The sequence below is a fragment of the Embleya sp. NPDC059213 genome (genome assembly GCF_042754445.1).
In the GTDB taxonomy this organism is placed as follows: Bacteria; Actinomycetota; Actinomycetes; order Streptomycetales; family Streptomycetaceae; genus Embleya.
On sequence record NZ_JBHZAV010000063.1, the window covers coordinates 1 to 51,450 of the forward strand.

Annotated in this window: 48 protein-coding genes; 24 read left to right on the forward strand and 24 right to left on the reverse strand. The window is 70.9% G+C overall.

Going from position 1 to position 51,450, the window contains the following annotated elements; genetic code table 11:
* Positions 1-460 precede the first annotated feature (460 nt).
* Entirely contained in the window at positions 461-1,441 is a 981-nt protein-coding gene (locus ACFXMF_RS23140) for an aldo/keto reductase (RefSeq protein ID WP_360314898.1), read from the reverse strand.
* 239 nt (positions 1,442-1,680) lie between these two features.
* On the opposite strand from ACFXMF_RS23140, the gene ACFXMF_RS23145 reads away from it, so the two are divergent.
* Positions 1,681-2,730 (forward strand): LLM class F420-dependent oxidoreductase, encoded by a 1,050-nt coding sequence (locus ACFXMF_RS23145; RefSeq protein WP_360314896.1) that lies wholly within the window; start codon positions 1,681-1,683, stop codon positions 2,728-2,730.
* Between the two features lie 67 nt (positions 2,731-2,797).
* Here the strand turns inward: ACFXMF_RS23145 and ACFXMF_RS23150 are convergent, their stop codons facing one another.
* Together ACFXMF_RS23150 and corA are read right to left on the reverse strand one after the other, a co-directional pair.
* On the reverse strand, positions 2,798-3,421 hold the full coding sequence (locus ACFXMF_RS23150; RefSeq protein ID WP_360314894.1) for a hypothetical protein: 624 nt from the start codon (positions 3,419-3,421) through the stop codon (positions 2,798-2,800).
* Positions 3,422-3,707: 286 nt separating this feature from the next.
* Positions 3,708-4,682, reverse strand: a complete 975-nt coding sequence (gene corA, locus ACFXMF_RS23155) for a magnesium/cobalt transporter CorA (protein WP_360314892.1) — start codon at positions 4,680-4,682, stop codon at positions 3,708-3,710.
* 224 nt (positions 4,683-4,906) lie between these two features.
* On the opposite strand from corA, the gene ACFXMF_RS23160 reads away from it, so the two are divergent.
* The 4 genes from ACFXMF_RS23160 to mshC all read left to right on the forward strand — a co-directional run bounded on the left by ACFXMF_RS23160 (position 4,907) and on the right by mshC (position 8,749).
* The gene (locus ACFXMF_RS23160; protein WP_379991529.1) at positions 4,907-5,632 is read left to right on the forward strand and encodes a histidine phosphatase family protein; all 726 of its coding nucleotides are present in this window, start codon (positions 4,907-4,909) and stop codon (positions 5,630-5,632) included.
* A 326-nt stretch (positions 5,633-5,958) separates the two neighbouring features.
* Positions 5,959-6,528: a DUF3090 domain-containing protein gene (locus ACFXMF_RS23165; RefSeq protein WP_360314888.1), complete on the forward strand. Its 570-nt coding sequence runs from the start codon at positions 5,959-5,961 to the stop codon at positions 6,526-6,528.
* Positions 6,498-7,349 (forward strand): SCO1664 family protein, encoded by an 852-nt coding sequence (locus ACFXMF_RS23170; RefSeq protein ID WP_360314910.1) that lies wholly within the window; start codon positions 6,498-6,500, stop codon positions 7,347-7,349. The genes ACFXMF_RS23165 and ACFXMF_RS23170 overlap by 31 nt, the downstream gene beginning before the upstream one ends.
* 173 nt (positions 7,350-7,522) lie before the next feature.
* Complete coding sequence (gene mshC, locus ACFXMF_RS23175; RefSeq protein ID WP_379991528.1) at positions 7,523-8,749, forward strand: cysteine--1-D-myo-inosityl 2-amino-2-deoxy-alpha-D-glucopyranoside ligase; 1,227 nt, start codon at positions 7,523-7,525, stop codon at positions 8,747-8,749.
* A gap of 270 nt (positions 8,750-9,019) precedes the next feature.
* Here the strand turns inward: mshC and ACFXMF_RS23180 are convergent, their stop codons facing one another.
* Both ACFXMF_RS23180 and ACFXMF_RS23185 read right to left on the reverse strand, forming a co-directional pair.
* Positions 9,020-10,276, reverse strand: a complete 1,257-nt coding sequence (locus ACFXMF_RS23180; protein ID WP_379991527.1) for a class I SAM-dependent methyltransferase — start codon at positions 10,274-10,276, stop codon at positions 9,020-9,022.
* A gap of 530 nt (positions 10,277-10,806) precedes the next feature.
* Positions 10,807-11,682, reverse strand: coding sequence for a TIGR04222 domain-containing membrane protein (locus tag ACFXMF_RS23185; protein ID WP_379991526.1), 876 nt, complete (start codon positions 11,680-11,682; stop codon positions 10,807-10,809).
* A 305-nt stretch (positions 11,683-11,987) separates the two neighbouring features.
* Here ACFXMF_RS23185 and ACFXMF_RS23190 point away from each other — a divergent pair, with 305 nt between their 5' ends.
* The 3 genes from ACFXMF_RS23190 to ACFXMF_RS23200 all read left to right on the forward strand — a co-directional run bounded on the left by ACFXMF_RS23190 (position 11,988) and on the right by ACFXMF_RS23200 (position 14,709).
* Positions 11,988-13,316 carry a M20/M25/M40 family metallo-hydrolase gene (locus ACFXMF_RS23190; RefSeq protein WP_360314880.1) on the forward strand — a complete coding sequence of 443 codons (1,329 nt, stop codon included), beginning with the start codon at positions 11,988-11,990 and terminating at the stop codon, positions 13,314-13,316.
* A 211-nt stretch (positions 13,317-13,527) separates the two neighbouring features.
* Positions 13,528-13,767: a chaplin gene (locus ACFXMF_RS23195; protein WP_360314878.1), complete on the forward strand. Its 240-nt coding sequence runs from the start codon at positions 13,528-13,530 to the stop codon at positions 13,765-13,767.
* Between the two features lie 339 nt (positions 13,768-14,106).
* Positions 14,107-14,709: a chaplin gene (locus ACFXMF_RS23200; protein WP_360314876.1), complete on the forward strand. Its 603-nt coding sequence runs from the start codon at positions 14,107-14,109 to the stop codon at positions 14,707-14,709.
* A 156-nt stretch (positions 14,710-14,865) separates the two neighbouring features.
* On the opposite strand, the gene ACFXMF_RS23205 is transcribed toward ACFXMF_RS23200, so the two are convergent.
* A complete protein-coding gene (locus tag ACFXMF_RS23205; RefSeq protein ID WP_020551221.1) occupies positions 14,866-15,051 on the reverse strand; it encodes a DUF5703 family protein in 186 nt (61 codons plus the stop codon).
* 117 nt (positions 15,052-15,168) lie between these two features.
* On the opposite strand from ACFXMF_RS23205, the gene ACFXMF_RS23210 reads away from it, so the two are divergent.
* On the forward strand, positions 15,169-15,810 hold the full coding sequence (locus tag ACFXMF_RS23210) for a hypothetical protein (protein ID WP_360314874.1): 642 nt from the start codon (positions 15,169-15,171) through the stop codon (positions 15,808-15,810).
* 100 nt (positions 15,811-15,910) lie between these two features.
* Here ACFXMF_RS23210 and ACFXMF_RS23215 read toward each other — a convergent pair whose 3' ends face one another.
* Positions 15,911-17,044, reverse strand: coding sequence for a chemotaxis protein (locus tag ACFXMF_RS23215; RefSeq protein WP_360314872.1), 1,134 nt, complete (start codon positions 17,042-17,044; stop codon positions 15,911-15,913).
* Positions 17,045-17,314: 270 nt separating this feature from the next.
* Between ACFXMF_RS23215 and ACFXMF_RS23220 the strand changes: the two genes are divergently transcribed.
* A complete protein-coding gene (locus ACFXMF_RS23220) occupies positions 17,315-18,868 on the forward strand; it encodes an ABC transporter substrate-binding protein (RefSeq protein ID WP_379989877.1) in 1,554 nt (517 codons plus the stop codon).
* Here the strand turns inward: ACFXMF_RS23220 and ACFXMF_RS23225 are convergent.
* Both ACFXMF_RS23225 and ACFXMF_RS23230 read right to left on the reverse strand, forming a co-directional pair.
* Entirely contained in the window at positions 18,840-20,249 is a 1,410-nt protein-coding gene (locus tag ACFXMF_RS23225) for an MFS transporter (protein WP_379989886.1), read from the reverse strand. The genes ACFXMF_RS23220 and ACFXMF_RS23225 overlap by 29 nt on opposite strands.
* 243 nt (positions 20,250-20,492) lie before the next feature.
* The gene (locus ACFXMF_RS23230; protein ID WP_360314866.1) at positions 20,493-21,557 is read right to left on the reverse strand and encodes an acyl-CoA desaturase; all 1,065 of its coding nucleotides are present in this window, start codon (positions 21,555-21,557) and stop codon (positions 20,493-20,495) included.
* Between the two features lie 286 nt (positions 21,558-21,843).
* Between ACFXMF_RS23230 and ACFXMF_RS23235 the strand changes: the two genes are divergently transcribed.
* Entirely contained in the window at positions 21,844-22,134 is a 291-nt protein-coding gene (locus ACFXMF_RS23235; protein ID WP_360314864.1) for a hypothetical protein, read from the forward strand.
* Here the strand turns inward: ACFXMF_RS23235 and ACFXMF_RS23240 are convergent.
* Complete coding sequence (locus tag ACFXMF_RS23240; RefSeq protein ID WP_360314862.1) at positions 22,077-23,024, reverse strand: LysR substrate-binding domain-containing protein; 948 nt, start codon at positions 23,022-23,024, stop codon at positions 22,077-22,079. The two genes, ACFXMF_RS23235 and ACFXMF_RS23240, sit on opposite strands and share 58 nt — an antisense overlap.
* Positions 23,025-23,472: 448 nt before the next feature.
* On the opposite strand from ACFXMF_RS23240, the gene ACFXMF_RS23245 reads away from it, so the two are divergent.
* Complete coding sequence (locus ACFXMF_RS23245) at positions 23,473-25,362, forward strand: hypothetical protein (RefSeq protein WP_380020749.1); 1,890 nt, start codon at positions 23,473-23,475, stop codon at positions 25,360-25,362.
* A 66-nt stretch (positions 25,363-25,428) separates the two neighbouring features.
* On the opposite strand, the gene ACFXMF_RS23250 is transcribed toward ACFXMF_RS23245, so the two are convergent.
* The 4 genes from ACFXMF_RS23250 to ACFXMF_RS23265 form a co-directional block, all read right to left on the reverse strand.
* Positions 25,429-26,142: an SMI1/KNR4 family protein gene (locus ACFXMF_RS23250; RefSeq protein WP_360314858.1), complete on the reverse strand. Its 714-nt coding sequence runs from the start codon at positions 26,140-26,142 to the stop codon at positions 25,429-25,431.
* A 39-nt stretch (positions 26,143-26,181) separates the two neighbouring features.
* A complete protein-coding gene (locus ACFXMF_RS23255) occupies positions 26,182-27,612 on the reverse strand; it encodes an MFS transporter (RefSeq protein ID WP_360314856.1) in 1,431 nt (476 codons plus the stop codon).
* 136 nt (positions 27,613-27,748) lie between these two features.
* Positions 27,749-29,884, reverse strand: a complete 2,136-nt coding sequence (locus ACFXMF_RS23260; protein WP_379989881.1) for an endonuclease/exonuclease/phosphatase family protein — start codon at positions 29,882-29,884, stop codon at positions 27,749-27,751.
* Between the two features lie 114 nt (positions 29,885-29,998).
* Complete coding sequence (locus ACFXMF_RS23265) at positions 29,999-30,550, reverse strand: NADPH-dependent FMN reductase (protein ID WP_360314852.1); 552 nt, start codon at positions 30,548-30,550, stop codon at positions 29,999-30,001.
* Between the two features lie 41 nt (positions 30,551-30,591).
* Between ACFXMF_RS23265 and ACFXMF_RS23270 the strand changes: the two genes are divergently transcribed.
* Positions 30,592-31,059, forward strand: a complete 468-nt coding sequence (locus ACFXMF_RS23270; protein WP_360314850.1) for a YbaK/EbsC family protein — start codon at positions 30,592-30,594, stop codon at positions 31,057-31,059.
* 4 nt (positions 31,060-31,063) lie between these two features.
* On the opposite strand, the gene ACFXMF_RS23275 is transcribed toward ACFXMF_RS23270, so the two are convergent.
* The 4 genes from ACFXMF_RS23275 to ACFXMF_RS23290 all read right to left on the reverse strand — a co-directional run bounded on the left by ACFXMF_RS23275 (position 31,064) and on the right by ACFXMF_RS23290 (position 35,064).
* The gene (locus ACFXMF_RS23275) at positions 31,064-31,813 is read right to left on the reverse strand and encodes an enoyl-CoA hydratase-related protein (protein ID WP_379989883.1); all 750 of its coding nucleotides are present in this window, start codon (positions 31,811-31,813) and stop codon (positions 31,064-31,066) included.
* A 124-nt stretch (positions 31,814-31,937) separates the two neighbouring features.
* Positions 31,938-32,600: a class I SAM-dependent methyltransferase gene (locus ACFXMF_RS23280; protein WP_360314847.1), complete on the reverse strand. Its 663-nt coding sequence runs from the start codon at positions 32,598-32,600 to the stop codon at positions 31,938-31,940.
* A 205-nt stretch (positions 32,601-32,805) separates the two neighbouring features.
* Entirely contained in the window at positions 32,806-34,197 is a 1,392-nt protein-coding gene (locus ACFXMF_RS23285) for a VWA domain-containing protein (RefSeq protein ID WP_379989884.1), read from the reverse strand.
* A 6-nt stretch (positions 34,198-34,203) separates the two neighbouring features.
* Complete coding sequence (locus tag ACFXMF_RS23290; protein ID WP_379989887.1) at positions 34,204-35,064, reverse strand: AAA family ATPase; 861 nt, start codon at positions 35,062-35,064, stop codon at positions 34,204-34,206.
* A 240-nt stretch (positions 35,065-35,304) separates the two neighbouring features.
* Here ACFXMF_RS23290 and ACFXMF_RS23295 point away from each other — a divergent pair, with 240 nt between their 5' ends.
* The 4 genes from ACFXMF_RS23295 to ACFXMF_RS23310 are packed head-to-tail and all read left to right on the forward strand — an operon-like array spanning position 35,305 to position 38,350.
* The gene (locus ACFXMF_RS23295) at positions 35,305-36,276 is read left to right on the forward strand and encodes an SPFH domain-containing protein (protein WP_360314841.1); all 972 of its coding nucleotides are present in this window, start codon (positions 35,305-35,307) and stop codon (positions 36,274-36,276) included.
* Positions 36,277-36,312: 36 nt separating this feature from the next.
* Complete coding sequence (locus ACFXMF_RS23300) at positions 36,313-36,936, forward strand: AIM24 family protein (protein WP_379989888.1); 624 nt, start codon at positions 36,313-36,315, stop codon at positions 36,934-36,936.
* A gap of 23 nt (positions 36,937-36,959) precedes the next feature.
* Positions 36,960-37,580, forward strand: a complete 621-nt coding sequence (locus ACFXMF_RS23305; RefSeq protein ID WP_379989889.1) for an AIM24 family protein — start codon at positions 36,960-36,962, stop codon at positions 37,578-37,580.
* The gene (locus tag ACFXMF_RS23310; RefSeq protein WP_360314835.1) at positions 37,577-38,350 is read left to right on the forward strand and encodes an AIM24 family protein; all 774 of its coding nucleotides are present in this window, start codon (positions 37,577-37,579) and stop codon (positions 38,348-38,350) included. The genes ACFXMF_RS23305 and ACFXMF_RS23310 overlap by 4 nt, the downstream gene beginning before the upstream one ends.
* Positions 38,351-38,482: 132 nt before the next feature.
* Here the strand turns inward: ACFXMF_RS23310 and ACFXMF_RS23315 are convergent, their stop codons facing one another.
* Positions 38,483-39,391, reverse strand: a complete 909-nt coding sequence (locus ACFXMF_RS23315) for a LysR family transcriptional regulator (protein WP_360314833.1) — start codon at positions 39,389-39,391, stop codon at positions 38,483-38,485.
* Positions 39,392-39,548: 157 nt separating this feature from the next.
* Between ACFXMF_RS23315 and ACFXMF_RS23320 the strand changes: the two genes are divergently transcribed.
* The gene (locus ACFXMF_RS23320; RefSeq protein WP_379989885.1) at positions 39,549-40,763 is read left to right on the forward strand and encodes an amidohydrolase family protein; all 1,215 of its coding nucleotides are present in this window, start codon (positions 39,549-39,551) and stop codon (positions 40,761-40,763) included.
* Positions 40,764-41,117: 354 nt separating this feature from the next.
* Here the strand turns inward: ACFXMF_RS23320 and ACFXMF_RS23325 are convergent, their stop codons facing one another.
* A complete protein-coding gene (locus ACFXMF_RS23325; protein WP_379992667.1) occupies positions 41,118-42,032 on the reverse strand; it encodes an SDR family oxidoreductase in 915 nt (304 codons plus the stop codon).
* Between the two features lie 172 nt (positions 42,033-42,204).
* On the reverse strand, positions 42,205-44,169 hold the full coding sequence (locus tag ACFXMF_RS23330; protein ID WP_380020751.1) for a choice-of-anchor A family protein: 1,965 nt from the start codon (positions 44,167-44,169) through the stop codon (positions 42,205-42,207).
* A gap of 30 nt (positions 44,170-44,199) precedes the next feature.
* On the opposite strand from ACFXMF_RS23330, the gene ACFXMF_RS23335 reads away from it, so the two are divergent.
* Positions 44,200-45,153, forward strand: a complete 954-nt coding sequence (locus tag ACFXMF_RS23335; protein ID WP_360314825.1) for a hypothetical protein — start codon at positions 44,200-44,202, stop codon at positions 45,151-45,153.
* Positions 45,154-45,278: 125 nt separating this feature from the next.
* On the opposite strand, the gene ACFXMF_RS23340 is transcribed toward ACFXMF_RS23335, so the two are convergent.
* From ACFXMF_RS23340 to ACFXMF_RS23350, 3 genes are all read right to left on the reverse strand, one after another.
* A complete protein-coding gene (locus ACFXMF_RS23340) occupies positions 45,279-46,322 on the reverse strand; it encodes a cytochrome P450 (RefSeq protein WP_379992487.1) in 1,044 nt (347 codons plus the stop codon).
* A gap of 110 nt (positions 46,323-46,432) precedes the next feature.
* The gene (locus ACFXMF_RS23345; protein WP_360314821.1) at positions 46,433-46,666 is read right to left on the reverse strand and encodes a tryptorubin family RiPP precursor; all 234 of its coding nucleotides are present in this window, start codon (positions 46,664-46,666) and stop codon (positions 46,433-46,435) included.
* A gap of 333 nt (positions 46,667-46,999) precedes the next feature.
* Complete coding sequence (locus tag ACFXMF_RS23350) at positions 47,000-47,947, reverse strand: LysR family transcriptional regulator (protein WP_360314819.1); 948 nt, start codon at positions 47,945-47,947, stop codon at positions 47,000-47,002.
* A gap of 73 nt (positions 47,948-48,020) precedes the next feature.
* On the opposite strand from ACFXMF_RS23350, the gene ACFXMF_RS23355 reads away from it, so the two are divergent.
* The 5 genes from ACFXMF_RS23355 to ACFXMF_RS23375 form a co-directional block, all read left to right on the forward strand.
* Positions 48,021-48,947 carry an EamA family transporter gene (locus ACFXMF_RS23355; RefSeq protein WP_379992486.1) on the forward strand — a complete coding sequence of 309 codons (927 nt, stop codon included), beginning with the start codon at positions 48,021-48,023 and terminating at the stop codon, positions 48,945-48,947.
* 33 nt (positions 48,948-48,980) lie between these two features.
* Positions 48,981-49,442, forward strand: coding sequence for a prevent-host-death family protein (locus ACFXMF_RS23360; protein ID WP_360314815.1), 462 nt, complete (start codon positions 48,981-48,983; stop codon positions 49,440-49,442).
* Entirely contained in the window at positions 49,439-49,795 is a 357-nt protein-coding gene (locus ACFXMF_RS23365; protein WP_360314813.1) for a hypothetical protein, read from the forward strand. The genes ACFXMF_RS23360 and ACFXMF_RS23365 overlap by 4 nt, the downstream gene beginning before the upstream one ends.
* Positions 49,796-49,931: 136 nt before the next feature.
* Positions 49,932-51,071, forward strand: coding sequence for a LuxR C-terminal-related transcriptional regulator (locus ACFXMF_RS23370; protein ID WP_379992484.1), 1,140 nt, complete (start codon positions 49,932-49,934; stop codon positions 51,069-51,071).
* Between the two features lie 195 nt (positions 51,072-51,266).
* A partial coding sequence (locus ACFXMF_RS23375) for a hypothetical protein (RefSeq protein ID WP_380020753.1) occupies positions 51,267-51,450 on the forward strand: 184 nt, incomplete at its 3' end.

Sequence of the window (51,450 nt, forward strand, 5' to 3'; positions counted from 1 at the left end):
GCTTTTTGCGGAGGAGCGTCAGCGGGGGAGCAAAAAGTGGTGCCTCGCGAGCCGGCGCCGAAGGCGCCCAATAGAAGCAACGCTGCATCGCCGACCGACGCCCACCCGCCCGCTCCGCTCACGACCCGGGCCCGGTTGCGGCGCTCACCTCGCGACCGGGGCCTTCCGGGCTCGCTGCGCTCGCGACCTGGGCCCGGGCCTGGGGTTGGGCGTACGTCTGGGCCCCACCAGCTCGCTCCGCTCGCGACCCAGCCCCAAGCATCCGTCCCAGCGCGCGACTTAAGTCCACCGCTCACCGCGCTCACCGCACTCGCGACCCCGCGACCCCGCGTCAAGGATCGCTTCGGACCCGCTCACAACTCAAACCCAACCGCCGCACTCACAACCTCAACCCGGTCGTTCGGCTCGCCCGCGACCCAGCCCTCCAGCCCCCAGCCCCCAGCCCCCAGCCCCCAGCCCCCTAAGCCTGACTCCAAGTGTGATCCGGATACCCCGTCATAGGCTGCGAAACGTCCTCCAACGCCGACCGGATCTCCGCAGGAAGAACGACACTCTCCGCAGCCAACGACGCCCGAAGTTGCGCGGCGTTGCGCGCGCCGACGATGGGCGCGACCACCCCGGGCCGATCGCGTACCCAGGCCAGCGCCACCTCGATCGGTGCGGCGCCCAGCCCGTCCGCCGCGGTGGCGAGCGCGTCGACGATGCGGCGCGAGTGCTCGTCCAGGTACGGCGCCACGAAGGGCCCCATGTTGGCGGAGGCCCCGCGCGAGTCGGCCGGCATCGCGTGGCGGTACTTGCCGGTCAGGACGCCGCGGCCGAGTGGGGACCACGGAAGCAGGCCGACGCCCAGGTCCAGGGCGGCAGGCAGGACCTCGCGTTCGATGCCGCGTTGCAGCAGCGAGTACTCCATCTGGGTGCTGGCCACGACCACCCGGCCGGGAGCGGCGGATTGCCACGTGGCCGCCTTGGCAAGTTGCCAGCCGCAGAAGTTGGAGACGCCGACGTAGCGGGCCCGACCGCTGGTGACCGCGAGGTCGAGCGCGTGCAGGGTCTCTTCGAGCGGCGTCGACGGGTCGTAGGCGTGGAGTTGCCACAGGTCGACGTGGTCGGTGCCGAGGCGGGCCAGCGAGTGGTCGAGGGCCTGGAGCAGGTGACCGCGCGATCCGTCGAAGCGGCGTTCGCTGTAGGGCACGCTCGCCGCCTTGGTCGCGATGACCAATTCCGAACGCGGGATGTACCCGTCCAGGAGACGGCCGATCATGTACTCGGCCTCGCCGTCCGCGTACACGTCGGCGGTGTCCACGAGGTTGCCGCCGGCGTCCAGATATGCCTTCATCTGGTCGGCCGCGTCGTGCTCGTCCGTGTCTCGTCCCCACGTCATCGTGCCCAGGCCCATGCGGGAGACCCGCAGGCCGGTGCGGCCGAGATGTCGCTGCTCCATGGCACCGGAGACTAGCCGTTCCCTCCCCTGTGCCGCCGTTGGCGGGGCCGTTCGGCGGTATGCCGCCCAAGCAGGTTACCGGCGGGTAGGTATCGCGATATGGTCGGCCGAGCACCACGCCAACCGCACCGCAACCACCGCACCACGCCAACCGCACCGCACTCACCACACCACAACCACGCACCACGACGCTCACACCACAAACAACTCCGGTTCGAACCCACAAAGAGGAGGTCCGTATGCGACTCGGCATCAACCTCGGCTACTTCGGCGCCGGCAACGACGCCGACAACCTGGCGGTGGCCCAGGAGGCCGACCGTCTCGGCTACGCGGTCTGCTGGGCCGCGGAAGCCTACGGCTCGGACGCGGCGACGGTGCTGTCCTGGGTCGCCGCGCAGACCACGCGGATCGACGTCGGCTCGGCGATCTTCCAGATCCCGGCCCGGACGCCCACCATGACCGCGATGACCGCCGCGACGCTGGACGTGCTCTCCGGAGGCCGGTTCCGGCTCGGCCTGGGCGTGTCCGGGCCGCAGGTGTCCGAGGGCTGGTACGGGGTCAAGTTCGACAAGCCGCTCGCCCGCACCCGCGAGTACGTCGAGGTGATCCGCAAGGCGATGCGCCGCGAACGGGTCGACCACCAGGGCGCCAACTGGACCCTGCCGCTGCCCGGCGGTCCGGGCAAGCCGCTCAAGCTCACCGTGCACCCGGTGCGCGAGCACATCCCGCTGTACATCGCGGCGGTGGGCCCGAAGAACCTCGAACTGACCGGCGAGATCGCGGACGGCTGGCTCGGTGTCTTCTACGCGCCGGAGCACGCCGAGGAATCGCTCGTACACATCCGCGCGGGCCGGGAAAAGGCCGGTCTGGCGATGACCGACTTCGACGTCGTACCGACCGTCCCGCTCGTGGTCGGCGACGACCCGCGGCACGCGGCCGACCAGGTACGCGGCTACGCGGCGTTGTACGTGGGCGGGATGGGCAGCCGGGAGCAGAACTTCTACAACCGGCTCGCGATCCGGATGGGCTACGAGGCCGAGGCCAAGGAGATCCAGGACAGGTTCCTGGCCAAGGACTACCTCGGTGCCGGCGCGGCCGTCCCGTACGACTTCATCGACAAGACCAGCCTGCTCGGCGGCAAGGAGCGGATCGCCGAGCGCATGCAGGCGTACGCCGCCACGGGTGTGACCACCCTGACCATCGCGCCGAATGGCACCACCCTGGACGAACGCGTCGCCGCGCTCCGGGTCGCCGCCGAGGCGCTGGAGTTGTCCGGGACGGCGTCCTAGCGGGACCGACGGGCCCGGACCGCCGTCCTCCAGGGACTTCTCGACCCGCCGACCCGACGACGACCCGTCAGCGCGGCCCCGGCACCCGGGCCGCGATCACCTCGGCGAATTCCAGGAGGCGGCGGATCTGGCCCGGACCGCCGTCCTCCAGGGACTTGCTGAACCGGTACGCCTCCTGCCGGAAGCGGCCGGTGGACGTACCGTCCTCGCCCCGCACGGTGGCCACCTCCTGCAGGGTCGGCGTGGCCAGGAACACGAACGCGCCGCGCAGTTGCCGGCGTCCGTCGTGGTCGGTACCGACGAGCGTGCGTATGCCGACGTGCGACACCGAGCCCAGCGGGATCACCTGTACGGAGGAGTCCAGCACGGTGCCGCCGGGCGCGGAGGGGTCGGTCATGTCCTCGCTGTGCCACAACACGAGCCGCCGGTCGTCGCAGACCGCGGCCTCCTGCCACACCGAGGTGCCGTTCGCGTTGATGTCCACGACCCGTTCGAGGGTGAAGCCGCGGACCGGGCGCCGGCCGAGGACCGAGCCCAACGCCTCCAGCGCGACGTCCGGATGCAGCAGGTAGGAGCGGACCGCGTCCTCCAGCTGGCTGTGCGAGGACCAGTCGGCCCCGGCGGCTCCGGCCCCCGGAACCTGGGCCGGGCGCGTCCCCGATGTGCGCTGCCTGCCCGACTTGCCGAACATCCCCACCTGCTTCCGCCGCGTCTGTACAAGCAGAAGCCTACGAGAGTCCGGCGTGGGCGGTGCCGGCGTCCACCGCTTGATCGATCACAGAACGAAATCAGGCCGCGGCGGGGGAGTCCAGTGCATCCCCGCCACGGCCGGTATGTGGTTCAACGACCAAAAGAAGCAAAGGACACGACGCGACCCGGTGCTACCCGACGCAACCCGACGCAACCCGACGCAACCCAATGCAACCCGACGCAACTCGGTGCGCCCCGACGCGACCCCGCCCTCGGCGAAGCGCCCGCTACAGCCAGCCGCTCTTGCGGAACATGCGATGCAGCACGATGCACGAGCACACCATCAGGGCGACCGCTCCCGGATAGCCCCAGGCCGACCCGAGTTCGGGCATGTGCTCGAAGTTCATGCCGTACACGCCCGCGATCATCGTCGGCACCGCGAAGATCGCCGCCCACGCGGAGATCTTGCGCATGTCCTCGTTCTGCCGCACGCCCACCTGGGCCAGGTGCGCGCCGAGTACGTCGGTCAGCAGGCGATCGAAGGACTCGATCTGTTCGGTGACCCTGGTCACATGGTCGGCCACGTCGCGGAAGAACGGCCGGGTCTCCGCGGGTACGAAGGGGACGTCCGCCGTGGCCAGTTTGCGTATCGGCTCGATCAGCGGCAGCGCGGCGCGGCGGCACTCCAGGACCTCGCGCTTGAGCAGGTAGATGCGCTCGGCGTCGTTTTCCCGGCTGGGCGAGAAGACCCGGGCCTCCAACTCCTCCAGGTCGGTCTCCAGCTCGCCCGCGATCGCGAGATAGGCGTCCACGACGGCGTCGGCGACCGCGTACAGCACCGCGCCCGGGCCGTGCTTGAGCAGTTCGGGCTGCTTCTCGACCCGACGCCGGACCGATTTCAGCTCGGCGCCCGGCCCATGACGGACCGTCACCACGAACGAGTCGCCGACGAACATCATCAGCTCGCCGGTCTCCACGGAGGAGGTCTCGTCGTAGTAGTGCAGGGTCTTGAGGACGAGAAAGATCGAGTCGTCGTAGGTCTCCAGCTTGGGTCGCTGATGCGCGTGCAGCGCGTCCTCGACGGCGAGCGGGTGCAGCCCGAACTCGCTGGTGACCAGATCGAACTCGCTCGGCGTCGGTTCGTGCAGCCCGATCCAGAGGAACGAGTCGCCGACCCGCCGGGCCTGGTCCAGCGCATCCGAGAAGTCGGCGGGGCCTTGGGTCCGGCGGCCGTTGGTGTAGATGGCGCAGTCGACGATCACCGGTCCATTTTGCCGGCCGGCCGCGAGGCCGGTGGCGAGCGGGGCGAGCGCGTCGTCGGCCCCGTCGGTGGCCGGGAGCCGGAGCAGGCCGCCCCGGTGCCCGAAGAACCGCGGCCGGCACGCCGCAGGCAACGGGTGGAGCCGGTGGGTGAACCGCCCGAGCCGCCCGCAGGCCCCGCATGCCCGAGGCCGGCCGCGATGGGGGGAGACATAGGGTTGGGCGTATGACGACGGTGCTCTTTGTTCGGCACGGGCGGACCACGGCCAACTCCACGGGGGTGCTCGCCGGTTGGACGCCGGGGGTGTTTTTGGACGAGCGGGGCGAGGAACAGGCCGCGGCGCTCGGCCGGCGGATCGCCGAGGTGCCGCTCGCGGCCGTGGTGACCAGTCCGCTGGAGCGGTGTCGGCAGACGTCGGAGGCGGTATTGGCGGCCCGGCGCGGAACCGAGTCGGCGCTGAATGCCGGCGCGCAGGTGGACGAGCGGGTCGGCGAGTGTCGGTACGGCGACTGGACCGGGCAGGAGCTGAAGAAGCTCGCCGAGGATCCGTTGTGGAAGACCGTGCAGATGCATCCGAGCGCGGTCACCTTCCCCGGCCCGGGCGGCGAGGCACTGCGTACCACCCAGGCGCGGGCCGTGGACGCGGTCCGGGAATGGAACGAGCGGATCGCCGCGGAGCACGGGCCGGACGCGACGTATCTGGTCTGCTCGCACGGCGACGTGATCAAGGCCCTGGTCGCGGACGCGCTCGGGATGCATCTGGACCTGTTCCAGCGCATCCAGGTCGACCCGTGTTCGCTCACGGTGATCTCGTACGGCACGCAGCGACCGAGTGTCGGCCGACTCAACGACACCGGTGGTTCGGTGGCCGGCCTGTTGCCGGCGCCCGACGGGCGGCACGCGTCCGGGTCCGGTGACGCGGTGGTGGGCGGCGGAGCCGGCGCGCCGTAGGGTGCCGGGGAGGGCGCACTCCCCCGCGCGCCCTCGCCGACTTTGGCCGGGCGGGAACACCCGGGCAAGATCGAACCCGGTGGGAACGGGCAGGATCGTCCGGGAGAACCGGGGAACCGGAGTACCGGGCATCCGGCAACTCGGGAAACCGGGAGTCCGGGAATAGCCCCCCGGGTGTGGCGGATATAACCGTGCGGAACCCCCAGTCGGGTTCCGGTGCGGTCCAGGTTCGCCGTACCGTCCGCCCGACCGCCCATCCGCCCGTCCGACCACCGACAGACCGCGACCACCCCCGTCCCGCTCTCGACAGAAACACGGAGCAGCTCGTGCCCCGCCAGGTCTTCCTGTACGACCCCCCGGAGCGGTTCGTCGCCGGCACCGTAGGTGAGCCCGGCCAGCGAACCTTCTTCCTCCAGGCTTCCGCCGCCGGCCGCGTGACCAGCGTCGCCCTGGAGAAGACGCAGGTGTCCGTCCTGGCCGAACGCGTCGACGAACTGCTCGACGAGTTGGTTCGTCGCACCGGCGGCGAGACCGCCGTGCCGGCCGTGACGCCGACCGAACTTGAGGACTCCGGGCCGCTGTTGCCGCCGATCCTGGAGGAATTCCGGGTCGGCACGATGGCCCTCGCGTGGGATGCCGACGACGAGCGGCTCGTGGTCGAGGCGCAGGCCCAGGTGCCCGACGACGACTCTCCCGAGGACACCCTGCTCGGCGATGACGACGACGAGGACGGCCCGCCGCTGCTCCGGGTCCGGCTCACCGGCGGTCAGGCCCGGGCGTTCGCCAAGCGCGCGCTGCTCGTGGTCGCGGCCGGCCGGCCCGCCTGCCCGTTCTGTGGGCTGCCGATGGACCCCGAGGGCCACATCTGCCCGCGCGCCAACGGATACCGGCGTTGACCGACACGGTTCTCGACGCCGCCGCCGTCCCGGAGCTGTTGCGCCGGGGCGAGTTGACGGTGCAGGCGCGGCTGGAGGACGCCTCCAACGCGACGTTGTACTGCACCGCGACGCTGGAGGGCATATCGCTGCCGTGCGTGTGGAAGCCGGTCGCGGGCGAGCGACCGCTGTGGGACTTCCCGGACGGTACGCTGGCGGGCCGCGAGGTGGCCGCGTACGAGGTGTCCGAGGCGCTCGGCTGGAACATCGTGCCGACGACCGTGTTCCGCGAGGGGCCGTACGGCGCGGGCATGTGCCAGTTGTGGATCGACCACAAGCCGGCCGAGGACGAGCCGGAACCGGTGACGATCCTGCCCGCGGTGGACCCGGGCCCGGCCTGGAAGCCGATCGCGCACGTGGTCGTCCCGGACGAGCACGGCAAGGAGCAGCCCGCCCTGCTCGTGCACGCCGCCGCCGACGCGCTGCACCGGATCGCGGTGTTCGACGCGGTGATCAACAACGCCGACCGCAAGGGCGGCCACCTGCTGCCCGGTCCCGACGGCCACGTGTACGGGATCGACCACGGCGTCTGCTTCCACGTCGAGGACAAGCTGCGCACGTTGTTGTGGGGCTGGGCCGGCGAGCCGCTGCCGGGCCCCGCGCGGGCGGCGCTGAGCACGCTGGCGAGCGATCTGGCCGGGCCGCTGGGCGCGCGGCTGGGCGAGCTGATTACGCCGGACGAGGTGGCCGCGACCCGCGAACGGGTGAGAGTTCTGCTCGCCGAGGACCGGCTCCCGAAGCCGGACGGCCGCCGGCACGTAATCCCCTGGCCGCCGATCTGAGCACGGCGCTCGACGTCGACGCGGAGACCCGGCACGCGGTGCGGGTCGACCCCGGGCCGAGTCCCCGGGTGTGGCGGAACCGCGAGGTCGGGCGCGCCGTTCGGCAAAGACGCGGAAATTAGTCCGCCAACCCTGGAAGATCTTCCGCCCCTGCGGACGTTAGTCTCATACGTATGTATGCCTGGCCTGTACCCGAGCTCCCCGTTCTCCCTGGTCAGGGTGCGTCCCTGCGTGTGCACGACAGTTCCGTGCACGAGCTTGTGACGATCACCCCGGGACCGGTCGCGCGGCTGTATGTGTGCGGCATCACCCCGTACGACGCGACCCACATGGGGCATGCCGCCACCTATGTCGCGTTCGACCTGCTTCAGCGGGTCTGGCGGGATGCCGGCCACACCGTGGACTACGTACAAAACGTCACCGACGTCGACGACCCGCTCCTGGAGCGGGCCGAGCGGGACGGCGTGGACTGGGTCGAGCTGGCACAGCGCGAGACGGCGCTGTTCCGCGAGGACATGGCCTCGCTGCGGGTGCTGCCACCGGCCAACTACATCGGCGTGGTCGAGGCGATCCCGCTGATCGTGCCGCTGGTCGAGGACCTGCTCGCGAAGGACGCCGCCTACTCGGTGGACGGCGACATCTACTTCTCCATCGCATCGGACGAGAGCTTCGGCGGCGTGTCCGGCTACACCGCCGCCGAGATGCTGGAGATCTTCGGCGAGCGCGGCGGCGACCCGGAGCGGGCCGGCAAGAAGGACCCGCTCGACCCCCTGCTGTGGCGCGCGGCGCGGCCCGGCGAGCCGTCCTGGGACGCGTCCTTCGGCGCGGGGCGGCCCGGCTGGCACATCGAGTGTGTGGCGATCGCGCTCAAGTACCTGGGCATGGGCTTCGACGTCCAGGGCGGCGGCAGCGACCTGGTCTTCCCGCACCACGAGATGGGTGCCTCGCACGCGCACGTGGTCACCGGCGAGGTGCCGTATGCCAGGGCCTACGTGCACGCCGGCATGGTCGCGCTGGACGGCGAGAAGATGTCCAAGTCGCGGGGCAACCTGGTGTTCGTCTCCAAGCTGCGCCGCGAAGGCGTGGACCCGATGGCGATTCGCCTGGTGCTGCTGGCCCACCACTACCGCAGCGACTGGGAGTGGACCGACCGGGTATTGACCGACGCCCAGGCCCGGCTGGCGACTTGGCGCGCGGCGGTCGGTCGACCCGACGGGCCGGACACCACCGAACTGCTCGCCACGATCCGCGAACGCATGTGCGACGACCTGGACGCGCCCGGCGCGCTGGCCGCGATGGACGCCTGGGCGGCCCGGCAACTCGCCGACGGGGGCGACGACTTGTCCGCCCCGGGCGTGGCCTCACGCGCCCTGGACGCGATCCTCGGCGTGGCCCTCTGAGCCGAGCGACCCAGCCGCCCGCACCCGATGCGAAGGCCCCGACCGGGAGATCCCGGTCGGGGCCTTTCTCGCGGCGGACATCGAGGTACCGCTCCGTCCGGCCACACCCCCGCGACGGCCGACCGGAGCGACCCCTCGTCCACGACCCCAGCAGATCACGTGCGCCACTCCCGGCACTTCAGGGGAAGCCCTCATCTTCCGAGGGGAGTGCGAGGGAGTCCGGTGTCAACCTTTCTCGCGCACCTCGGTCGGGCGCGCCGGCGCCGGCGCTCACGCCTCCATCAGCAGGTATTGCCGCACGTCCAGATAGCCGGACCGAAAGCCCGCCTCGGACCAGGACAGGTACAGGTTCCACATCCGCCGGAACACGTGGTCGAAGCCCAACACCTCGACCTCGTCCGCGCGTCGGTTGAACCGCTCGCGCCACAACCGCAGCGTCTCGGCGTAGTGCAGGCCGTACGACCTGCTGTCCGCGACCCGCAGCCGGGTGGCCGCGGTCGCCTTGCGCACCGCGTCGTCGGAGGGGATCAGGCCGCCGGGGAAGATGTACTTGTGGATCCACGTGTACGTGGCCCGGCTGGCCACCATGCGGTCGTGCGGCATGGTGATCGACTGGAGCGCGACCCGTCCGCCCGGCGCGAGTCGCCGATCCAGCACTGCGAAGTAGATCGGCCAGTACTCCTCCCCCACCGCCTCGATCATCTCCACGCTGACGATCGCGTCGTAACTGCCTTGCACCTGGCGGTAGTCGCACAGTTCGACCTCGACCCGGTCGGCGAGACCGGCCGCGGTGATCCGCTCGATCGCCAGGTCGCGCTGCTCGGCCGAGAGGGTGATGGTGTGCACGTGCGCTCCGCGTTCGGCCGCACGCAGGGCCAACTCGCCCCATCCGGTGCCGATTTCCAGCACGCGTTTGCCCGGACCGACATCGGCGAGATCGAGCAGGCGGTCGATCTTGCGGTGCTGGGCCTCGGTCAGCGCGTCCTCCCCGGCTCGGGGACCGCCGTCCGCGCCCTGCTCGAAGACCGCCGACGAATAGGCCATCGACTCGTCCAGGAAGGTCGCGAACAGTTCGTTCGACAGGTCGTAGTGCCGATGGATGTTGCGCTTGGCACCGGCCACGGTGTTGCGCTGCGAGCGCGGCATGCGGGGCACCACGACGGGGCGAAGTCGCTGTAGCGCGGGCGGGATCAGCGTGCTCACCCGGGACGCGAACACGGTCAACACCGCGGTCAGGTCGTCCGCTTCCCAGTCGCCCGCCTGATACGCCTCGCCGAAGCCGATCAGCCCGCCCGCGCCGACCCGGTTGAAGAACGCGTCCGGCCGGACGATCCGCATCCGGGGCGCCGCCGCGTCGCCGCTTCCGAACACCGCGCCGTCGATCCACACGCGCAACGGCAGTCGTGCCACCGCCCGCTCGAACAGGAACCGAGCGGCCGCCGCACGCACCGGCCGCCTGGGCACCTCGGCCACGTCGGGCCAGCGCACCGGGTCGATCCGAGTCGGGGCAACCTCGATCACACTCAACGCAGACTCCCTCCAGTCCTGTACCGCTCCCCGGGTGCCGCGCAGCCACGACCCGATGCCACGCCGGCGGACTCGCTCCGCGCCTGGGAGCGGCGCCACCGGAAGGCGCGGGGTCGGGCAAGGCGGGGATCGCACCGTGTAATGGGCGCGGCTCCCCTCGCACCCGAGCCACAAACGGCCGCGCACCCGGATGGTGCAGCGTGACCGTCGGTGCCGCGTCCCCGTCCGACTCGGGCGGACTCGGTCGACGACCGCCCGATACAGGGAGGAACGGCGACAGGTAGAACTCTTTTTCGGTCGCGGCTCTTCCCCGATCACCGGTGCGTGGCACGGCGGTTGCCTGCCGGGACGGGAAGGAATCGGGCGGAAGGGGCGGTCGGGGCACGGGAGGGAACGGAAGCGGAAACGACTCGGCCCGGTGGTCGGGGCGGCTGTTCGCCGTTCCCGATCCAGCCGGGCCGATCGTGTGTTTCGAGGCCGCGCGCCGCGCGGAGGGGTGTGGTTCGTGTGGTTCGGACGGGTCGTGTGGTTCAGCCGCCGCAGCCGCCGCCACCGCAGCCGCCTCCGCCACCACAGCCGCTGCTCCCGCCGCAGCCGCTTCCGCCGTCCCCGCCGCCACCGCCGCCGCTGCCACCACTTCCGCCGTACGCCACCAAGGCGACCCTGGCCTCCGGGTCCGGGTGCGCGGCCATGCCCAGGCAGGCCACCGTGAACAGGCCGGCCAGTGCGCCGGCGCCGACCAGCGCGCCCGAGCGGCGGTCCGCCCTTACCTGTGCGAGCAGTTCACGCAGAGCCCGGCGGCCCGCCCCGGTGGCCCGGAACGACACGGCGAACAGGGCCGCGAGGACGAAGGTGACGACCAGGAACGGGACCAGGAAGACGACCGGCCTGCCGTGCGCCAGGCCGTTGACGAAGCGGGCGATGCCGACCAGGGCGAGCACGAGCATCAGCCGCGACGGCAGCTTGACGATCCGCCGGGCCAACGGGGAGTGCACCAGGCCACGATCGACCAGGCTGCCCTCTATCTCGGCGAGCATGGTGCTGCGATTCCAGGCCCGCAGCAGCGCGAGCCGGGTGCCTCGGGTGGTGCGCACGCAGTCCATCACGGCCGCCGCGACCGGCTCGGTCGGCCGGGCACCGGTGGCGGCGGTGACCTTGCCGGCACGTTGTACGTGCACGTATCCCTCGGTGATCAGCGACGCCATCGCGGTCTCGGCGACCCGGATGGGTCCGCCCGCGAGGTAGGCGGCGTCGTACGCGCCGAGCGGTGCCCGGTTCACCTGGCCCCGGACCGCCCAGGCCATCACGATCCGGAACACGATCGCGAGGACGACCAGGCCGGCGAGGATGCCGCCGTAGAGCTTGAGGAATTCGGGACCGGTCAGGCCCCACGCGGTGCCGTTCATGTGACGTCCCTCCCGATGGTCCGACTCGCGGATTTCTGCGTCTTGTTCGACTTGTTCGGCTTGTTCGCTGTTCGGCTGTTCCGCCTGATCCGGAAGGTAGCAGCGGCCCGTTGCACCCGGTCAGAGGCATCTCCCTACGTTCGTGCCGGGGCCGTCGCCGGCCGCCCTCGTCCGGGTTCGCCGCCGCGCCGCTCAACCGACCGGTCGGCAAAAGGGCGCCCGGCCCATGCCGACCGCGCACGCGGGTGCAGGATGGTGGTACACCCGTACACACGTGCCGTCCCGCCTTTCCCGAGGAGCCCGTCATGACGGAGGCTGTCCGTCCCCAGCCCACCACCACCGCGGAGGACGAGGTCGTCGACCTGTGCCGCGACCTGATTCGGATCGACACGAGCAACTACGGTGACGGCTCGGGTCCGGGCGAACGCGCCGCCGCGGAGTACGTCGCCGAGAAGCTCGCGGAGGTCGGCCTCGAACCGAAGATCTACGAATCCGAACGCGGCCGGGCCAGCACCGTGGTCCGGATCGAGGGCACCGACCGGTCCCGGCCGGGGCTGTTGATCCACGGCCACCTGGACGTGGTGCCCGCCAACGCCGCGGACTGGACCTACGACCCGTTCGCGGGCGAGGTCGCGGACGACTGCGTGTGGGGTCGCGGCGCGGTCGACATGAAGGACATGGACGCGATGGTGCTCGCGGTGCTGCGCGACCGGGTGCGGACCGGCCGGCGGCCCTCGCGCGACATCGTGCTCGCGTTCGTGGCGGACGAGGAGGCCGGCGGCCTCTTCGGCGCGCGGCATCTGGTGAACAACCACGCCGACCTGTTCGAGGGGGTCACCGAGGGCATCGGCGAGGTCGGCGGGTTCTCCTTCACGGTCAACGACGACCTGCGGCTGTACCTGGTCGAGACCGCCCAGAAGGGCATGGACTGGATGCGGCTGATCGTGGACGGCACGGCCGGCCACGGGTCGATGATCGCCAAGGACAACGCGATCACCGAACTGGCCGAGGCGGTCGCCCGGGTGGGTCGGCACAAGTTCCCGATCCGGGTCACCAAGACCGTGCGGGCGTTCCTGGACGAGATCTCGGACGCGCTGGGCATCGAACTCGACCCGGACGACATCGAGTCCACGATCGAGCGGCTCGGCCCGATCGCGAGCATCATCGGCGCGACCATCCGCAACACCGCGCAGCCGACCATGCTCAACGCCGGGTACAAGGTCAACGTGATCCCCGGGCAGGCCACCGCGCACCTGGACGGCCGGTTCCTGCCGGGCTTCGAGGAGGAGTTCCACGCCGAGTTGGACGCGGTGCTGGGCCCGCGGGTGCGGCGCGAGACGGTGCACACCGACCAGGCGTTGGAGACCGGCTTCGACGGTGCGCTGGTCGAGGCCATGTCGGCCGCGCTGCGTGCGCACGACCCGGCCGCGCGGGCGGTGCCGTACTGCCTGTCGGGGGGCACGGACGCGAAGTCCTTCGCCGATCTGGGCATTCGCTGCTTCGGCTTCGCGCCGCTGAAGCTGCCGGCCGACCTCGACTTCGCGGGCATGTTCCACGGCGTCGACGAGCGGGTCCCGGTGGACGGGCTCAAGTTCGGTGTGCGGGTGCTGGATCACTTTCTCGACAACGCGTGAGCGCGGTGCGCGGTCGGGGCCCGGGAAGCACTCCGGCGTCCCGACCGCGCGCCGACTCGGCCCCAACGTGTGCTCCCGGCCGGGGATTTCCCGGGGGCGGGCCCGATCGAGTGAATACCTCGGCCGACACGTAGCCTCCGTGCGATCCCGTCGTTTCCCCTTGTGCGGCGCGCAAGCGCGTCGTGGTGTCGACAAGGAGGACGAAAGAATCATGAAGAAGATGGGCAAGGTCGCGTTCATCGTCGCGGCCGGCAGTGGTGTTGTGCTCGCGGGTGCCGGCGGCGCCATGGCGAACTCCGATGCGCAGGGTGCGGCGGTCAACTCCCCCGGCGTGATCTCGGGCAACAACATCCAGGTTCCGATCCACATTCCGATCAACCTGTGCGGCAACAGCATCGACATCATCGGCGTGCTGAACCCCACGTTCGGCAACACCTGCATCAACGCCTGATCCAGGCCCACGCGTTCGTCGGCGTGAGGACGGCCCCGAGACCCGCACGGTCTCGGGGCCGTCCCGCTGTGCGGCGACCCGGGCTCGGAGCACGGCCGCAGCCGACTCGTCGGTACCCCGCCGGCACACCCGGGGGCGACGATCGCCATCGGTCAGCCAAGCGCTCGACTGGGATGAAAAGTGCTCGAAAACCGTCAAGACCCGGTTGCGAAGAATCCTGAAACTCAGCCGTACGAGCGAATCGTCCCCACGTCGGTGACCTCGGGTGTCGGCTCTCGTTGACGTCCGTGCGGGGTCATCGTCCCCCGCCCCTCGCGAGAGAGACACAGGGGTATCTACATGCACCAGTTCGCAAAGAAGGGGCTGTTGGTCGTCATCACCACCACGGGCGCACTCGCGTCCGCGGCGGTAGGCGTGGCCAACGCCGGCAGTGCGGCCGATGGCGCGGCCGTCGGGTCTCCCGGCGTGGCCTCGGGCAACAACATCCAGGTCCCGATCCACGTTCCGGTGAACGTGTGCGGGAACACGGTGAACGTGATCGGCGCCCTGAACCCGGCGTTCGGCAACCACTGCGTGAACGCGTCGAACCCCACGCGCCCTCCGCACACCGAGCCGCCGCACACCAAGCCGCCGACCACCAAGCCCCCCACCACGAAGCCGCCGACGACGAAGCCGCCGACCACCAAGCCCCCGACCACCAAGCCGCCGACCACGAAGCCGCCGACCACGGGTGGCACCACCAGCGGCACGACGGGCGGCACCACCGGTGGGACCACCGGCGGTAGCACCGGTGGGACGACCGGCGGCAGCACCGGTGGGTCCACGAGCCACGGCACGCTCGCCGAGACCGGTTCGAACGCACTCACCGTGGCCCCGATCGGCGCCGCGCTGCTGCTCGGCGGTTTCGTGTTGTACCGCCGTTCACGCCCCGCGCAGGACTGAGCACGGCCTGCACGGCGGATGAATCCGAGGACTGCTCGCCCCTGGGAGGACAGGGGCGGGCAGTCCTCGTGTGTGACGACCCATCGGTGACGACTCATCGGTGACGATCCGTTCGGTGACGATTCGTTCGGTGACGATTCGTTCGGTGACGATTCGTCACATGGTGCGCACCTGACGGATGATCCGCCGCCGCAGGACCACTCGTCGGCTGCCGTCGCCGCGCAGCAACAGCCGATCCAGTTCCCAGTAGCCGTACTCCGCTTGCTCGGTCAGGATGCGACACGCGTCGGTCCGGGAGGTACCGCGCGGGATGTCCAGTTGCCGAAACTCGTATTCCGCCATGTTTCCGTTCCCCGGCGGCCGCGCGAAGGCGCGGTGACCGGCCTTTTGGTAAGTCTCCGACTCCGCCATCAGTGAACCATTGTGCGCGCGCGGGGGTCTTGCGGATAACGTCACCCCATGACCGGTGTTGCGCAGCCCACGCCAGAGCAGGTCCGTGTCGCCGCGGACGTTCTCAAATCGGCGATCGACGACCATTTGGCCGCCGTCGAAGCCCGCCAAGGCGAGAGCGACCCGGCCGTGTTCGCCGCGTACGACGCGCTCGCGGCCGCCGCCGAGGCGTACGACGAGTTGTTGTACGACGCCTATGACGAGGTCACCCCGTTCGAGGTGCCCGGCAACAGCGAGGAAGCCGAGTACGAGGGTCCCACCAACCCGGAGGCGGTCACCGTGCTGATCCGCCGGGACTACGTGATCAAGGACCTGATCACCCTCGTCGACCACGCCCGCCGCGCCGACGCGGAGACCGGCGACGCGGAACCGCCGGCGTCCCCGCGCGACACCGGCACCGACAGCGCGTCGAGCGCGGTCGCGGTGCTCTTCGACGTCTACGAACCGGACGAAATCGCCCAGCGCGCCGAGGAACTCGGCCTGGAACCGGGCGATTCCACCCTGTGGGTGTCGGCGATCGAGCCGACCGAGCCGGGCGAGTGGCTCGACGCCCCGTTCGACGACGCGGATCCGCGCAGCATCATCTACCGGTTCGAGACCAGTACCGCGTACGAGGACGACCTGGAGGCGTTGGAGCGCGACCTGCTCTGACCGGCCGGGCCATCCGTCGAGCCGAGCACCGCTCGACCCGCTACGACCGAGTGCGGCGGCGCCCCCGAGGGGTCGCCGCCGCACTCGTCGCGGTTCGGGCCTAGTAGCGCAGTGCCAGCGCGATGCCGCCGGCCTCCTTGAGCGTGTCGTCGGGTACGAAGACCACCTTGCCGTCGGCCTCCAGGGTCGCCTCGACCACGGTGTCCACGATGTCGTCCTCGGCTCGGCCGGCCAGTACCGCGTCCTCGGCGTGCGGCCCGGTGAGCACCTGGAGCGCGACCTCCCCGGTGCGGTCGACCGTCACCAGGCGACCGGTCACCCGCAGCCCCTCCTCGACCACCAGCAGCGCACCGCGCCCGGCCCGGGACGGCGCCCACACTTCCTGGATGCCGCCCGCGTACCGCTTGCCGCTGCGCGCGTCGTCCAGCGCCCGCAACGCCGCGGCGGTCGCCTCCGCGGCCAGCGCGGTCCGCGCCGGCGCGAGGATCTCGGCGAACTGGCCGGGGGTCGCCTCGCTCACGCCGCCGACCTCCAACTCGGTCTCGGCCAGGTGCGCGCCGTTGCGGCTGCTCTCCCGAAACGCCTTGACCTGCGGTCGCAGGCCGACCAGGACGACCTTGTCCTCGCGTCCGAGCAGCGCCCGCGCCAGTTGTTCGTCGGCCTCGTTCAGCAACCGACGCAGGTCCTCGCTCACGCCCAGCCCGCCGCCCTCGCGGGTGGGCGGTCCGTCCCGTTCCGGACCGGCCGAGGTGATCGGGAAGCCGCCGTCGCGGACCTCGTGCACGCCGTCGCCGCGACCGTGCCACAGGTGCACCTCGTGCTCGCTGAGCACCAGTGCCCAATAGGGGGTGAGCCGTTCGGCCGCGGCCACCAGGTTGCGGGTGAGGTAGGTGGTCGCCAGCACCACGCGCTCACCGACCGGTGCCTGCACGGTGAACGCGTAGTGCTCGTCGGCCGACGCGTAGAGCACCAGGCCGTCCATGAAGTGTTCGGGATCCAGTTCGGCCGCCGCCGCCTTGAGCCGGTCGACGGTCTTGATCCGGGCCTCCCGACCCACCTCCGGATCGGCCGCGAGCCGCTTCTCCGCCTCGGCCAGCACGTTCCGCAGTCGGATCGGATCCTGCTGGTTCTCCGGGCGGTGCCGGTGCGTGGGCAGCGTCAGGGACACCGCGGGATACGCGCGCGGGCGGCGCAGCTCGGCGAGCAGTTCCGGCGACAGTGCGGCGGTCGTCATGCGGTCTCCTGGCGTGCGGTCCGGCCTCATGGGATCGACAAACACAGCGTCCTATGCCCGATTCGGCGCAAAAATCGCATGCGTCACCCGACCGGCTCGCAGTCGGCGGCGCGCCCCCGGGCACCCGCCCGCCCATCACTCTGCATGGAACGGTTGTTGACGGTGAGTCAGGAGGGACTTAGGTTGATCCCCGTTGATGCCCCGGACGCAACATCCATGGAGACCCAGGGTCTGCCCGACCCAGGTGGGCCCGTGCGAGGAGCGACCACCGTGCGATCCGTGCCCATCCGGCAGGCGGCCCTGTCCGCCGCGTTGACCGGACTGATCCTGACCACTGCCGCGTGCGGCTCCGACGACGGTGCCGGCGACTCGGCGCGCGGCTCGATGACCGTCCTGGTCACCCAGGAGGCGCGCAGCCTGGACCCGATCGTGGCGAGCCTGTCCCAGATCACCGGCGGCACCCAGGCCGCGGCCGTGTTCGACGTGTTGTTGTGGATCGACCCCAAGACCGGTCGGGCCCAACCCCAGCTCGCCGAGAGCGCGACCGCGGCGGAGGGCGGCCGGGTCTGGACGCTGCGGCTGCGGCCGGACCTGAAGTTCTCCGACGGCACCGCGGTGGACGCCGAGGCGGTCAAGTTCAACTGGGAGCGGCACGCGGATCCGGCGAACAAGTCGCTGCAGGCGCGCGTGGTCGCCGGGATCGGCATAGCCGCTACCGACAGCCGGACCGTCAAGGTCACGCTGCCGGCACCGAACGCCCACTTCGACAAGGTGATCGCGCACAACCTCGCGTTCGTCGGCTCGCCCGCAGCGATCAAGGCCGACCCTAAGGGCTTCGGCGCCAAGCCGGTGGGCGCCGGGCCGTATCGGCTCAAGAGCTGGGTGCGCGACCAGCAGATGGTGCTGGAGCGCAATCCCCGGTACTGGCAGGTGGGCGGTCGGCCGCCGCTGAAGCAGTTGACCCTCAAGCCGGTGGTCGACCAGTCACAGCGGCTGGCCATGCTGGGCGCCAACCAGGCCCAGGTGTTGACCACGGCGCAGGCCAAGCTGCTCGGCGACGCGCAGAAGGCCGGCCTGCCGGTGCTCACCGAGGGCAAGAGCGGCGGCTTCATGACGCTGTTCAACACCAGCCGGCCGCCGTTCGACGATCCGCGCGCGCGGCGCGCGTTCGCGTTGATCATGGACCCGGCGGCCCGTGCGAAGGTGGTCACCGACAACACCGGCAAGCCGCTGAGCACGTTCCTGCGCCCGGGTTCGGACTTCGCCTCGGCCGAGGCGCCGCTGCCGTCGAACAACCGGGTCGAGGCCCAGCAACTGCTGGACGCGCTCGCCGCCGAGGGCAAGCCGCTGTCCTTCACGTACAGCACCTACAACAGCCCGGGCTCGCATCTGACCGCCGAGTACTGGCTCGCGCAGGTGGCCACGATGAAGAACATCACCATGCGGACCGAGTTCCTGGAGGGCACCCAATACCTCCAGAAGGTGCAGATCCAGCGGCAGTTCGACGCGGGCGAGTTCGTGTTGTCCTTCGACGACCCGGAGCCGGTGTTGTACAACTTCCTGCACTCCAAGGGCCAGGACAACCACATGCAGTGGAAGAACCCGGCGGTGGACCAGGCGCTGGACGCGGCCCGGGCCACCACCGACGCCTCGGCCCGGCGCGCGGCCTACGCCGTGGTGCAGCGCGAACTGGCCAAGGACGTCCCGATGTTCGCCTACGAGCAGGCGTTCACCGCGGCGATCCGGGCGAAGGACGCGAAGGTGGGCGAGCTGACCGTGTTCGAGGACGGGCTGATCATGTTCGACCGGTTGGGTCCGGCGTAGCCGCGATGGACCGGGGCTCGACGGCCCGGGCGGGGCTCGCCGATTCGAGCGGGAGCGCCGCGGCCGTCGGGCCCGCGGGCTCGGGGATGCACAGGCAGGCCACGAGCGCGCAGCCGGCCACGATGCCGGCGATCACGAAGACGACCATGTAGGCGTGCAGGGTGGGCAGCACGTGGCCGCCGACAGACATCGTGTAGGACGTGAGCACCGCCGCCACCACCGCGCTGCACACGGCCTGGCCGATCGTGCGCATCAGCGCGTTGATGCCGTTGGCGGCGGCGGTCTGTGCGGCGGGGATGGCCCGGATGACCAGCATCGGCAGCGCCGAGTAGCACATCGCCGTGCCGGAGGCGACCACGGTGGCGCCCAGGACGATGGTCCACAACTCGTGGCTGGTGAAGATCCGCACCACGTAGCCCAGGCCGAGCAGGATCGCGCCGACGCCGAGGCAGAACCTGGGTCCTCGGGTGGCGGTCAGCCCGGTGGAGATCGGTGAGAGCACGACCATCATCACCCCGCCGGGCAGCAGGCACAGGCCGCCGATCGCGACCGAGACGCCCAGTCCGTAGCCGCTCTCCTTCGGCGTCTGCACCAGTTGGGCGGTGGAGAGGCTGTTCGCGTAGAACGAGAAGCCGATGAACAACGCGGCGATGTTGGGGAGCAGCACCGCCGGCCGCGCGGTCACCCGCAGGTCCACCAGCGGGGTGCTCACCCGCCACTGGTGCATCCCCCAGGCGAGCACGATCAGCACGGCGGCGGCCAGCAGGCCCAGCGTGCGGGTGCTCGTCCAGCCCCACGCGGTGCCCTTGGACACCGCGAGCAACAGGCAGACCAGGAACGCGGTCAGGCCGAGCGAGCCGACCACGTCGAACCGGCCGGGGCTGCGCACCGGCGATTCGCGCACGACCAGCACGACCAGGCCCAGCACCACCAGGGCGAGCACGGTGGCGCCCCAGAACATCGCGTGCCAGTCGGCGTGGTCCACGACCAGACCGGCCAGCGGCAGGCCGACGGCGGCGCCGATGCCCAGCGTCGAACTCATCATCGCGACGCCGCCGCCGACCTTGGCCGGCGGCAATTCGTCGCGCAGGATGCTGATCCCCAGCGGGACCACGGCGGTGGCCATGCCCTGGAGGGTGCGGCCGACGATCAGTACGCCGATGTCCGAGGTCAGCGCGCACATCACCGAGCCGACCGAGAGCACGCTCATCGCCACGACCAGCATGCGTTTCTTGCCGAACATGTCGCCCGCGCGGCCGAGCAGCGGCGTGCACACCGAGCCGCTGAGCAGCGTCGCGGTGACCGTCCAACTGACCGTCGAGGCCGAACTGCCGGTCAGCGCGGGCAGGTCCGGGAGCAGCGGTACCACCACGGTCTGCATGAGCGCGGCGACGATGCCGCACGAGCCGAGCACCGGCACCAGGAAACGTTGTCGCGGGTCCTGCGGGGTTGGGGCGGGGCCGGCCACGGAACGCGCTCCTGGGTGGGGAGGGGGATGGACGGCCCCACCCTAGAGATAGATGTAAAACACATCAATCGTTTGTGCGCACCTTTGTCCGCCACTTTGCCGACCGTCCCGTGTCCGCCGCTTTGCCGACCGTCCCGCCCGCCGGCGACGCGGTGGCTAGGCCGCGCGCCCGGTCCGCTCGGCGCGCAGCGAGGCGCCCACGTCGTGCATGTGGCCCAGTGCCTGCCGGTAGGACCGCACCAGGCTCGTCTCCAGATAGGGCACGCCGAGCCGGTCGCAGTGCGCGCGCACGATCGGCTGGGCCCGGCGCAGGTTCACCCGCGGCATGTTCGGCACCAGGTGGTGTTCGATCTGGTAATTCAGGCCACCGAGCATCCAGTCGGTGACCGGGCCGCCCCGGACGTTGCGCGAGGTCAGCACCTGACGCCGCAGGTGGTCCCACTTGACGCCCGGCTCGGGCATCGGCATGCCCTTGTGGTTGGGCGCGAACGCCATGCCCAGATGCAGGCCGAGCAGCGCGTGCGTGACCAGCACGAACACCAGCGCCTTGACCGGGGACATCGCGATCAGCAACACCGAGAGGTACACGGCGTAGTGCACGACCAGCACCGAGCCCTCCACCAGGCGCTCGCGCGGGGTCCGCTCCTTGAGCGCCATCAGGCCGTTGACCTTGAGGTTGAGCCCTTCGAGCAGCAGCAGCGGGAAGAACAACCGGGCCTGGTGCCGGGTCAGCCAACCCAGCACGCCGGTCCGCCCGCCGGTCTGGTCGGCGTCCCAGACCAGCACGCCGACCGCGACGTCCGGGTCCTTCTCCAGGTGGTTCGGGTTGGCGTGGTGCTTGTTGTGCTTCGCGTTCCACCACCCACAGCTCATCCCCATCAGCAGGTTGCCGTGCAGCAGCGCGAGTACCCGGTGGGTGCGGGCCGTGCGGGCGATCTGCTGATGGCCGGCGTCGTGGCCGACGAAGGAGGCGCGGGTGGTGAACAACGCGACCGGAACGGCCAGGGCGAGTTGCCACCACGAGTCGCCCACCCACACCACCGCGGCCCAGGAGCCGAGCAGGAGGAGCAGGTTCAGGCCGATCATCCGGGCGTACCAGGCGGTGCGCCGCTCCAGCAGTCCGGCCGCCTTGAGATCGGCGAGCAGCGGCGCGAAGTCGCTGCCCCGACGCGTGGGCGGGGATATCTCCGGATGGTCCAGGGTGGGTGCGGTCGAGGTCATGGGGCGTCCCGGTATCTGGGGGGAGGATGGTCGGCTGAGCGCGGTGGCTTGGCGCCGTCTCGACGCTATTGACCGCCCATCCGCGGGACGATCCGACAAGCCCCCCGATCCCGGGGGGAGGCTCTGCCCCCCGCACGGGGGGCGAGCGCCATGGACACACGCGGCGTGATCCGGTAGGGGCCGGCACGGGGTCCGGGCACGGTTGCCGCGTCCTGCGAACTGTCGCACCCCAACCGGGTCGCCGGCTACCCGTTCCGTCGGGGAATATCCCGGAATCGACCGATCCGTGCCGGCATGCGTACAGCCACGGCTCGGCCGCCCGGCGGCGCCGCTCCTGCTCGACCCGCCGTCGACCGGCCGACACCGCCTCCTCGTCGCCGATCCGGGCCCGCAGACCGCGCCGGTCGAGGTGCAGGGTCACGTGCCGGACGTCGAAGCCCCGCTCGGCCAGGAGATCCAGCGGTTCCGCGCACCGGCCCGCCGCACCGGCGTGCTCGGGCGCCGGCGCACCCTCGGCGCTCAGTCCACGTCGAGCGCCGCCTCCTCGCCGAGCGCGGCCCGCAGCGCCACCGCCTGATCGCCGATGCAGGCCAGGAACGCGCTCACCGCCGGCGTCGGGGGCCGGTCCGCCATCAGCGTGGTGCCCACCGTGCGGCGTACCGACTCCAGGGGCACCGGCAGCACCGCGAGCCGCTCGTCGCCGGTGACCACGAGCTCGGGCAACGCGGCGATCATGTCGGTGGCCAGCAGCAGCGCCCGCACGGTCAGGATCGAGGTGCACTCGACCCGGTCGGCCGGCAGCGGCAGCCCGCTGCGGGTGAACAACTGAGCCAACTCGCTGCGCAGCGCCGTCTGTTCGAGCGGCAGGATCCACGGGTGCGCGATCGTGTCGGCAAGCACGCGCGCACCGTCCAGGAGCGGGTGGCCGCGCCGCACCACCAGCCGGATCGGCTCGCGATACAACGCGGTCTGCCGAACCCGCCCGGCGTCCTCGGCCCGGCCGAGCCGGCCGACCACGACGTCGATCTCGCCGGCGAGCAGTTGCGGGTACAGCACGTCGTAGGTGGCCTCGCGGACGATCACGGTGATCCCGGGTCGGTCCCGCTTGAGCGCGGACACCGCGCGCGGCAGCAGCACGCTGGTGCCCGCGAGCAGCGTGCCGACGGTGACCGTACCGGTCTGGCCCTCGCGCAGGCTCGCGATGTGGTCGCCCGCCCGGCGCACCTCGGCCAGGATCACCCGGGCATGGGCGACCAGGGCGTCGCCGTAGAGCGTGGGCGTCATCCCGTGCGGGCCGCGCTCGAACAGCGGGACGCCGACCATGGTCTCCAGCTCGCGCAGGGTGCGGGTCGCGGCGGGCTGGGTCAGGTGCAGCGCCTCGGCCGCGCGGCTGACTCCCCCGTGTTCGGCGATCGCCGTGATCAGGGTCAGATGCCGGAACTTCAGGCGTCCGTCGAGCAGGTCCACGCAGGCTCCCGTACCGGTTCGGTGTTGCGTACCGGACGGGCACGCATACCTGTTTGGTGATGCAGTGGCGCCGGATCGGCATTGGATGGACATGCGCCGGCGCAGCCATCATGCACGTGGCGACAGCTTCTTGACGAGCCATCCGTCCGGTGCCGCAGGCACGGTGCCGGGTACGGGTGCCGGATCGAGTCCGCGCGCCGTCGTTGTTCGGTCCCGACGCCGATCCGTTCCGCGTGGCGGAGCGGGCCGGTCCGTCGACACCGCGGTCCTCGACCGACACCCGGGGACACCGGAGCATCCGGGGTCACCGGTCGGGTTTCTTCGCAGAAGGTCGGCTTCGCCTGCGAAGAGGTGACGAGGGCGGTTCGGCCGGCCATCACGGCGCGCTCCCCCCGCCGCACCGCCAGCGCACTTCCCCGTCATTGTCCCGTGTCGGAAGGTTCGTCAGATGCGCAGCACACCCACCCTCGGCAACAGAGCCGGCAGATCCGACGGCTCCCGCAGAGCCGACAGAGCCCGGAAATACGGCAGATCGGGTGCGATCGCGATGGCCGCCCTGGTGGCCGTCACCGGCAGCACCTACCTGGGCGACCCCGGCCGCACCGCCGCCGGCTCCACACCGCGCACCGCGACCGCCGCGGCTGCCGGACAGGACCCGAACATCCCGTTCGTCTGCCAGGAACGTCGACCGCAGCCGGCCGACCCGAACTCCTATGGCATGCAGCTCGACGGCTCGTTCCTGGCTCCCGCGTCCACCCCGCTCGACGAGGAGAACCCGCACCCCTTCCCGGGGCGCCGCGCCGACTACGACGGCCGGCAGTACGTGAAGAACATGAACGTCGAAGCCGCCTACGAGGGCTACGACTTCACGCCGGACTTCTTCCACACCTGGCAGAACATCGTCGACTTCGGCGGACGCCGGTACATGTTCCAGTACGACCGTTCCGAGGGCCGCGTCTACGACATCACCGACGTCAAGCACGTCACGGTGGTGGAGCGGATGTCCCGTGAGGACGTGGGCGGCGACGAGCTCAAGGCCAACGGCACCTGGGCGGCGGGCGATTACTGGGGTGCGTCCACGATCCAGTGGAACAAGCGGCTGAACGCCTACGTGATGGTGCAGTCCTTCGAGGACAAGCGGCAGATCGGCGAACTCACCGACGAGCCGGGCCACGACAAGTACGGCAACCCCGAGGGCGTGGCGAAGCTGCGCACCAAGCCCGGGCTCAAGGGCTTCAAGGTCTACCGCCTGGACGGCCCCCGGAAGGCCGATTGGCGGCTGATCTCGACCGTCAGCACCGACTCGACCCAGCCGAATCCGCTGAACAGCGACCCGACCAAGGCCCAGCAGGGCTCCGGTTCGCTGGACGTGCCGTACTGGGACGGCCGCAAGTACATGTTCATCGCCGTCGCGCCGAACGACACCTTCGCCAACACCGAGTACCCGACCAACCTGCACTCGGCCGGCTATCAGTCCTACGACATGTCCGACCCGGCCGCGCCCCGGCTCCTGGACACCTGGCATCTGCCCGGACAGGTCGCCGGCGAGGACGACGCGTACGCGCGGAACCCGCGCTGTGGCAATCGCACGAGCTGGCTCGGTGCGCGCATGTCGCTGTTCGTGCCCAAGCCGGTCGAGCAGGGCGGTCGATACGGCTTCGCGGTGCAGGGCGGCCTGGGCATGACCGTCCTGGACATCTCGAACCCGGCGGACCTGCGTCAGGTGGGCCACGTGGACCTGCCGCCGTCGGTGGCGGGTACCGAGGGCGACAACATCGACGTGTCGCAGTACGAGAAGACCGGGATGATCTACCTCTCCGGTTATCCGCTGACCGAGGACTGCTACGAGCCGTACAAGCCGATCTACCAGATCGACGCGCGGGACGTGGCCAACCCCCGAATCGTCGGGCAACTGCCCCGTCCCACGCCGCCCAGGTCGGCCGGGGTCACCGACTACTGCCAGCGGCGGGGCAGCTTCGGCCCCAAGCGCACCGGCTACTACACCAATCCGGGCCGCCACGACGACGGCACGCTGGTGTACGGCTTCTACAACGCGGGCGCCCAGGTCTTCGACGTCAAGAATCCGGCCCGGCCGGAGATCGAGGCGTACTTCGTGCCCAAGGCGTTCGGCACCAAGACCCGGGACTGGCCGACCGAGGACGGCACGTTCCCGGAGTGGGCGATGGGCAACCAGACGCACGGCGTCTACGTCGAGTGGGACCGCAACGTCGTGTGGGTGCTGACCAACCACGGCATCTACGCGCTGTCGGCCAAGGACGTGCTCGGCAAGCCGAACCTGGGCAGGCCGAAGGAGCCGTTCCGCAACAGCCAATTCTGATCGCGATCGCGGCACACGACCGTGGCTCGACGTCCCGCTGGGGGCGTCGAGCCTCGGCGCGCCGGGTCAGGCGACCGGCTCGTCCTCGTCGTCCTCGTCGCAGACCGTGTCGAAGAAGCGGTCCAAGTGCTCTTCCGTGCGTGCGCGGAACACGATCATCGCGCCGTCGTAGCGGGCCAGCAGGTCGGGGCCCGCGAACCAGCGCACCCGGTTCCCGGGCTCCTCGCACTCGGGATAGCCGGGGAACGGCAACTCGCGCGTCTCCGCCGGCAGTCGCTCGATCTCCTCGGGCGCGAACTCGATCGCCTCGACGAGTTCGTCGTCGAACAGCAGCACCTCGGACAGCACGATCTCCACCGCCGCGACCGACAAGCGCGGCAACCAGGCCGACCAGCGCTCGGCGGCCGGCTCGGCCTCGTCGTACGCCGCCAGCACCGCGGGATCGTCCCCGCCCGGCCGCACCCCCCACCACGCGACGCCCTGGTTCTCCTCGCGAAAGACCAGCACGCCGTCCTCGACGTAGAGCTTGTCCGGCGGCAACAGCACGTCGTGGTTGCTCGTCAGGTCCACCCGCCGACCCAGGAGTTCGTACAGCTCCCGCAGCGCGCTCGGCAATTCCACGCCCAGGCGCGCGGCACTCGCGTCCAGCTCCGCCGGGTCGTACCCGTCGGCGGCCTCGATCGCCCCGCCCCGGTCGGCGGCGAACGCACGGATGAACGCCCAGGCCCCGGCCCGGTCCGCGAGCGCGGCGGGCAGTGCCGCGTGGATGTCGAAAGTCATGCCCGGACGCTACCGGGTGGCCCGGACGATTCCCGGTCCCTATCGGGGCAACGGGGCGCGGCCCTTGCGCAGGTCCAGGAAGGCGACCACGAACGCGGCGAGCACGAAGCCCACCGAGACCGTCAGCCCGTGCCGCAGCGGCTCGGCCCAGTCCCGGCCCCGCTCGTCGGCGAGCTGGGAGAAGAAGACCGCGCCGACCGCCGCGATGCCCGTCGCCGAGCCGATCCGCTGTCCGGTCTGCAGTACCCCGGCCGCCGCACCGCCCTGCACGGGTGGCACCTCGGCCAGGGTCAGCGTCTGGTTGGGCGAGATCACCAGACCGCTGCCCAGCCCCGCACACAGCAGCGGCGCCACCAGCATCCAACCGACGTGGTGCCCCGGCACCTCGTACACCGCCAGAATCGAGCCGAGCAGACCGACCACGACCATCAGCAACCCGCCGGTCACCAGCGCGTGACCGAACCGGTTCACCAGGCGCCCGCCGATCGACGCGCCCAGCGCCGAGCCGAGCGCGAACGGGGTGATCGCCAGGCCCGCCAGCAGCGCGCTGTAGCCCAGGCCGGACTGGAAGTAGAGGGTGAAGACGAAGAAGATCGAGGTGAATCCGGCGAAGTAGAAGAGCATCACCAACAGGCCGAGCGTGTACGAGCGGACCTTGAACAGCGCCAGGTCGACCACCGGTTGGCGACCGCGCCGGCCCTGGTGGATCTCCCACAGCACGAAGGCGCCGAAGAAGATCGCCGCGATCGGCACCAACAGCCACTTGGCGGAGCCCTGCCACTGGCGTTCCTCGACCAGCGGCAACAACAGCAACACCACGCCGGAGCCGAGCAGGAGCACGCCGATCGGATCCAGATCGCGCAGGCACGCCCGGTTCGCGTGGTCGGGACCGGGCAACAACCGCCGGGCCAGCACGAAGGCGACGATGCCGATCGGGAGGTTGACGTAGAACACCCAGCGCCAGCCCTCGTCGGCACCGAACACCTTGATGATCAGGCCGCCGAGCAGCGGGCCGACGGCCGTGGAGATGCCGATCACCGTGCCGAACATGCCGAACGCACGGCCGCGTTCACGGCCGGAGAACATCTGCTGGATGAGCGCGGACACCTGCGGGGTGAGCAGGCCACCGGCGATGCCCTGGAGCAGGCGGGCCAGCACCAGCCACAGGGACGTCTGTGCCGCGCCGCACAGTGCGCTGGCCCCGGTGAACAGGGCCAGGCCGGTCATGAACATCATCCGGCGACCGCGCGCGTCGCCGATCCGGCCGGCCGGCACCAGGGCCAGCCCGAAGGTCAGCGCGTAGCCGGACAACACCCACTGGATGTCGCTGACGCTCGCGTCGAGGCCGGCGCGGATGGAGGGGAGCGCGACGTTGACGATCGACACGTCCAGCAGCGTGATGAACCCCGCGATCAGACAGACCGCGAGCGCCTGCCAGCGATGCGGATCGGGCTCCTCGCGCTCGGTCACCGGCCCACACCCCTCCTCCGGAGCCACCCCCGGCGGTGGCCATCCGAAGGACGGTGCCCACATTCGGTGCCGACAAGGCCGCCGCGCGGGTGACCCGGGCCGCTCACGCCCGCGCCGAGTGGGGGCTGGGGGCGGGTCAGTACAGCAGGGTCACCGCCACGGGCAGGTGGTCGGATGCCGTCGACGGCGGCGAGTCGACGGCCGCGACCCGCAACCGGGCGTCCACCAACACCTGGTCGATCTCCTTCTTCGGCTTGTCCGCCGGGTAGGTCCGGATCGGCCGGGCCCGGGCCAGCCCGTCCACGAGTCCCCGGCCGGTGAACGCCTTCAACTGCGGACTGTCGATCGTCGCGTTCATGTCCCCGAGTACCACCACCGGCGCCGAGGTGCCCAGGCGCACGGCGAACTCCGCGGCCCGCTCGGCCTGGGCCTGGGGCACCTTGTCGTCCACGTCCTGAAGGTGTGTGGACACCACCGCGACCGACCTGCCGGGCGCCGCCTCGATCACCACGCCGAGCGCCTGCGCACCGGTCGGCGCACCGCCGGCCGGCAACTCGATCGACTCCAGGTGCCGGATCGGCTTGCGGGTGAGCACCGCGTCGCCCCACTGCGGATCGGCGGCCGGCGCGAACCGGTACGGCAGGTCCAGCCGGCGGGCGAGCAGCGTCAGCACGTCGTGGCCGCCGTTGAGGAACCAGGCCCGGTCCACCTCGTTGAGCACCAGCACGTCCGGCTTCAGCGCCCGGATCGTGTCCGCCGTGCGGTCCGGATCGAACCGACCGTCCACGCCGTACCCCATCCGGATGTTGTACGTGACCACCCGCAACGTCCCGGCCGCCGCGTCCGACACCGGGGCCGACCCGGCGGCCGGGCGCAGCCCGAACGCGGCGAGCGCGATCACCACCGGAAACACCGTCGCCAGGGCCAGTGGCGCGTGCAGCCGCTCGGCCAGGGACGGCGGCGGCGGGACGTCCCACGGCCGATCCGGCTTCCGGCCGCCGGCGGCACCGGGCGCGGGCGCGGCGGGAGCTCCCGGCCGATTGCCCGCGCGACCGGGCGCGGGCTTGGCCCCGGGACGCGTGCCGGGCCGCCGGCCGGGCCGTTGCGCACCCTGACCGGCTCGGGCCCGGCCGCCCAGGGGCACATCGGAGCGGACTCCCCCGTGCCCGCCGCTGTGCGCGACCGTGCGGCCGCGGGCACGCGCGGGGGCGGGCGCAGCCTCGGGCTCGGCCGGGGCGGGCGCGCGCCGATCGCGCAGCGCCGCGAGGCCGGCCGGCACCGCGAGCGCGAACACGCCCAGGAGCAACACCCGGCCGCGAGCCAACACGTCGATCTCGATGTCGTAGCGGGCGTAGTGCAGGAAGGTCAGCACGAAGAAGCCGACCATGCTCCAGGCCGGCGCCCAACGCACGGCCGGTCGCACCCGCCCGGCGGCGTCGCCCAGGACCAGGCCCAGGCCGAGCACGCCGAGGGCCTGCCAAGCTGCCGCGCCGGCCGGTGCCAGGCCGACGATCCCCTCGTGCGCGCTCGTCTCCAGGTAGCCCGCGCCGACCACACCCGCCACCAGGAAGGCCAGGCCGAGCGGCCACACCCACCGGCCGCGCAGCCGGGACACCGGCACCGCGAGTGCCCAGGCGCCGACCAGCACCGGCACGCCCCAGCGCGGTTCGCCGGCCGCCGCGTGCGCGACACCGACATTGCCGAACAACACGCCGGTGAGGAACAACGCCGGTCCCAGCACGGCCCACAGGATCGGCTGCGCCACGGGCCGCGCCGGCGCCGGTATCCACACCTGCGCGGCCACGAACAACACGGCGAGCGTGCCCAGGACGGCCCAGCCGCGCCAGACCTCCAGCCACATCGGGTCCAGCGTGCCGAGCCCCGCGTGCAGCGCCACCGCCACCGCCAGGCCGGCCACGACCCCGACGCCCGCGTCCCAGCCGGTGTGCGCCACCGCGATCAGCCAACACAGTCCGGCGACCAGTGCCAGGCAGGCCAGGTAGAGCTGCGCGTCGCCGCCGTCGGTGAACTGGAGCCACAACCGCGACATCACCATCGCCACCCCGGCCAGGACCGCGACCGGCCGCCCACCGACCCGCCGACACAGCGGCACCACGGCGAACGCGACCGCGAACCAGGCGAGCGCGAACAGGCCCAGTTGTTCGGCGGGCGTGGCCCCGGCGTCCCCGTAGACGGTGATCAGCGAGGGCAACCACACCCGCAGGATGTCGACCAGAAAGACGATCCCCAGAGCGATCACGATCACAGGCACGCGCAACCCCCGTCTCGATGGCGGGGTCAGCATAGAGCGACGAAACGCGGTTGGGCAGACCACTTCTGACGATCGATCAGCCCGGCTGCGGGCGGGCGGCGGGGCGCCCGGGCGTCAGGTGCGCGCGGGGACCGCCCGCGCGAGGGTGGTCAACGCGGCGATGATGCCGTCGCGTACCCGCGGGTCGGCGATCAGGCCGTCCGGGCCCACCGCGTCGCGGGCCACGCCCACGCGCACGCAGGCCGCGTCAACGACGTCGGCTCCGGTGTAGCCGAGCACGATGCGCAGCGACTCGTGTGCCTTGGTCGCGCCGCCCGGGTTGGTGGAGGCGTTGATCCAGGCGACCGGCTTCTCGCTGGTCTCCACGCCGCCGACGGTCCAGTCGAGCAGGTTCTTGAACGACCCGGGCAGCGCGCCGGCGTATTCGGGCGTGGAGAACAACACCGCGTCGGCGGCCTCGATCGCGGCGCGCAACTCCACCACGGCCGGCGGCAGCGGCTCGCGGTCCGCGTCCGGATCGAAGTGCGGCAGGCGGGCGAGGCCGTCGAACACGACCGCGTGCACGCCGGCCGGCGCGACCTCCCGGGCGGTGCGCACCAGCGCGGAGTTGGTGGACTGCGCCCGAAGGGATCCACTGATCAAAAGCACCCGGCGAAGGACTGTCATGGCCGGTCAACGTAGCACTGCGGGCGTATTACCCTCGCCTCATGAACACGCCGGTCGAGAAGGTCGCCGAGGCGCTGCGCGCGCTCGATGCCACGGGAGAGATCCGGGAATTCGCCGAGACGGTGCCGACCGCGGCGGCCGCCGCCGAGGTGCTGGGCTGCAAGGTGGGCGCGATCGCCAACAGCCTGGTGTTCTCCGCCGACGGCCAACCGCTGCTGGTGATCACCAGCGGAGCGCACCGGGTCGACACCCGGGTGGTCTCCCGCCTCCTGGGCATCCGCAAGCTGCGCCGTGCCGACCCGGCCTTCGTGTTCTCCGCGACCGGCCAGGAGGTGGGCGGGGTGGCCCCGGTCGGCCATCCGCATCGCATCCGAACCCTGGTCGACACCTGGTTGGCCGAGCACGACGTGGTCTGGGCCGGCGCCGGCGACCACAACCACATGTACCCGACCACCTACGCGGAACTGTTGCGGATGACGGATGGCCGGGCCGCGGACGTGGAGGTGTAGCCGGTCAGCGGCCGGTCCATTCCGGCGCCCGCTTGGCCAGGAACGCGGCGACGCCCTCCTTCATGTCCTCGGACGCGACGATCGCGGCGAATCCCGTCGCGGTGCCGGCCCAGCCCGCCTCGTCGTCGGCGGCGACCACGTGTTCGACCGCCGCGAGGCTCGCGCGCACCGCGACGGGGCCGTTGGCACAGATGCGCTCGGCCAGTTCGACCGCGCCCGCCAGCGCCTGCCCCGGCTCGGTCAACCGATTGACCACGCCCACCTGATACAGCCGCTCGGCGGGCAGCGGATCGCCGACCAGCAACATTTCCCGGGCCAGGTTCAGCGGCAGGGCCCGCGGTGCCCGGAACGTCCCGCCGCAGATCGCCATCAGGCCCCGCTTGACCTCGGGCAGCCCGAAGCGCGCCGCCGCGGAGGCCACCACCAGGTCGCACGCGAGCACGATCTCGAAGCCGCCGCCCAGCGCGAAGCCTTCCACGGCGGCGATCAGCGGCTTGGTCCGCTGCCGCCGGATCACGCCGTACTCGCCGCCGCGCTCGCCCTTGGGGCTCAAGCCGGCCGCCAGGTCGGTACCCGCCGAGAACACCGTCGAGGTGCCGGTCAACACCCCGACCCACAACTCGGGATCGTCCTCCAGCAGGTCGAGGGCGGCCTCGATCCCGTCGGCGACCCGCTGATCGATGGCGTTGCGCTTGGCCTCGCGGTCGATCGCGACGACCAGCACCCGTCCGCGCCGCTCGGTGGTCACCGTCATGCCGGGCTCCTTCGTGGTCGATCCGGTTCGGCCGATCTCCGGCCCGCGGACGTTCCCCGACCCGCGGACGATCTTCGGCCTTCGGATGATCTCTAGCCCAGGTCGCTCACGCTCGCAAGGGTGATCACGTCGGCCTGCGGACGATGGTCTCCCAGTGCGCCCAGCGCCCCGGCGGCGGGTCGCGGCGCTCGGTGTGTTCCGCGCGCAGCGGCAGGACCGGCTCGAAGTCGGCCAGCAGCAACTCCAGTTCGAGTCGTCCGAAGTAGTGCACGGTGAGGCCGGCCTTGAAGCCGGCCAGGTAGCGGAAGGTGCGACCGCCGTCCTCGTCGGTGTCCAACGTCTCGTGCGCCTCGACCGCCTCGGTGTCGGCGGAGGCGGTGCGCAGCGCGAACAGGCCGCCGGGCGCGACCCGGGCGAGCGAGCCGCGCAGCAGCGCCCGCGCGGCGGCCCGGGTGCCGTGCTGGTGCACCTGGATGCCGATCACCAGGTCGTAGCGTCGACCGGCCGGCAAATCCTCCTGGGTGCCGTGGACGAGCGTCGACTCCGGTGCCCGCGCCGCGAGTTGGTCCAACGCGGTGCGGGAGGGGTCGACCCCGATCAGGTCGAGGCCGGCGCGGGTCAACGGAATCAGGTTGCGTCCGTTGCCGCAGCCGATCTCGACGCCGGAGGTGCCCGGCGAGGCGACCGCCAGGATGCGGTCCACGAACGGATCGGGCCCGATGTCCGCGTACATCCCGTCCGCGTAGGCGTTGTCCCAGTAGTCCACGGCGATGTGATGGGGGTCCATGCCGTCGAGCCTGACAGGTTCGGCCCGACCGTCGGCCGCTTCGGCCCGGCGAGTCGGCGGCGACAAACCGGCGACGATCGAGCGGTTGTGCGAACTCCGCGAAGGGTCGTTCGTCGAAACCGCTTTCGAACGCACCCGCCTCCGCGGACCCCTTCGCGCGCCCGACCATCGCAGCGTCGCCGAGGCCACCGCACATGGTTCGGGATCAGGCCAGTTCGCCGATGAATCGGCCCAGTTGGGTCAGGTTGCGGCACTCGATCATGGAGATCCGCCGGCCGTACACACCGGCGATCGAGTCGCCGGTGTCCCAGTCCCGTTCCGGCTCGGGGTTGAGCCACCACGCGTGCCGGGCCGGCGTCACCATCGCCGCGAGCGCCGCCAGGGCCGGGTCCTGATAGTTGTTCCGCGCGTCGCCCAGGATCAGCAACGAGGACTTCGGGCCGATCACGTCGCCGTAGCGCTGCACGAAGACGTTGAACGCGTGTCCGTAGTCGCTGTGTCCGCTCAGCCGCACCAGATTCGCCTCGGCGGTCAATCGGCGCATCGCCTCGGTAACGTCGCCGCCCGGCCTCTCGAAGAACCGGGTCACCTCGTCCACCGTGTCGATGAACGCGAACGCCCTTACCCGGGCGAACTGTTCGCGCAGCGCATAGGCGAGCATCAGGGTGAAGTGGGCGAACGAGGAGACCGACTCGCTGGCATCACACAGGACCACCAGCTCGGGTTTGTGCGGCCGGCGCGGGCGGTGATGGGTGGTCAGGGGCACCCCGCCGGTGGACAACGACGCGCGCACCGTGCGGCGAAAGTCCAGCCGGCCGTGCCGGCCCGCGCGTTGCCGGATCGTCAGCCGGGTGGCCAGCCGCTGTGCGAGCGGTTGGATCTCCCGGCGCAGCGCGATCAGGTCGGTGCGGCTCGCGCGCAGGATGTCCAGGTTCTCCACGGCCGGCTTGACCGCGGTCTCGGCGACCCGCTCGACGCCGCGCTCCTCGGCGAGCCGGCGGCGTACGTCGGCCAGCACGTGCTCGTTCAGCCGGTCCACCCGGGCCTGGATCATCCGCCGCGCGTTGCGTTCGGCCACCCCGCCCGGGAGTTGCCCGCCCAGGACCGCGCGCAGCAGGCCGGCCATCAGCGTCCTGGGGTCGAGCGCCCGACCGACCAGGTGCGCGGACCACGAGGCGCCCGAGGGCCCGTCGAACGCGCCGAACCGCCCGACCGCCTCGCGGGCCAGTCGGCGCAGCGCGATGTCGTCCTCGCCGAGCAGGAGTTCGCGCAGCCGGTCGCGGAATTCCTCGGCGTCCGCGGTGGTCCCGCCTTCGGCCGCGCCGCCCGGCTGCTCGTCGGTCGGGTCCGCCGCATCGGCCTCGGTCTCGGCCGCCGGTCCCACCGGAAACCACAGCTCGAACAGCGTGTCGAAGACCGCCCGGTGGGTGTGCCGCTTGCACAGCGACGCCGCGTAGGCGGCCCGCAGCGTCTCCCGGTCCGCGAGGTCGAGCACGGTCAACGCGCGGGCGGCGTCGAGTCCTTCGGCGAGCGACACCGGCAACCCGCCGTGTCGCAGCGCCCGGACGAAGCCGGTGTGTCGATCCAGGAGGGACATCGGCGATCAGCCGCCGATGCCGGGCAGGCCGAGTTCCTTCACGGCCCGCGTGTGGTCGGAGGCGTGCTTGAGCACGACGCCGAGCGTGCTCGCGATGGTCTCCTCGTCCAACTCGTCGGCGGACAGCGCGATCAACGTCCGGGCCCAGTCCAGGGTCTCGGCGATCGAGGGCGCCTTCTTGAGCTCCAGGGCCCGCAACGACGCGACGGTGCGCACCACCTGCTCGGCGAGTTGCGCGCGGATCCCGGGCACCCGGGTGAGCACGATGTCCCGCTCGCGCTCGGGCGTCGGGTAGTCGATGTACAGGTAGAGGCACCGCCGCTTGAGCGCCTCGCTCAGCTCGCGGGTCGCGTTCGAGGTGAGCACCACGAACGGGCGCCGCGAGGCGGTGATCGTGCCCAACTCGGGGATGGTGACCTGGAAATCGGAGAGCACTTCGAGCAGCAGCCCCTCGACCTCGACGTCCGCCTTGTCCGTCTCGTCGATCAGCAGCACGGTCGGCTCGTCCCGGCGGATCGCGGTGAGCAACGGCCGGGCCAGCAGGAACTCCTCGGCGAAGATCCCGGCCCGCGCCTCGTCCCACCCGTCCACACCCGCCTGGATCCGCAGCAGTTGCTTGCGGTAGTCCCACTCGTACAGCGCGCGCGACTCGTCCAGGCCCTCGTAGCACTGCAGGCGGATCAGTTCGGCGGACGCGGCCGAGGCGACCGCCTTGGCCAGCTCGGTCTTGCCGACCCCCGCCGGGCCCTCGATCAGCAGTGGTTTGCCCAGCGCGTCGGCCAGGAACACGGCGGTGGCGATGCCGGGGTCGGTCAGGTAGTCGACGGCGCCGAGTCGGGTGCGGGCGTCCTCGGGCGAGGCGAACATCGTCATGGTGGTGCACTCCTCGCGGGGCGATCTGCGGCCGGCCGGTGCGCCGGGTCCACGCCGGCTGCCCCTCAAGCTAGCAAGCGGCCCGACGCCCGGGCGGGGCGGTGTGGCCGGGCCGGGGCAATCGCCGGCCCGCGTAACTGATTGACCGTCACATGACCGATTCTTGACGCCGATCGGCCGATGCGTAGGGAGATCCCCGCTCCCTTTCCGGCCCCGGGTTCCTAGCATCGAGACATGGATGTCGCGATGGGTTTGGTCATCGGGATCGTGGTCGCCGCGTTGATCGTCGTGGCCAAGGGCGCACGGGTGGTACAGCAGTACGAGCGTGGGGTGGTGTTCCGGCTCGGCCGGGTCCGGCCGAGGGTGCGTCAGCCCGGATTCCACGTGATCGTTCCGTTCTTCGACAGGATGCGGAAGGTCAACGTCCAGATCATCACCATGCCGATCCCGGCCCAGGAGGGCATCACCCGGGACAACGTGACGGTGCGGGTGGACGCGGTGGTCTACTTCCGCGTGCACGACCCCTCACGGGCCATCGTCGAAGTGCAGAACCACGTGTTCGCGATCGAGCAGGTGGCGCTGACCTCGCTGCGCTCGATCATCGGCAAGAGCGATCTGGACGACCTGCTGTCCAATCGGGAGGAACTGCACCGGGGCCTGGCCCTGATGATCGACAGCCCGGCGGTGGGCTGGGGTGTCGAGATCGACCGGGTCGAACTCAAGGACGTGCAACTGCCCGAGTCGATGAAGCGCTCGATGTCGCGTCAGGCGGAGGCGGAACGAGAGCGTCGGTCCCGGATCATCACCGCCGACGGTGAGTTCCAGGCGTCCAAGAAACTCGCCGCGGCGGCCGACGAGATGTCCAACTCGCCCGCCGCGCTGCAACTGCGTCTGCTCCAGACGGTGGTCGAGGTGGCGGCGGAGAAGAACTCGACGCTGGTGATGCCGTTCCCGGTCGAGATGTTGCGGTTCTTCGAGAACTTCCCGGCCGGCGCCGCCGGGAAGGCCGGCCCCACCGGGCAGGCACCGGCCGATCCCGGCGGCGTCGAGCCGCTCGGCTCCGGCGCCGACGCCCTCCCGCTGCCGCCGGTCGTCCCGGCCACACCACCGCTTCCCCCCATGCCCGCGGTCCCGCCGGTGCCGACCGCGCCGCCGCTGGTAAAACCCCGGCAAGATGAGGGGCTTCCACCATCCGGCGACCGGTAGAGCGCTGCTAGCTTCCCGAACGTGGCGACCTTTGTGATGCATGGCACGCGAGTTCTCGCGGTGGGCATGAGCGGAGAGGCGGTCAAGGCCCGTAACGGGACGATGATCGCCTATGACGGACGCATGTCCTTCAAACGACTGTCCGGTGGGGGTGAGGGGCTGCGCGGCATGGTGACCCGCCGGCTCACCGGTGAGGGCATGACCCTCATGGAGGTGAGCGGTGAGGGGACCTGCTGGTTCGCCGATCGGGCCACCGAGATCAACCTCGTGCAATTGACCGGCGAGACCCTGCACGTCGAGTCGAGCAACCTGCTCGCCGTGGACCAGAGTCTGCGCACCGGCACCGAGTTCACCGGCCTGAGCGGCGCGACCAGCGGCCAGGGCCTGTTCACCACGACCGTGTCCGGTCAGGGCACGGTCGCGGTCACCTCCGACGGGCCGGCCATCGTGCTGCGGGTGTCGCAGAGCGAACCGCTGTCGGTGGACCCGGGGGCGTATGTCGCGCACACCGGTCAACTCCGCAAGGAGTTCGTCAAGGACGTCAACTGGCGCACCTTCATCGGCGAAGGCTCCGGCGAGAGCGTGCAGTTGCGCTTCCAGGGCGACGGGCTGGTCTACGTACAGCCCACCGAGCGGCAGACCATCGGGGGCCAGACGTGACGTTCGACCAGGTCAACTCCAAGATGATCGAGGCCACCGTGCGCCCGGGGCAGACGTTGTACTGCCTGCGCGGCGCGATGCTGGCCTACCGGGGCGAGGTGTCCTTCACCCCGACCAGCACCGGCGCGCAGGGCGTCGGCGGGATGATCGGGCGGCGGCTCGCGGGCGAGTCGGTGCCGCTGATGAAGGCCGAGGGCGACGGCACGGTGATGTTCGGTCACGCCGGCCGACACGTGCACCTGATCCAGATCACCGGCGACACGCTGCACGTCGAGGCGGACCGGCTGCTCGTGTTCGAGGACTCCTTGCAGCAGGGCACCATGTTCATGGGCTCGCAGGGTGGCGTTCGCGGGATGATCCGCGGTCAGGTGACCGGCCAGGGGCTGTTCACCACGACGCTGACCGGTCACGGCTGGTGCGGGGTGCTCGCGCACGGCGGCGTGATCGAGCTGCCGGTCCAGCCGGGTCGCTCGATCCACGTCGACCCGCAGGCGTATGTGGCCCATCGGGGGCAGATCGAGAATCGAATCGGGGCCAACGTCGGTTGGCGCGATGTGATCGGGCGCGGTTCCGGCGAGGCGTTCCAGTTGGAACTGTCCGGTACCGGCACGGTCTACGTCCAGGCGAGCGAGGAGAAGTTGTGAGCGGTCTCGGTGCCGGCCCGGCCGTGTTCGACGCACGCACACTGCCACAGGACGACAACGTCAATCCGTACACCTTCTGTGTGGCCCTCGACGGCGAGTGGTTCGTGCAGAAGGGCAAGATGATCGCCTACTACGGGCGGATCAAGTTCGAGGCACTGGGCGTGGGCGCGCTCGACCGGCTGGTCACCGCGAACTTCAACTCCCCGCTGTACATCCAGGACTGGATCGTCGCGCAGGGCAAGGGGCAGTTGCTGCTCGCCGACCGCGGCTTCGACATCAATTCGTACGACCTGGAACTGGGCAACCTGACCATCCGGGCCGCCAACCTGCTCGCCTTCCAGCCCGGCCTGGATCTGAAGCAGTCGATCGTGCCCGGATTCGTCACGCTGATCGGCACCGGCAAGTTCGTCGCCGCCTCCAACGGCGCGGTGCACTTCGTCGAGCCGCCGATCCGGGTGGACCCCGAGGCGCTGCTCGGCTGGGCGGACTGCCCGACGCCGTGCCACCACTTCGACACCAAGTACATGCGTGGTGCGCTGGGCATGGCGCGTCGACTGACCGGGCTGGGCGGCGCGTCCGGCGAGGAGCACCAGTACGACTTCGTCGGGGCGGGCACCGTGCTGATGCAGTCCTCGGAAATCTCGATCGACCCGAACCTGATCCCGGCCCAGACCACGGCGGCCAACCCGCCGCCCCCCGGGCAGCAGGGCATCCCGGGCATTCCCGGGCTGCCGAACATCCCGGGGCGGTTGGGCCGACTCCTGCAATGAGATCGGCGCGGCGGGAACCGACACCGGGGCCGCGCCGTTGACCGGGAGAGGCCCTTCACTGGGGACGGTGGAGGGCCTCGCCAGTGCTTCGGGCGGGTGTGTGGGATCGGTTGGACGCGGCGGGCGGTGCGCTCAGAGTTGCTCGGCCAGGTCGCTGTCCGCCGTCACCTCGCGCAGGAGCTGGACCAGCACACCGACCCCCTCGTGCTCCTGGTCGGCCCGCCAGAACGCGGTCACCGCGACATCCGGCGCCCCGGTCAGCGGCACTTGGACGACGCCGCGGACCGGGCGCTGCCGGGCCCATCCGCGCGGCGACAGGCCCACCCCCTGGCGGTCCACCACGCGCGCGATCACATCGTCCACGCTGCCGTACGCCTCGACGATCTCGGTCGCGCCCGAGCGCCGCAGCGCTTCGGTGACGCGGGTGTACAGCCTGGGGTGCGGTTGGCGCGGCCACACCACGATCGGCTCGCCACAGCCGACCAGCTCGGTCAGGCTCACCGACAGCCGGCCGGCGAGCACGTGTTCCTGCGGGAGCAGCGCGACGAACGCGAAGGTGCCGACCCGGGCGGACTCGAAGCCCGGGCCCAGGTCCGGCAGCCAGCCCAGCCCCGCGTCCAGGACGCCCTCGCGCACATCGGCCACCTGGCGGGCCGTCGGCTCGCTGGTCCACTGCACGCGCAGCGCCGGGTGGCGGATGTGCAGCGCGGAGATGGCCGCCGACACGAGCGAGGGGCCCAGGCCCGAGGTATACCCCACGCGCACCTGACCGGCGTCCCAGGTGGCCCGCCGACGCACCTCGGCGCACGCGTCGTCGAGCACCCGCAGCGACTCGTCGAGCCGACTGCGGAACACCTCGCCGAGCGGCGTGAGCGCCACCGGCAGCGAGGATCGGTCCACCAGCCGGGCCCCGAGCTGCTGCTCCAGACGACGCACCGCCTTGCTGACCATCGGTTGGGACAGATACAGCCGAGCCGCGGCGCGGCCGAAGTGCCGTTCCTCGGCGACGGCCAGGAAACATCTCAGGTCACGCAGTTCCATGGAAACCCACCTATGCCGTGTCGGCATAACGTTAGCAACAACAGGGGCTTGGCTGACGACCCGTCAGCGGGTTTCCTGGGTAGCGCAGGGTCCACGCGTCGCAAGCGGGGCCACCGCCGCCACCGAGGCCCATCGCACGTGCTACAAGGAGCAGGCCATGACGCTTGAGATCCCGCGCATCATCTCCGTGGACGACCACGTGGTCGAGCCGCCGGACCTGTGGACCTCGCGACTGCCCGCCAAGTACAAGGACCGCGGCCCGCGCGTGGTGCGCGACAAGGCGAAGTTCAACTTCATCGGCGGCGTGTTCTCCTACGAGCGCGGCGTCGAGGACGGCGAGTGGTGCGACTGGTGGCTGTACGACGACCTGGTCTACCCGTTCCCCAAGCTCTCGGCCGCGGTCGGCTTCGACACGCTGGACGTGACGCCGGTCACCTTCGACGACATCCGGCCGGGCGCGTGGATCCAGTCCGAGCGGCTCAAGGACATGGACGCCAACCACGTCGACGCGTCGCTGTGCTTCCCGAACATCCTGCCGCGGTTCTGCGGCCAGGCGTTCTACGAGCGTGAGGACAAGGAACTCGCACTGCTGTGCGTGCGGGCCTACAACGACTGGATGATCGACGAGTGGTGCGCGGGCGACGGCAAGGGCCGCCTGCTGCCGATGACGATCATCCCGCTGTGGGACGCGCATCTGGCCGCCGCGGAGGTGCGTCGGTGCGCGGCGAAGGGGTCGTTCGCGGTCGCCTTCTCGGAGAACCCGGTCCCGCTGGGCCTGCCGTCGGTGCACTCCAAGGACCACTTCTGGGACCCGTTCTTCCAGGCGTGCGAGGAGACGAACACCATCGTCTGCATGCACATCGGGTCGTCCTCGAAGATGCCGTCCACGTCGCCGGACGCGCCCTTCATCGTCTCCTCGGTGCTGACCTTCCAGAACGCCATGGGCTCGATGGTCGACTACATCTTCTCCGGCGTGTTCGACCGCTTCCCGAAGATGAAGATCGCCTACGCCGAGGGCCAGGTCGGCTGGATGCCGTACGTGATGGAGCGCGCGGACAAGCTGTGGGAGGAGCGCGACGACAACGCGTTCGGCTCGTCGCTGACCCAAAAGCCCAGCTCGTACATCCAGGACCGGATCTACGGCTGCATCTTCGACGACGAGATCGGGCTGCGCAACCGCGACGTGATCGGCATCGACCAGATCTGCTTCGAGGTCGACTACCCGCACGCGGACTCGACCTTCCCGAACACGCACAAGGTCGCCCTCGACATCGCCACGAAGGCGGGTCTGACCCAGGCCGAGTGCGACAAGCTGTTCCGCACGAACGCGATCAAGGCATTCGGACTGGAGCGGTTCGGGATCACCAAGTAACCGAGCATTTCCGGCAGTTCCGGTGATGCCGGCGAACCCCCGCCGCCCCGCACCCCACTCCCCCGGGTGCGGGGCGGCGGTTCACGTTCGGCACGGGGCGGGTCGGACCCTCGGGTGGCCGGGCACGGGGTTGAGCACTCGACCCCGCAGCCCCCGGAATCGCGGGATACCCGGCCCCCGAGGAGCTCGACCGGTTGCTCGCACCGCACTTCGGCGATTCACCGGACGCCGCGGTGGTGGCCGCCCGGCTGCTTCCGACGTTCCGCGGCACCCTGGTCGAACTCCTCGCCACGGCAACGGCCGCCGCCTGAACCGGAGTCGGCGGCGGCCGGGGCCGAAAGCGGCGCGGCAGGGCTACTTGCGGGTGCCGCTCATGTCTGCGTTGCCGGCGGCCTTGTCGACCAAGTCCGGGATCACTGCCGCGAGTTCGTCGGGGGTCCAGCGGGATTCCTTGGTGACGGTGGGGCCGTTGGACCAGCCTTCGGCGACGCTGATCGAGGTGCCGGTGACCGAGAAGACGCGGCCGGTGACGGCGGCCGAGGCGGGACTGCCGAGCCAGACCACGAGTGGGGAGATGTGCTCGGGGGCGAGTTGTTCGGCGATCTTCGCGGCGGCGGCCTCGTCGGCGAAGCCGGCCAGATCCTCGGTCAGCCGGGTCAGCGCGGTGGGGGCGATCGCGTTGACGGTGACGCCGTAGCGGCCGAGTTCCTGCGCCGCGATGATGGTGAAGCCCGCGATGCCGGCCTTGGCCGCGCCGTAGTTGGTCTGGCCGACGTTGCCGAAGATGCCGGACGGCGAGCTGGTGTTGATGATCCGGGCGTCGACCTGCTCGCCCGCCTTGGCCAGGCCGCGCCAGTAGGCCGCCGCGTGGTGCGCGGGGGCGAACGTGCCCTTGAGGTGGACCTTGATCACCGCGTCCCACTCGGCCTCGGACATGTTGGTCAACATCCGGTCGCGCAGGATGCCCGCATTGTTGACCAGGACGTCGAGCCGGCCGAACGCCTCGATCGCCTGCCCGATCAGCGCCTCGGCGCCGGCGAAGTCGGAGACGTCGGAGGTGTTGGCCACCGCCTCGCCGCCCGCCGCGACGATCTCCGCCACCACGGCCTCGGCCGGACCCGCCGACGCGCCGGTGCCGTCCCGCGCGCCGCCGAGGTCGTTCACCACGACCTTGGCGCCCTCGGCCGCGAACGCCAGTGCGTGCGCCCGGCCGATGCCGTTGCCCGCACCCGTCACGATGACGACGCGTCCCTCGCAGATCCCGCTCATGTGGCCCCTCCGAATGCTGGTCGATCGTTTCCGACGTTCGCTACGGAGGTCACAGTATGTGGAGACGGTTGGCGCGTACATCCTTTGTGGGCGACGCCATCGGCTCGGCGCCGAACGTAGGAATGACCCCCGTTCTCCTGGGAGATCGGGGGCCATTCGGGTCGGATGGGGACTAGGCGCGGTTACGACCCCGCGCGCGGTAGACGAACATCAGGATCACGCCGAGACCGATGGCGAGCGCACTGCCACCGAGCAACATCGCGGCGCTGCCCGTCATGCCGCTGTGGGCGAGCTGCGATCCGCCGGATCCGCCGATGCCACCACCGTGGCCACCACCGTTACCGCCGTGGCCGTGGCCGCCCGAGCCGCCGTGCGGCTTGTTGTGCGCACCGGAGGGCACTGCGGATTGGCTGGTGGAGGGCGAGGCCGAGGCCGAGCCTGACGGGGACGCCGAGGGCGATGCCGACGGCGAGGCCGACGGAGACGCGGACGGCGAAGCCGACGGGGACGCCGACGGACTGGCGGACGGCGAAGCCGATGGGCTGGCACTCGGGCTGGCCGAGGGCGACGCCGACGGGGACGCCGACGGGCTCGCGCTCGGACTGGCCGAAGGCGACGCCGACGGGGACGCCGACGGCGAAGCGGACGGAGACGCCGACGGCGACGCCGACGGAGACGCCGAGGGCGAGGCCGACGGAGACATCGACGGACTGGCCGAAGGCGACGCCGACGAAGACGTGGACGGCGAAGCCGACGTCGACCCGCCGCAGTCCGGCAGGTCACCATCGAACGGGTACCGATGGAACTCCGACCCGGACGTCGACTGGTGCACCAGCGAACCGGCCGTGAAGAAGCGCCCGTTCATACCCGGCACCGAAACGGTCGTCGTGCTCGCCGCGTTGCCCACCAGCACACTGCCCTGGAACTGCGCACTGCCCTTGATGGTCACCGACGTGGCATCCGGGAAGTTCCACAGCAGGTGCTCGCGCAGCCCGGTGGGGATGTTCGCGTTGCCGATGAAGGTACTGATCACCCGGGTCGGCCCGGTCAGGTTGACCAGGACCGTGGCGCCCGCGGGGATCCCGACGAACGAGATGCCCTGGTCCCCGCCGCCGATCGGATTGGCGATGTCGAAGTCGACGTTGAACACCTGGAGCGGCGACGTACCGTCTCCGGTGAACAACGTCTCGAAGCCCACGTTCGTGGCGGTGCCGGTGGCCGCGCGCGGCCTGCCGTCCGGGAACGCGTAGCAGCTCGACGCGTCGGTCAACTGGGGACGCAGACCGGCATACGGAGCCGCCGCCGACCCGTCCTTGACCGCCGTCGGGGTCACGGTGCCGGTGAGGGTGCCCGCGTAGCGCACCACACCGCTGACGGTGCCCTCCTCGGCGACCACGCTCTGGCCGTTCGCGATCGTGAGGTTGCCGCCGACGGTGAGGAAGTCCGTACCGTTGTCCGGGGGCACGCGGGTGCCGACACCCACGATGCCCACGTTGTAGATGCTGGATCCCGAGGTCTTGTTCATGTCGAAATTGCCGAGGGCGACCAACTTGCCCTCGGCCTCTGCGGCGGATCCGCCGACGGACCAGTTGCCGCCGACGAACATGTTGATGCCGTTGTCGCGACCCGCGATCGGGCCGTTGTTGGGTTCGAGGTTCGTGGCCGGGCAGTCGCCGGGGATGCAGGGGCCGAGACCGCCGGGCAGCGGCTTGGCGAAGCCCATGACAGCGAACACGCAGACGAGGATGACACCGCCGAGGGTGACGACTCCGGACAGCGCGAGGCCCGTCGCGCGGATCCGGGCGTTCGGTTTCCTGTGCATTTCCGAAGAATCGGACATAAATCTACAAATTAGGACAAGGCGCGCGGAGGCTTCCCCCGAATGCCCCTGCCGACCCGGCGTGTCGTTCGTCGTCAGCCGAGATGCGTACGGGCCGAGTACGCCGCAGGTATGGGATGTGAGCGACCGGCCCGAATCGGAAACCGGGCGCGGAACACGATCGTTGGCGTGGCGAGACGTGGCGGGGAGGGCTCCGCGATCGGGCCCGAACCGGCCCGGCGCGGGCCGGCCGTCGCGAGGGGCGCGGGTCGCATCCTCGCGAGGCCGGCAGGGTGTCCGTAGCCGCCCTCGCGGCATATCCGAAATCTTGGTGAATGGGAGTCATCTGTGATCGTCGGTCTGGTCACCGCTGTCGCGGCCTCCGCGTGTTACGGCGTGGGGTCGGTGCTGCAAGCGGTCGGGTCGCGGCGATCCGCGCGCGAGGAGGAGGCCAAACGGGCCGAACGGGGCGGCGGCGGCACCGCCCAGGTGACCGGGTACGGCGGTCCGAGCCTGTCCTCCACCGCCAAGGCCGCGGTCACGTGGGAGTTCATCGTCGGGACCCTGCTCGACTTCGTCGGCTTCGCGCTCGGCGCGTTGGCGGCGCGGTTGTTGCCGCTGTTCCTGTCCCAGACCATCATCAGCGCGAACCTGGTGATCACCGCCGTGCTCGGGATCAAGCTGCTGGGGATCAAGCTGTACCGGGCCGACTGGACCTCGATCGGCGTGGTCTGCGGCGCACTCGTCCTGCTCGGCGTCGCGGCCGGTCCCGAGGGCGACGGGCACAGTCCGCGCGCCACGCACTGGTGGGTGCTGATCGTCACGTTCGTGGTGATCATCGGCGGCACCGTGCTGGTCCGCTTCCTGGGCGCCAACGGTGCGATCGTCGCGGGTCTGCTCTCCGGGCTCGGCTTCGGCGGGCTCGGCATCGGCGTGCGGATCCTGGACGGCGTCGACCCGTTCGACCTGGGCAAACTGGCCGCCGACCCGGCGCTGTACGCGGTGCTGATCGGTGGCATCGGCGGAATGTACCTGCACACCATCGCGTTGCAGATCGGTTCGGTGAACGGCGCGACCGCCGCACTCGTGGTCGGCGAGACGGTGGTGCCCGGCGCGGTCGGCGTGTTGTGGCTCGGCGACACCTCACGGGACGGGCTGGCCTGGATGGCCGTGCTGGGCTTCGTGCTCGCGGTATCCGGCGCGGTGGCCGTCGCGTACTTCGGCAAGCACGAACCGGAGGAGCCGCAAAAACCTTCCTCCGGCCCGGATCCGGATCCCGCCGAGGCCGCCGCCCGGAGCTGATCGGCCGGACGCCGCGCGAACGCCCGTCGGGCGCGCGGCGTCCGGTTCGTGACACCCCGACTGGCAGCCCGGTCGACAGCCCGCGTGGCGCCCCGCGAGGCGCCCGATCCGCGGCCTCGCCGAAGTCAACGACAGGTGACGCGAACCTCGGACACACCGAGCAGCCCGGCCAGCCGCACCCGGGCCGTGCTCTGCCCCGGGTCGACCGCGAGCCCGTCGGCGCGCAGCAGATCCAGCAGCAGCCCGGCCATCGGCATCACCATGTGCCGCCCCCAGCACCGCTCCGAGACGTGCCCGAAGGGCAGGTATCCGGGCTGTTCGTCCGGGTCGAGCCGGGCCCAGCGCTCGGGGCGGAACTCGTCGGGGTCCGCCCAGATAGCCGGATCGCGGTGGGTGAGCAGCGGCAGCAGCAGGACGTCGTCGGTCGCGGTGATCCGCGGGTCCACCGCCGGGTACTCGGGCGAACTGCGGCGCAGAATGCTCCAGGACGGGGGCAGCAGGCGCATCGTCTCGTAGAGGATGTGCTCGTTCGGGGTGTCGTCGTCGAACGGCGATCCGAGCCACAGGGCACCGGCGACGAGCGTGGAGACGGTGAAACAGACCGGGGCCGCCGCACGCCGGTACAGGCCCATCGCGTGCCGCCGGTCCCGGTAGGTCCGCGCCTCGGCGGTCAGGCCCGCGATGGCGGACACCGGGGCCCCGGGGCGGAGCCGGCCGGGCAGCGCCGCGCCCGCCGCGATGACCGTCCAGGTGAGCAGCGGGGTCAACTCCAGGGCGCGGTCCATCAGCACGCGCAGCCGATACGGATCCGCACCGAGAATCAGATCGCGCAGATAGACGTGCCCGACGTGCGGCCATTCACCGGTGAGGTCGGCCGTCGGCGTCGGTTTCGCCAACGCCGCCCGCACGTCGCGGCCGATGGCCCGCATGACGGTCGACGCCTCGGTACGCGGAATGCTTCTGCCCTGGAGCGGTTTGAAGGTCGGGCGCTCCACATCCGCGGCCGGCCGGGCGGCGAGAATCGCGTCGGTGCGTTCGGGCCCGGCGACCGCGACGGTATCGGCCTCCAGTCGAAACACGTCGTCGCCGCGATGGTCGTGCAGAAGGGCCTGCATCCGAGGCGCGAATACGGTGGTCCGGCTGCTCCGGCCGGTACCCGATACGTACATCCTGGTCTCCAAAAGCGGGCGGCCCGCGCCCGGCGTGCCGGTGAGGGCTACGCCGGACGCGGACCGATGAGGCGAATAACGTCCCTGTTCGGATTGTCGATTCGCCTCGGCTAGTACCAGATGTACCAGGTGTAGGACTTCAGGCTCTTCTCGGGCGTAAACTTTTCCTTGATCGAGAAAAGAAGCTTCACGACAGGCACCTCCCTTTTACCGTGGACGGTCCTTTCCAGGCAATTCAAGCCTCGAAAGGTATGACCTCGACAGCTCGGAGCGGTTATTCCGGCTCGCTCGGAAAATTCTTCCGCCGCTCGCCGCCGGGTCGAGTAGAGCCCACGCCGATTCATGCTGTCAATAAGTACGCGGGCTCGATGATCAGGTGTCGAACCCGCCCTTTCCCCGGTTCTACGCCCGGAAAACGCCTGGTGGTGTCGGTTCGGGGCGCCCAGCGCTCGTGATTACCGCAGGACTCACGCTTTTGGAAGCGTCGGATCAGGCCAATCGGGGGCCGGGCCGTCGATCGCGGTTTTGCGTGCGCTTTGAGAACGGACCCCACGGTCGCGTCGTGATACGCGTGGAGACGAGCCTTTGCCGATATTTCCTGCCCTTTGCCTCACCGGGCACCACCCGGCGGCATCGGCACGTGTTGGACCGCATTGATCCCGAATCAACCGACCGAATCAACCGACCGAATCGACCGTCGCACGGCCCGCGCCGATCTCTCGCCCGTCCCGGGCACGCAATTCCGCGCCGACCGCCCGCAACGCGCTCAACAAAGGCGACGGGCCGTAACCTCGGCGGACCGCCGCCATCAGATGCCGGCGCGGCGCGGGCGCGACGATCGGGCGCAGCACCACGCCGGGCGGCAGCGCCGGCTGGGCCAGCCGGGGAATGATCGTCACCCCCAGACCGGCCGCCACCAGGGCCAGTTGGGCGCCGAAGTCGGTCGAGGTGTGCACCAGGCGGGGCTGGAATCCGGCCTGATGACACGCGGTCAGGAGCAGGCCGTGGCAGGCCGTCCCGGGCGCGGTGATGATCCAGTCGGCATCGGCGAGGTCGGCCGCCAACGAGACCTCGGCCCGCTCGGCGAGCGGGTGGCCGACCGGCAACGCGATCTCGAACGGCTCGTCCAACAGCGGGTGCAACTCGATCCGCGGATGGTCGGGCGCGGGCAGGTCGGGGTGCGTCATCACGACCGCCACGTCCAACTCCCGGGCGGGCAACAGCGGGAGCGCCTGCTCGGTCTCGTACTGGACCACCTCGAACCGCCAGCCCGGATGGCTCACCTTGAGCCGGGCCAGCGCCGGCCCGACCAGGCCCGAGATACCGGACGGGAAGCCGGAGATCCGGGCCCGGCCGATCCGTCCGTCGCGCTGCGCGGCGAGGTCGGCGCGGGCCTGCTCCAGGCGGGTCGCGATCGCGTCGGCGTGGCCGAGCAACACATGGGCCGCGGCGGTCAGCCGGACCCCGCGGCCGTGCTTCTCCAGCAGCGCCGCGTCCGCCTCGCGGGCCAGCACGGCCAATTGTTGCGAGACGGCGGACGGGGTCAGGTGCAGCGACTGGGCCGCGGCGGCGACGGTGCCGTGTTGGTCGAGCGCGCGCAGGATGTTCAGTCGCTTGAGTTCCATGCAGGAAAACTACCGATTGAGGTATGGAAAATGTAGATGGACTCGATGGATGGCCAGGCCACACACTCTGCTCATGACCCGTACCGATTCACTGTCCGCCGCGCTCGTCAGCGTGATCTGGGGAGTGAACTTCGTCGCGATCGACGCGAGCCTCGACGACTTCCCGCCCCTGTTGTTGGCCGCGCTGCGCTTCGCCCTCGTGGCGTTTCCGGCGGTGCTGTTCGTCAAGCGCCCGCAGACGAGCCTGCGGCTGATCATCGGGGTCGGACTCACCGTCAACGTGGGCCAGTTCGCGTTCCTGTTCAGCGCGATGCACGCGGGGATGCCGGCCGGGTTGGCCTCGGTGGTGATCCAGTGCCAGGCGATGTTCACGGTCGTGTTCGCGATGCTGATGTTGCGCGAGGTCCCGGGCCGTACCCGGCTGATCTCGCTCGCGGTGGCCGCACTCGGGATGGGCGTGATCGCGTTCGGCCGGGGGCAGGGCGCGTCCCTGTGGCCGTTCGTGCTGATGATCGGCGCGGGTGCGTCGTGGGGCTTCGGCAACATGCTGACCCGGAAGGCGGGCATCCCGGGCGGCACCGGCCTGGTGGTGTGGTCCGCGCTGGTGGCACCGCTGCCGCTGCTGGCGCTCTCGCTCGCGGTCGAGGGCCCCGGGCAGGATCTGGACGCGTTCACCTCGGCCTCGTGGAGCGGCGTGGGCGGCCTGGCGTTCACCGTCGTGCTGTCCTCCTGGCTCGGCTACGGCCTGTGGTTCGCCCTGCTCGGTCGCCGCTCGGCCTCGGCCGTCGCCCCCTACGGCCTGCTCGTCCCGATCGTCGGCATCCTCGCCGCCTGGGCCGTCCTCGGCGAACGCCCGAGCTGGATCGAATCCCTCGGCGCCGCCATCGTCCTCACCGGCATAGCCCTGTCCGCGACCGCGGGAACAACCCCGCCCGCCCCTTCGACCGGCCCGACCCTCCCCGACTCGATCCAGCCGACCACGCCACGAACCCGAGCTTGACTTCGGAACATATTCCGAAGTATCTTCCAGGGTATGTCCACTCCGACCGTTTCGTTCTCTGATCTGTCGAAGAACTCCAAGCGGGTCGCCGATACCGTCGAACAGGTCCAGCGGGTCCACGTCACTCGCAGAGACGGCGAGGATCTCTACCTCACGACCGAGCGGCACGACCGTCGGCGCGAGGAGACCGCCGACGTCACGGCCCGGCTGTTCACCGCCCTGATCGGGAGCGACGAAGGCGCGCGGGCCATACTCCTGGCACTACCCGCGGTCTTTCCTTGGACACGGCACTTCTCGGCGGAGGAGGTGCGAGAGTTCGTCGTCGACCTGGTCGATGCCACTCGTGACGTCGTGGATCTCGACGTCCACACGAACCTGCACCGCGTCATCGTCGAATGGCGCGCCACCGCCAGAATCCTGGCCGACCCCGCCTTGGCCGCCGACCTCACCACGCCCCTGCCGGACGAGGACCACGGCGAGGTGCCCACCCCGTGAGCCCCAAGCGCGGCGACGACGTCTCCCCTCCGCCGATCGGCACCGAGTGGCGACTGCGCTTCGCCACCAATGATGCCGCCAAGGGGTGGGCCGACCTCTGTACGGAAGCGGCGGGAAACACCCGACGCTGTTTCGAGGCCCTGCGATCGGCGCCACAGTCCACCGCCGATCCGGACCGGCAGCATCGATTGCGGGGACGACTGGGTGTGCGCTCCCTCGGCGGCGAAGAGTATCCGCAATGGGAGTACGAGGTGACCGCCGGTGGGCGGGTCCGCTACCTCGTCGACGAGGCGGGACGGACCGTGCATCTCGTCCATGCGTCCACCCGCCACCCGAAGGACACCGACCGCTGAGGTCCCGGGGCCCCTCCGGGTCGAGGCGCGAGGTGGGCATCGGCGCCGGCCGGCGCGCGTGCGCGACCCACTGCGGATGCCGGGTTCCTGGGCCGTATGCGTCGCGGGTGGGCGGTGGGGTCGGTAGCGTTGAGGCGTGGTTTCCGGTGGGGCGGGGCGGGGTGTCGTGGGGCTGGAGCGGGCCCTGCAGGGTGTGGTGGAGACCGGGCGCGGGGCGGCGGACGTCGTCGGGGTGGCGGCGGCGCGGTTGTTGAAGGTGGTGCCGGCCGACATCTGGTGTGCGGTGCTGCTGGATCCGTCGACGCTGCTGGACACCGGGGGCGTGCACGAGTCGGGATTCCCGGAGCGGGTGATGCCGCGGTTGTTCGAGATCGAGCACGTGGAGCAGGACGGGGTCGACAACCTGCGGGCGTTGACCCGCCGTGCGGCGCCGGTGAGTTCGCTGAAGGCGTCCACCGGCGGCGCGATCGAGTCCAGCGCCTACTACCGGGACATCCTGCAACCCCTGGACATGGCCGACGAGTTGCGCATCCTGTTGCGCGAACGCGGGCGCACCTGGGGCCTGGTGGTGCTGTGCCGGTCCACCGACAGTGCCCCGTTCGGCAGCCGGGACCTGGCCGCCGCGCGGGCGTTCGCGGCGCCCACCACGCGGGCCGTGCGTCGGTCGCTCGTGGTCACCGGCACCGACGAGGGGTCCGCGCCGGACGGGCCCGGATTCGTCGTGCTGGACGCCGCCCAGCGGGTGGTCGAGTGCAGTCCCAGCGCCGAGCGCTTGTTGGCCCGGATCGAGGTGGGTGGCGCGGCCGGCCGGCCGAAGTCCTGCCCGTACGCGGTGCGCGCGGTGGCCGCGGCGGCCCGCGCGGGGCATCCGGGCACCACCGCCCGGTCCCAGGTCCGCACCCGCGACGGCCACTGGTTGGCGCTGCACGCCTGGCGGTTGTTCACCGCACCGGAGCCGGTGACCATGGTCGCGATCGGCTCGGCGGAGCCCGGCATGCTGATCGCGCTGGTGTTGGAGGCGTACGGACTCAGCGAACGGCAGCGGCGAATCGCCCAGCTCGTCCTGCACGGTTGGTCCAGCGAAGAGGTGCTCGCCGAGTTGCACATCACCCGGAACACGCTGAACGACCACCTGGAGAAGATCTTCGACAAGGTCGGCGTGCGCAGCCGCCGCGAACTGACCGCCGCGGTCTTCTCCCGCCACTACCTGCCCCGCCTGGGCCTGGGTCCACTCGCCCTGGACGGCCGACTCACCGCCCCGCCGCCCGCCGCCTGAACACCCCCACATCTGTGGGGTATTCGCGGCCGGCCACGCGGATTAACGTCCGAGTCACAGGGCGCGCCGACGGGGGATCAGGCGACCGGCGCGCACGGGGGAACACCGTCGAGGCTCGGGGGGCGCCGACACGACGCGACGAGGGCGGCGATCGATGGCCGCAGCCGCACTCTCGGTCGGGTCGGTGCTCGGCGGTTGTTCATCGGGTTCGTCCGGGACGCCCGACGCGTCCCGGACGAACGCGGTCGGCACCTCGGGGGCCTGTCCGGTTCGGTGCGGATCACCGGCTACGGCGAAGCCACCTGCGGCCGGGTCTCGTACCGGGCGACGATCACCGGCGGCATCCGACAACGGCACGGCACGGCACGAACGCCGCGAC

Bases quoted from the DNA above. Each gene is read 5' to 3' on its own strand.
- ACFXMF_RS23145 (WP_360314896.1), top strand. From the start codon at position 1,681: ATGCGACTCGGCATCAACCTCGGCTACTTCGGCGCCGGCAACGACGCC.
- ACFXMF_RS23250 (WP_360314858.1), bottom strand. From the start codon at position 26,142: ATGACTTTCGACATCCACGCGGCACTGCCCGCCGCGCTCGCGGACCGG.
- ACFXMF_RS23245 (WP_380020749.1), top strand. From the start codon at position 23,473: ATGCGCAGCACACCCACCCTCGGCAACAGAGCCGGCAGATCCGACGGC.
- ACFXMF_RS23340 (WP_379992487.1), bottom strand. From the start codon at position 46,322: ATGTACGTATCGGGTACCGGCCGGAGCAGCCGGACCACCGTATTCGCG.
- ACFXMF_RS23195 (WP_360314878.1), top strand. From the start codon at position 13,528: ATGAAGAAGATGGGCAAGGTCGCGTTCATCGTCGCGGCCGGCAGTGGT.
- ACFXMF_RS23230 (WP_360314866.1), bottom strand. From the start codon at position 21,557: ATGACCTCGACCGCACCCACCCTGGACCATCCGGAGATATCCCCGCCC.
- ACFXMF_RS23225 (WP_379989886.1), bottom strand. From the start codon at position 20,249: ATGCAGACCGTGGTGGTACCGCTGCTCCCGGACCTGCCCGCGCTGACC.
- ACFXMF_RS23355 (WP_379992486.1), top strand. From the start codon at position 48,021: ATGACCCGTACCGATTCACTGTCCGCCGCGCTCGTCAGCGTGATCTGG.
- ACFXMF_RS23185 (WP_379991526.1), bottom strand. From the start codon at position 11,682: ATGAACGGCACCGCGTGGGGCCTGACCGGTCCCGAATTCCTCAAGCTC.
- ACFXMF_RS23205 (WP_020551221.1), bottom strand. From the start codon at position 15,051: ATGGCGGAATACGAGTTTCGGCAACTGGACATCCCGCGCGGTACCTCC.
- ACFXMF_RS23345 (WP_360314821.1), bottom strand. From the start codon at position 46,666: ATGAATCGGCGTGGGCTCTACTCGACCCGGCGGCGAGCGGCGGAAGAA.
- ACFXMF_RS23215 (WP_360314872.1), bottom strand. From the start codon at position 17,044: ATGACGACCGCCGCACTGTCGCCGGAACTGCTCGCCGAGCTGCGCCGC.
- ACFXMF_RS23320 (WP_379989885.1), top strand. From the start codon at position 39,549: ATGACGCTTGAGATCCCGCGCATCATCTCCGTGGACGACCACGTGGTC.
- ACFXMF_RS23210 (WP_360314874.1), top strand. From the start codon at position 15,169: ATGACCGGTGTTGCGCAGCCCACGCCAGAGCAGGTCCGTGTCGCCGCG.
- ACFXMF_RS23350 (WP_360314819.1), bottom strand. From the start codon at position 47,947: ATGGAACTCAAGCGACTGAACATCCTGCGCGCGCTCGACCAACACGGC.
- ACFXMF_RS23300 (WP_379989888.1), top strand. From the start codon at position 36,313: ATGCATGGCACGCGAGTTCTCGCGGTGGGCATGAGCGGAGAGGCGGTC.
- ACFXMF_RS23330 (WP_380020751.1), bottom strand. From the start codon at position 44,169: ATGCCGCGAGGGCGGCTACGGACACCCTGCCGGCCTCGCGAGGATGCG.
- ACFXMF_RS23285 (WP_379989884.1), bottom strand. From the start codon at position 34,197: ATGTCCCTCCTGGATCGACACACCGGCTTCGTCCGGGCGCTGCGACAC.
- ACFXMF_RS23325 (WP_379992667.1), bottom strand. From the start codon at position 42,032: ATGAGCGGGATCTGCGAGGGACGCGTCGTCATCGTGACGGGTGCGGGC.
- ACFXMF_RS23160 (WP_379991529.1), top strand. From the start codon at position 4,907: ATGACGACGGTGCTCTTTGTTCGGCACGGGCGGACCACGGCCAACTCC.
- ACFXMF_RS23190 (WP_360314880.1), top strand. From the start codon at position 11,988: ATGACGGAGGCTGTCCGTCCCCAGCCCACCACCACCGCGGAGGACGAG.
- ACFXMF_RS23140 (WP_360314898.1), bottom strand. From the start codon at position 1,441: ATGGAGCAGCGACATCTCGGCCGCACCGGCCTGCGGGTCTCCCGCATG.
- ACFXMF_RS23275 (WP_379989883.1), bottom strand. From the start codon at position 31,813: ATGACGGTGACCACCGAGCGGCGCGGACGGGTGCTGGTCGTCGCGATC.
- ACFXMF_RS23295 (WP_360314841.1), top strand. From the start codon at position 35,305: ATGGATGTCGCGATGGGTTTGGTCATCGGGATCGTGGTCGCCGCGTTG.
- ACFXMF_RS23265 (WP_360314852.1), bottom strand. From the start codon at position 30,550: ATGACAGTCCTTCGCCGGGTGCTTTTGATCAGTGGATCCCTTCGGGCG.
- ACFXMF_RS23200 (WP_360314876.1), top strand. From the start codon at position 14,107: ATGCACCAGTTCGCAAAGAAGGGGCTGTTGGTCGTCATCACCACCACG.
- ACFXMF_RS23315 (WP_360314833.1), bottom strand. From the start codon at position 39,391: ATGGAACTGCGTGACCTGAGATGTTTCCTGGCCGTCGCCGAGGAACGG.
- ACFXMF_RS23290 (WP_379989887.1), bottom strand. From the start codon at position 35,064: ATGTTCGCCTCGCCCGAGGACGCCCGCACCCGACTCGGCGCCGTCGAC.
- ACFXMF_RS23270 (WP_360314850.1), top strand. From the start codon at position 30,592: ATGAACACGCCGGTCGAGAAGGTCGCCGAGGCGCTGCGCGCGCTCGAT.
- ACFXMF_RS23360 (WP_360314815.1), top strand. From the start codon at position 48,981: ATGTCCACTCCGACCGTTTCGTTCTCTGATCTGTCGAAGAACTCCAAG.
- ACFXMF_RS23280 (WP_360314847.1), bottom strand. From the start codon at position 32,600: ATGGACCCCCATCACATCGCCGTGGACTACTGGGACAACGCCTACGCG.
- ACFXMF_RS23150 (WP_360314894.1), bottom strand. From the start codon at position 3,421: ATGTTCGGCAAGTCGGGCAGGCAGCGCACATCGGGGACGCGCCCGGCC.
- ACFXMF_RS23305 (WP_379989889.1), top strand. From the start codon at position 36,960: ATGATCGAGGCCACCGTGCGCCCGGGGCAGACGTTGTACTGCCTGCGC.
- mshC (WP_379991528.1), top strand. From the start codon at position 7,523: ATGTATGCCTGGCCTGTACCCGAGCTCCCCGTTCTCCCTGGTCAGGGT.